Genomic DNA, 56,974 nt, shown 5'->3' on the forward strand with positions numbered 1-56,974 from the left:
TCTCCGCTTCGGGCGAGAAAGAGGAAAGCAAGGTTGGCATGCTGGTTCTAAGGTTCATGGCTGATGAGGTTAGGGAGCTTTGTTCCAGAATACTAACCGCAACAAACGAAGAATTGATAGGAGTGATAACCCCTATGGCCGGGGCATTGTCTCGTGAAGTGACAGATTTTTTGGGAACGCTGTCGCAAAGCCCTCATGGTAAAAATGTTGAAGCTGAATGTCCTGAAGAAATTGCTGACATTAGGGGGTTTGTGAGGGTGCTCAATGATCATGTGTCAGAGCGCTCTGCGATAATTAGAAAGGCAATTTCTGAAGATTGGAACAGGATTGCGGGGTAAAGCATGTATAGGTCAATAGCAGTATCATTTTTGTGTATCGGGTGTTGCCTGTTCTGGTCGGCTCCGAATGATTGTTGGTCAAAAGAGAAATCCCAACAACGGGTAGTTGTTAATGAATTTATTCCGTTTGATGCCGCTGCCAATGGGAAGACCTACGCACTTAATAAGGCGCAGGTAGAGGGATATCCTGCCACCCTTGACCTGTTTTATGACCAAGTGGGACTGGTCCTCGTTGTCGAGTTCGAGGATGGGGTTAGGGTCCGACTGCCCTATCATTTCGATATTGGGTATGATTTCGACGGCGAAGTTCATTGGGAAAGGCGAACTAATCAATACGCCATAAAGCAGTACGACCTTACAGGTGATGGGATCGATGAAATTTTGTTTGCTGTGGTTGTAGCTGATGGCGAGTCTATGTCCCAAGTTGAGGTTAATGTGCTTCGATATCATCCTCCATTGATGGAAGAGGATTTGTCGAGGCCAGAAAACTGGGAGTTGGCTTCAAGTTTAAAAGCGGATGGAGTTATGTCTCCCGTTGAAATCGTGCTTGACGGGGCTTCCGTTAGGATTCCAAAGACTCGCCGGGGATTTTATCATGAGTTGAGTTGGTGCCAGGGTAAATTTCACGACACTGGGGAGTTCTGATTTATCGCCCAATGGTGCTCAAGTACTTGTTGAAAACCCACCCAACTACAGCGCATTTACTATTTGGGTCTTCATATCTTATGAGCACCCACCTGTTTGCTTTGTCCTGGTAGGCCACTATCGCAAACGGTGGCAATTTTCCGATGACGCGGGATTTTTTATTGGGCCTTTGCCGAACATTCAGGGCAGTTCGCACGGTTACAATGCGCATTTTGTTGTGCTCTATTCCACATGAGCGGACATGGCTTTTGACAGCCTTGAGTTGGTTGTTGTGCTCCTCGTTTGTCGTCACTTGTTGTGCGCAACATGGAGGAAACAACATACTTACCAACTGGCTAAGAATCACCCCGAGAATAACAAATAATAGCTGCTTGATGTTGCCATTGAGTTTAGATTTTTGAGTGGCGTTAATTGCTTGTGCAATTTTTTCAGCGGCAGCATCAATTGACCCTTTAAGGTCTAATTGTGCTTCATTTTCAAGGGTTATGCCGTCCATTGTGTTTTCTAAAAATGAAGCGGCGGTGTGGACTTCATCAGCAGACGGCGGAGGTGTAATTGTATTACTTACCTCATTAGCAATTGCGAAGAATGTTTCATTAATCCTTTTCGATGATTGTGTTATCTCATTAAAAGTCTCTTGAGAAAGCTGCCATGCAGTTCCTATTTCGGCGGTTTTGGCAAGACGTTCTGATGCTGCAAAGGCTCCCACCTGATTGAGTTGGCTAACAGCTTTGAATACACTTTCATGTCGGAGAATATTTTCAATTGAAGAATGTATCTCCGCACTGAGTTGGGCGGCCTTCCCCACCGTATCGCACCATGCTGGAGGAGACATCGCGGCGGCAATTTTATTTTCTGCCCGAATTAATTTGGCGGTTGTCTCAGCATAAGCAAGGGTGTTGCCTAGAGCACCAGCAGTAGCGAGTTTTGCCGCTGCCCCTATTCGGAATGATTTATTAAATTCTTTTTCAAGGTTGCGTTGTGACCGGATCATTTCCCCAACTTGCCCCTCTATCATTCTTTGGGTGGCAGCAACAGTTTCGCCAACAGTTATAAATTTGTTGAGCTGGGTAATCCCCATCTTGTCTTGCAGCTTTTGTATATCCCCTATGATTGACGGGATAGAAAAGGGAATCATAGTCGTTTGCTCCATGTTTTGAATTTCGATATTCGGTGATCGTTTGCCTGATGTCAAACGGGTGCTTGTGCGAGGTCTCTCAGTCCAGGCTGCCCTAATAGATGTGCTGACTTCGTGCGGCCAATATGGTACCGGATGGCCGATCATCCCTGTGAGGCAAAGGAAGGGCACGGGGGTAACACGGTTTAAAAGTGAATATAATGCCGCCCAGGTTTTTGCGGCTCAAGAAAATCTTGGAGGGATGATGAACGTCGAACGCCTCGCACGTCTGATTGATTTGATCGTGGATGATTTTGAAGAAAACGAGATTGGCCCAAAACTGTCAAATTTGGCTGCCGCGTTGCAGACCAAGTTGACCACACCTAATCCTGATAACGACCAACGTTTCAAGACGCAGTTGGATACCCTACATCAGACCCTGGAAAGTAGTCGGTTGAACGAGCTTACCCCAAGTCAAGCTCTCGTCTTTGAGGAGATCGAGGCGGCAGACCGAGTGGGGCATGGCCTTGCTGTGCGTGTCATGGATATTCTCAACAGTAATGCGTTGACGGCGAATCTTGCTCAGCAGCAGCTTGCTGAACTGGCCAATGAGATCACCGGGTTTGCCAATGAATTGAGTACACTTTTGAACGGGTTGGAGAAAATCAACGTTGAGCCAGACTACCTGGAAGAGGGCGAGGCCGAGGTCTCCATTGTATTCCCGATAGATAGCTCCGAGACCAGTTTGGAGTATCTGAGGAAGGAGGTGGATGACCTTAATAAAATTTTCAAAGTGTTGACCGAGGTAGTGGACGGGGATACCGCAAGCACCAAGCTCCGCACCATTGGCTCTTCTTCTCTCCTGGTCACAGTGGGAGCTTCCCTCGGTGTGGCCTTGGTCGCTGCAAAGGTCATTAATCAACTCATCGTGATGTACAAGAACGTCATGGACATCAGAATCAAGCAGGAAGAGCTTGAGATCATCAAGGGAAAAAAGAAGCAGCAGATTGATAAGCTTCTTGAAGAGTCACAGGTGGACATCCTCAACGATGGCATTAAGGCTTTGGTCAAGGAGTTGATAGCTCTTTACAAAGGCGACAAGGGGCGCAAGGAGGAGCTTGCGGGTTTCCTGGACAGGTACCTGAGGAAGCTTGCCCGGAAATTCGATGATGGGTTTAGTTTCGAGGTGGACAGTGAGGAGCCGGATGAGCCGGAAGCCGATGAAAATGGCAACGTGGACGGAGAGGAGTTGAGGGGCTACGAGATCGCCATGGCCCAGCAGCGTGAGATTCAGAGTGCGAACGAAGCGATGAAAAGTTTACAGCGTCACGAAGGTCCAATTCTCGCGCTTGGGACTGTTGATGAAGATGTAGACGAAGACGCTCCTCTTGAGGCGTAGGGACGTAAATCGGGACGTAAATCTATACGCAAACCGCCTCTTTGAGACACCGTAAACCACGGTGAAATGCGGGTTAATGCGGGGAGTGCGCACGCTGCAATATCCTGTCACGCCGGAGGCCGAGGGTTCGAGTCCCTTCGGCTCCGCCAGAAAGAATCAAGGACACCAACCATTTAGGTCGGTGTCCTTTTTTTGGGTTTATTGGAGTACAGGTAAAGAAGTAGGTTGGAGGTGGCCCCGCTTTGTCGAGCCGCTGGGTGATGCATTCAGGGTGGGCCTTTTTACGAACCATGCCACCTTTGGCGTCACTCCCCTCCCATAAAAATTCCCCGCACCCCTTGTTGGCATCGTGTGAGCGTGTTAGATTCGTCGCAAACCATTGACCGCCCCATGGGAGTAAAATTTGCCGGGGCCGCGGGGGAAAAGACATGGACGCATGCAGGCAATTCATGACCGATTTGCTGGCCGGGGCCGACGTTGCAGTGAACGGAACCAAGCCGTGGGATCTGCGCGTGAAGGACGAGCGGCTTTTCCGCGAGGTGCTGCTCAAGAAGAATCTGGGGCTTGGCGAGGGGTACATGCGCGGCTGGTGGGATTGCGAGCGCGTGGACGAGATGATCTGCCGCGTGCTCAGAAATGCCACGGCAGGGCACATCCGGGGCTGCTGGCGGCTGTTTCTGCGCGCCCTGCCGTCCATGGTTTTCAATCTGCAGACATTGTCCCGGGCCCGGCAGGTGACCGAGCGTCATTACGATCTGGGCAACGACCTTTTCGAGTCGTTCCTCGACCCGTATTTTCAGTACAGTTGCGCGTACTTCAAGGATGCTGAGCATGCCATGGACGATCTGGACGGCCTGAGCGACGGCGAGGTCGGCCGTGAACTTGCCCGGGCGCAGCGCGCCAAAATGCGGCTGATCTGCGAAAAGCTGGAACTCGGCCCCGGCGACCGGCTGCTGGATATCGGGTGCGGTTGGGGTGGTCTGGCCCGTTTTGCTGCCGAGGAATACGGCTGCCGCGTGGTGGGCATCAACATATCCAAAGAGCAACTGGCCTTTGCCCGCGAGTTCTGCCATGGCCTGCCCGTGGAGATTCGCGAGCTTGACTATCGGCTGCTGCAGGACCGCTTCGACAAAATCGTTTCCGTGGGCATGTTCGAGCACGTGGGCACACGGAATTACGGCGAGTTCATGAAGGCCGCGGCCCGCAGCCTCAAGCCGGACGGGCTGTTCCTGCTCCACACCATCGGCAGCAACGAGACCAGCCCCACAGTGGACCCGTGGATAGGCAAATACATCTTTCCCAACGGCGTGCTGCCCAGCATGGCTCATATATCGCGCGCTGCAGAACCGTGGTTCGTGGTGGAAGACCTGCACAACTTCGGGCCGTATTACGACCGAACGCTCATGAGCTGGCTGCGCAACTTCCGGCGTTCATGGCCCTCCCTGCGTGCCCAATACGGCGAGCGGTTCCGCCGCATGTGGGAGTATTACCTGCAATCCTGCGCCGGGAGCTTCCGCGCGCGCGATATCCAGCTCTGGCAGTTCGTGTTCACGAAGGTGGGCCGTCCGCAGCCGAGGTGTCGGCTGGCCTGATTCGGGCCGGGGACACCGACCCTGCGCATGTCCATGAATGGTCATGGTCAAAAAACGCCCACAGGGCGGTCCTGTCAGCAAGGTAAACAAAACGGCCTCCCCGCCGAACGGCAGGGAGGCCTTGTTTGTGCGTATCGTGTGTCTATTGGCCAAGCAGCAACAGGTTCGCGGCCGGGATGACGTTTGCGGTGGCCTCACGTTCGTCCGGGTCCAGCTTGACCACGGTGACGGCGTACATGTCCATGCCGCTGTAGGTGCCGCCCCACGGCATGGTGTGGGTGGTGTGGTCCCATGTGTCGTGGATGTAGATGTCCTCGGTGTCCGCGTTGTAGCCAAGGCCGAGCATGGTGTGCCCCTGCACCTGCACCAGCAGCGGGAATCCAGAATCGATCACGGCCTTGAAGTCGTCGAAGGTAAAGCCCTGCGTGTTGCCGTTGTATCCGTAGATGTATTGGTTGTATGCTTCGGTGACGGTGTAGCCGCGTGATTCAAAGAACAGCTTGAGCCCGTACATGCCGGATTTGCCGGTCACCCCGTTGCTGACGGCCGCTGCCGCCGTGAACACGGCACCGTTCGTGTAGTTGTAGAACGTGGTCGAGCCGTCTGTGTTCTGGCTGGGGGCTGCATAGCGGTTGGTGCGCATGTAGTCGCCCGTGCTGCCGCCCAAGGTGTGCTCTGTCCAGCCTCCGCCCTCGGTAAAGGGGTCGATGGAGCTGTTGTACTGGTACCAGTAGTCGTCCACGCCACCCCGAGTGGTGCGTCCGTCCAGCCCCTGCTGGGTGGCGCTCAGCGGGCAGCGGTTGCGGGTGTCGCCGCCCGGGTCGGTCCATGTGGACCAGTGATCGTCGTTGTTCAGGACCATGACCCCGTTGTTGGTGGGGCCGGTATAGAGGTTCGGGTATCCGGTGCGGTCGAGGTGTCCCGCCATCATGGCCGCGGACGTGGCCGAACAGCCGAAGCACCACGTAAAGGCGGGCACTTCGTTGAGCACGGTGATGGCGGCGTTTTCCGTTGCCGCGGCCATGTTGGCCTCCATGCGCACAAAGCCTTCCGGTGGGGTGGGCGGTCCGTTGATGACGGCCTCTTCGATGATTGCGCCGTTGGACGCGGTGGTGGTTTGGGTTGCGAAATACGCGTTGTGTTGCACCATTTCGGCTTGCGCGCCGTTCGGTGCGGCCAGAATCAGGCAGAGCAGCAGTGCGCATGCCATTTGGCCGAGCCATACCCTATGCGGCCGGAAACGGCCGATATCCCTTGTCGAGCCCATTGTGAAATCCCTCCTCCAAATGATAATCGTCAAGTGGTATAGGGAGGGGTGGGACCTGTCTACCCCCTTATTTTACAATCCTATAATGGTCGGAAAAAGAGAGCTTTTATGATGCAGTTTCCGGTTCCGCCGGGCGTTTTGTCCTGGGGGATCGGGTACAAGTCGTCCGATTGTTTTCCGGCGATTGCCGAGCCTGCCCGGTATGATGTATGTGTTCCGGCACACCTCAACCCCGATTACACACGGAGAAGGCGCGCCATGCAGATAGTGACCACGCATACCGGAACCGATTTCGATGCCCTGGCCTCCATGGTGGCCTGTACTTTTCTGTACCCGGGCGCCGTGGGCGTGCTCCCCAAGATGGTCAACCCCGAGGTCAAGCAGTTTCTGGCCATCCATGCCCACATGCTGCGCGTCGAACCGAGGAAGGATTTCGACCTCGATCCCGTGACATCGCTCATCGTGGTGGACGCCAACAACTGGAAACGGCTGGACTCCATGGATTCCCTTGTCGGGCGGGACGGTCTGGAGGTGATCTGCTGGGATCATCACATGGAGGGCGTGAACATCGAGAGTGGCGAGACGCACCGGGAAGAGGTGGGTGCGGCCGTGACCCTGCTGCTGGAGGAGATGCAAAAGCGCGACACCCCGTTTTCCCCCATCCACGCCACCCTGTTCCTGCTGGGCATCTATTCGGACACGGGCGGTCTGCGCTATCCGTCCGTGACCGCACGCGATGCGGCCATGGTCAGCTTCCTGATCGAGAACGGGGCAGACCTGAACGTGGTTTCCGCATATCTTGATGACGCGGTGGACGACGCCCATGCAGAGGTTTTTTCCAGAATGCTGGAGGAGTCCGAGGTCGTGAAGGTGGGCGCGGCCCGTGTGGGCATCAGCGCCATGCAGATCGAAACCGGGCTGACATCATTGGCCCGGCTGGTTTCCAAGTTTCGGGAATTCAAGGGCATAGACGCGGCGTTTGGCATATTTCAGGCGGATTCGCAAAAGAGCATGATCATTGGCCGGAGCAAGCCCGGGCTGGTGGACATCGGTCAGATCATGCGCGCGCTGGGCGGGGGCGGGCATCCCGGCGCGGGCTCGGCCATCATCCGCGGAGCCGGGCCGGACGAGGCCGCCGCACAGGTGCGCACGCTGTTGGATCAGGGCGGCCATGAGGCCGTTCCCGTGGGCAAGGTCATGTCCGAGCCGAAACGATACGTTGTGGACGCGGCAGTGACCATGGCCGATGCCGCCCGGATTCTGGAAAAGGACAAGCTTTCCGGCCTGCTGGTGCTGGATGGCGGCGCATTGCTCGGCGGGCTGTGCGCACAGGATTTCGCCAAGGCCGAAAAAGGCGGCAGATCAGGCGTGCCGGTCAAGGGCTATGCCCGGCGGCAGATTCCGCGCATCACCCCGGATACCAGTTGCCGCGAGGCCGTGGAACAAATGTCCGGCGCGCGCGAGGGCATACTCCCGGTGCTGGACGGCGACGAGTTGGTGGGCGTTGTCTCGCAGGTGGATCTGCTGCTGCAGGTCTATGAGTTCTGATTTTCTGCATTCGTCAGTGTTTGACTTCATGTGCCCCTCCATATAGCAATATCGACGTCGGTCCCCGTATCGGGGTTGAAAGGGAAGCCGGTGCGAAACCGGCGCTGCCCCCGCAACTGTAAGCGAAGAGACGGTTTTTCCCCTCTTTGGCCACCGGAAAACCGGGAAGGCCCGGAAACCGCCCGAGACTCGCGAGCCAGGAAACCTGCCGACACAGCCTCTTCCTCCTGAAAAGCGGGACGGCTTTTCCGGGGAAACGCGCCGTGCGCGGTCGGATAACCGTGCGCGGCTGGACTTGGAATACCTTTTTTCATGTTTTGTCGCCCCGGCCTGCCTTGCCGGGGTCTTACCCCATGGGAGACGCCATGCATCACCACTGCAGCATTGAACCGGGCCACGCCGAGAACAGCCACGACGGTCATGAACATGCTCACGGCGAAGAGTGCGGCCACTGTCACCACGGTCACCACGGCCACGAACATCATCACCATCATCACCACCAAGGCGTGCCCGGACCGCGCACGGGAGCGCGGGGAATCCTGCTGACGGCATTCGGCTGCGCGCACGAACAGGCCCACGAGTACTACGGCCTGTTTGAAAGAGAGGTGCGCGAGAAGTACCCGGACATGGACGTGCGCTGGGCGTTCACGGCCAACCGCATTCGGGGCAAGATCCGCAGCCGCGGCATGGATGCCCTTTCCGTGGGCGAGGCTCTTTCACGCATGGTGGATGACGGCGTCAGCCATGTGGCGGTGCAGTCCCTGCACACCCTTCCGGGGGTGGAATACGACTGGACCGTGCAGCAGGCCGAGGCCATGCTGCATCCGCGCAAGGGACTGGCCGACGTGACGGTTGGCGCGCCCCTGCTGCGCTCCGTGGATGACATGAAGCGCGCCGCCGAGGTCGTGGCCGTGGAACTCATGCCCATGGAAAACGACAATGACGGCGTGATTCTCGTTGGGCACGGAACCTACCATGAAGGCCACGCGCTCTATCTTGCGCTGGAGGGACTGCTGCTGCGTTCCCATTCCAACGTGGCCATGGGCACGCTCATGAGCAGCCGCGCCCCGGCCGAGCTGGGCCAGCGTTTTTGGGACAAGGGCGTGAAACGCATTTTTCTGGTGCCCTTCATGTGCGTTCCCGGCCATCATGTGCATGTGGACCTGTTCGGCGACAACGAACACTCCTGGCTTCATGGGCTCAGCTCAATGGGGCTGGATGTGGTGCCCGTGCACACCGGCTCTCTGGCGCATGCCGGGTTTCGGGGCATATGGCACGACCATCTGGCCGAGGCCGTGGCTGGCCTTTCGGAATAGGATCTGCCTGTTTGGACGCGTGGGGTGCACCGTTGCAATTTGCCTCCTTCTTTTGTAGCCTCGCTTCTGGTCGGCAGTTCACCGAGGCGTCGCCGCCCCTTTGGGGGAGCTAAACCTGCCATACCCTTTCCCGTTCGACACTTATCCCCGTGCCGAGCCGGAAGTCGGCGACCACCGGCAGACGTTTTTGATCCAAGGCACGAAAGTGAGGATAAGTCATGTCCAGAACGCCCGTGTCGCTGCATGTCGGCGATGTTTCCGCCCTTGCCCGCACCATGCGCAGACAGTTCGATAACCTTGAGCGTGCCCCCAGTCATCTGGAATTGCTGAACCTGCTGGCCAAGGCCGGAGGTTACCGCAATTTTCAGCATCTGAAGGCCGTGCAGCAGGCTTCGCAACCGGATTCGGGCACGAGCGGTGAAGCTCGGCCCGTAGCCGAACTCAACCTCAAGCGCGTGAAAAAGGCTGTGGGGTATTTCGACCTGAACGGCCGCCTGAGCAGTTGGCCCAAGAAGCACAGCCTGCGCATGCTGTGCCTGTGGGTGTTGTGGTCCCGTTTGCCGGCAAGGGCCGTGCTCTCGGAACTGGAACTGGATGAGCGGCTGTCGCTCGATCATGCCTTTTGCGACCACGCCCTGCTGCGGCGGCTGATGGTGGATTACGGCATGGTGGAACGCACGCCCGACGGCAGCGAATACCGCCGCATCGAGGTTCAGCCTCCTCTGGAGGCGCTGGAGGTGTTCCGCCGCCTGCATTAGCCGGTCAACGCGGTTTCGGTCGACCGGAGCCGCACTGGGTTTGAACCATAGGGATCCGCTGTGCGGGTCCCTTTTTTGTGGGGCGAACGCATTGCACTGCCGCGGATTTGGCAGTAATTGTGCCTCTGAAAGATCGCATGGCAATGCTTCCGGGGACGCAACGAACCGGTCCGGACCGGCCGCCACGCGACGCGCCACCAAAATCAACCCGGCCTTGCGCCGGAAACAGAGGATATGTCGAGATGGATATCACGACCGCGAAATTGGTCTGTTTTTCTCCCACCGGAACCACAAGGGCCGTGCTGGAAGGATTTGCGCGGGGTTTTGCCCCGGAAACCACCGAACTGGTGGACATCACCCGGCCGGACGTGCGCGCCCGCCCGTTGCGTCTTGCCGACGGCGAGATGCTGGTGATCGGCGTTCCCGTGTATATGGGCCGTGTGCCGGCGCTGCTGGGCGACTGGCTGGCCGCGCTGGAGGGCAACGGCGCCCCCGCCGTCTGCGTTGCGGTGTACGGCAACCGTGAATATGAGGACGCATTGCTGGAGCTCAAGGATATTGTTTCGGACCGGGGCTGCGTGCCCGTGGCCGGGGCTGCGTATATCGGCGAGCATTCCTTTTCCAACGAAGAGACCGCTTCGCTGGGCAGGCCGGACACGAGCGACATGGCCCATGCCGAGGCCTTTGGCGCCAAAGTGCGCGAGAAACTGCAGGGCATTGCGTCCCTGGACGAAGTCGGCGAACTGAAGGTGCCGGGTGTGCATCCCTACGGCGGGCGCACCGAACTGTGGGACGTGGATTTCATTGCCGTGGACAGGGAACTCTGTACGCAGTGCGGTCTGTGCGCGGAAGTATGCCCGGTGGAAGCCATTGACGCGCAGGACGGCACCATCATCGACGAGAAGAAGTGCATCACCTGTTGCGCCTGCATCAAGAGTTGCCCGGAAGGGGCCAGAAGCATCAAGCCCGGCCCGGTGAAAGACGCGCAGGGCAGGATCAATTCCCTGTTTACGGTACGCAAGGAACCGGAGCTTTTCCTGTAGAATCATTCCCGGCGGGGCGCGTCTTTGCGGCGCGTTTCGCCGGGGTGCATTATCGTTCGCTTATCGATGGCCTGCCGAGTGGCCGCCGAGCGAGGCGTTGCGCAGTAACGGAATTGCGGTCGTTCCACGGGCCTGTTCTTGGCCGCATGTTGTTTCCTGTTCGCAGTGGCCGCATTTTTTTTTCATTTCTAATGTGTTTTTTCTTGTTTTTGAAATTCTCTTTGTGCTACAAGTGAGATTCATTCTCAAAAAGAACCCGTTCCCGGCCTTGCCGGGTGTTTCGCATCAAGCATAAAGGAGAATCGTATGGAAAGTTCGTTCCCGCTTATCGGCGACAAGATGCCCTCCATCACCGTAACCACCACCAAGGGACAGATGACCCTGCCCGAGGATTTGAGCGGAAAGTGGTTCGTGCTTTTTTCGCATCCGGCGGACTACACCCCGGTGTGCACCACGGAGTTCGTGGCCTTCCAGAAACGGTACGACGAGTTCCGGGCCCTGAATTGCGAGCTGGTGGGCATGTCCATCGACCAGGTCTTCTCGCACATCAAATGGATGGAGTGGATCAAGGAAAAACTGGACGTGGAGATCGAATTTCCGGTCATTGCGGACGACATGGGCACCGTGGCCAAGACGCTGGGCATGATCCATCCGGGCAAGGGCACCAATACCGTGCGCGCCGTATTCATCGTGGACGACAAGGGCTACGTGCGCATCATCTTCTACTATCCGCAGGAACTGGGCCGCAACATGGACGAAATCCTGCGCGCGGTGAAGGGTATGCAGACCTCGGACAAGCACGGCGTGGCCATTCCGGCCGGCTGGCCCGAAAACGAACTGATCAAGGAGCGCGTGATCGTGCCGCCCGCACAGGACGTGGACGCCGCCAAGAAGCGGCTTGACGAGTTCGAGGGCTTTGACTGGTGGTTCTGCCATAAAAAGATTTAGTCGACTGATCGTTTTTTACAAAAAGACAGGCCCGGCTCCGCAAGGAGTCGGGCCTTTTCTTGAAGGTGGCATGTGATATTTGAGGAGATTGCAACATGCGGCATGCCTGCACGGAATAGTGTTGAGAAATCCTTTTGTTCCATCGGCTTTTTGGAGTCCCGGCCTTCACGGCGTTTGCAGCGTTTATGTCTTTTGGGAATGGAAACTGGTGGGTTGTATGTAGTTGCCTTGTCCGGTATCAGAAGAAAGATTACCGAACATTTTCATTCAGCTGTTAAGTGATTTTTCAATAATGCCGAAAAGACGGCAACGGAATTGATTGGTGGGCCTTCCGCCGCAAGACCCTTTTTGGGGGGGGCAGGTGAAGCGTTTATGCTTTTATTCATTATTTGGTAGCCCGAGCTGTTTTTTCCGAGGGAATATGGGGAGAGGTACTCGTGAAGATCGTATCCATAACGCCTGATATAGATAGCGGAGGTTCGGCAAAGAGTCTGTTTATGTTGTCTCGGGCTATCCGTGCCGCCGGACATGAATTGCATATTGCAAGTATTGTCCGTCCCTCACGTACCAAACGTAAGGTGGAGGAATTACGTGCTGCAGGTGTACACGTTTCGTTCTTTGATATCCCTTATCTTCCTTTGGAGTTGGTGGCTTGTCCCATCCCGTTTTGGACCAATGCAGGACGTACAATAAAGCGTTTGGGCGAGTACCGGAGACTGGCCAGTTATGTTCACACCATCCGGCCGGACGTGGTTCATTACAACAGCTATACGACATTGTTGTGCTCTCTTTTTCTGGGCAGGTATGCGGGAGTGTTGCATGCACGGGAGGTGTTGATCGAACCATCGAGGCTTATGGGCGGTCTCAAGGCTTTGATTGGAGCGCGCATTCGTGAAGCAATCGGAATAACTCCGCCAGTGAGCAGGCAGGTTCTACGGCTTTTTGATTTGGCTGTGAACACCGTGTACAACTGGCCTCTGGAGCCGCCGCGCTGTGTTCCCATGCCCGAGCGTGATTATTTGGTTTACGGAGTGTTCGCACACGTGACACCTTTCAAGGGGCATTTGCAATGTGTCAAGGCTTTTGCCTCGGTAGCGGATGAACTGCGCAAAGCAAAGGTTCGACTTCGACTTTTTGGCGGCAAGGTCCCGATCCATGAAGCATATTACCAGTCCGTCCTGGCTGAAATCCGGGATTGCGGGGTGGAGGACATCATTTCTTTTCCGGGATTTTCCGATAATCCAGAAAGGGAAATGAGCAGGGTTAATCTGGTTGTATGTTTTGATGTCACCGGCAAGGCTTGGCATCGGGATGTCATTGAAGCGATGAGTCTGGGACGGCCCGTCCTTGCTGCGGGGGATGAAGAGTGTTTTGTCATAAACGGGCGGACCGGTATGCTGACCCCCAAAGGTGACATAGAGGCTTTTGCTCACGGCATGGTGACGCTTGCCGACAAGACGACTCTTGAACGCTTGGGGCAGGGAGCATACGAGTTTGCCGTTGAGAATTTTGATTCGGAAATCAATGGTACCCGGATCGTGGAATGTCTGGAGCGAGTGGCGGGATTAAAAGCATAGTCTTTTTATGTGGTCTGTCTTGGCCGACCGTAGGATACTTTGGAGTGTGAGCGAGTTGCGAGTTGCAGTTTTTGCTGATGGTGAAGTCGGAAACAGGATATTGTCTTATTTTTGCGAGGAATATCCTGACGATTTGAAGGCTGTCTGTGCGTTTATGCCTGAAATGGATGCACCATTTTTGTCCTCGGGCTGCACCTTGATGAACGGCGAGGCACCCGAGGAAGCGATAGCCGCTCAGTTGCGGGCTTGTGAGCTTGATCTTGTTATTCTTGCCTGGTGGCCTAAAATTGTTGGGAAAAAGATAATCAAATCCGCGCGGTTGGGGTGTCTTAATTGTCATCCGAGCTATCTCCCTTACAACAGGGGGAAACATTATAACTTTTGGACTATCGTTGAAGAAACGAGATTCGGCGTGACGCTTCATTTTGTTGATGAAGGGATTGATACCGGAGATATCGTTTTTCAAAAAGAGATTCACAAGACTTGGCTGGATACAGGGAAGTCTCTGTATTGCAAGGCACAGAGCGCCATGGTGGATCTTTTTCAAGAGAGTTATCCGAGAATAAGGCAAGAAGAGTTCGTGCGATGTAAACAGGATGATTTCGAGGCGACAATGCACTATTCCAAAGAACTGGAAAACGCTTCGGAGTTGCGAAGACAGCAGGTGTATTCGTGGCGGCAGTTGTTGAACCTGATTCGTGCCCGAACGTTTCGCCCACACCCGGCGTGTTATTTTTTCCAGAATGGCAAAAAAGTGTTCATCCGCAGCAACGTGACGTTGTTGGCTGACAAGGGGAAGCAATATACCCAAGTCTCTCTTGATGAGAAGCGGAAATATCATGATGTCTTGCAGTGTGACGACATAACTGCGGGCAGTTATTTTGTTTTTGATGACGAGGATAGATACTTTGTGGAATTCACATACGAGGCTGAAGAGGAGAACCCGTAAATGGACGATTCCGTAAAATTCGAAAAAGAATGCGCGAGAGAAATAGAATCGATGGCGGAGTCCTTAGACCTTCATGAAGTGAGCCGTCAATGGTTTGACCGTGCCAATCATGCAAAATATTCGTATCATTTCAGATGGCTTGGTTTGCCTATCATTCAATACCCTCAAGACATCGTAGCGATGCAGGAAATCGTCTGGAAGACCCGGCCGGATTTGATAATTGAAACCGGTGTTGCTCGTGGTGGGTCGGTGGTTTTTTATGCGTCCATGCTCAAAATGATGGATATCAAAGGCAAGGTCGTTGGTATTGATGTTGATATTCGTGAACACAACAGAAAGGCCATTGGAGAGCATTTTCTTTCTGATTACATACAGTTGATACAGGGGTCATCCGTTGATGAATTGGTTGTTTCCCAGGTGAAAGAGATTGCCAGGGGCAAGCAAAGAGTACTCGTGGTTCTGGATTCAAACCATACGCATGACCATGTGCTTGCGGAATTGTCCGCGTACAGTCCTTTAGTGACAAAAGGCAGCTATTGCGTTGTGTTTGACACAGTCATCGAAGACATGGCCGATGCTTCATTTGATGATCGTCCTTGGAGCAGGGGGAACAACCCCAAAACCGCAGTGCATGAATTTCTTGAAGGTAGCGACCGTTTTGCAATCGATGAATTCATCCACAACAAACTTCAGATTACCGTGGCCCCGGATGGCTACCTGAAGTGCATCAAGGATTAGCATATGACGCTCATACCCGTGGCCGGACCGTCCATTACCCAACTGGAAATTGACTATGTGGCCGATGCCGCAGCACATTCATGGGGTGACAATGCCAACACCTACTATGAAAGATTTCATGCTGCGTTTTCCGAGTATGTCGGGGTACGCCATGCGGTAAGCCTGCCGTCTTGCACGTCTGGGTTGCACCTCTCGCTTGCCGCCCTCGGGATAGGACCGGGCGATGAGGTTATTGTTCCGGACGTTACCTGGATCGCTTCGGTTGCTCCTGTCAGGTATGTGGGGGCTACTCCTGTTTTTTGCGATATTGACCCTGATACGTGGTGTCTTTCCGTCGACAGTTTCAGGGAGTGCATTACGGAAAGGACCAAGGCCGTTGTGCCCGTTGAGATATATGGGAGCATGCCGAACTGGGACGCGTTGCTCCGGGTTGCCCGTGAACACGGCATTTCAGTAGTTGAGGACGCCGCCGAAGCCTTTGGGTCCCAATATGGAGGCAAAATGGCCGGTTCGTTTGGTGAAACCGGTTGTTTCAGCTTTCATGGTTCAAAGACCGTGACCACCGGAGAGGGTGGAATGCTGGTTACCGATGATTCGGACCTGTTCGATCGCATCCTCTTTTTGCGAGATCACGGACGAGTGCCCGGGGATGTGTCCTTTGTGAATGCCGAGGTTGCCTTCAAATACAAAATGAGCGCTATGCAAGCGGCAATGGGCCTTGCTCAGGTTGAAAGGGCTCAAGAGCTTGTGAAGAAAAAGCGTACTGTCTTTGGATGGTACCGCGATCGGCTGGAAGGGGTCGACGGCATTTTTCTCAACACCGAGCCCGAAGGCGTGCTCAATAGCTATTGGATGTCCACAGTGATCCTTGATCCCGGCTTCGGGTTGGACAAATTTGATGTGATCAGAGAATTGAAGGCGCGGGGAATTGCAACTCGTCCGTTTTTTTCTCCTCTGAGTTCGCTCCCGGCGTTTGCTGCCTCGGAACAGGCCAAAAGAGCGTCTGGACGCAATATAATAGGGTATCGCATCAGCAGGTATGGAATCAATCTTCCCTCTGGATTGCAGCTGCAGGAGACTGATGTACGCAGGGTTTGCAATGCGCTGAAAGAAATATTGGGGGGTACGCCGTGGAAGTAGTCATTTTGTGCGGCGGATTGGGAACCCGTCTTCGCGAGGAAACCGAGTTTCGCCCGAAGCCGATGGTCAATATCGGACATAGGCCGATTCTATGGCACATCATGAAAATATACGCCCGATACGGTCATGTCGATTTTGTTTTACCCCTCGGATATAAGGGAGAAATGATTCGTGATTATTTTGTCAATTATCGCTGGATGAATAACGATGTGACCATTGACCTTGGTAACCCGGAAAAAATATGCACGCACAACTGTCACGAAGAGTCTGACTGGAAGATCACGTTGTCGGATACCGGGCAGGCGACATTGAAGGGGGGGCGCATCAAGCGTATTGAAAAATACATTACCAACGATACGTTCATGATGACGTATGGTGACGGAGTTGCGAATGTCGACCTGGACGCGCTGCTTGATTTTCACTACGCTCACGGCAAGATCGCCACCCTCTGCGGAGTGAGCCCGGCCCAGCAGTTCGGCGAGTTGAAGGTCAAAGGTTCGCAGGTCCTGTCGTTCAGTGAGAAACCCCAAAAGCTGAACACCAATTTGATCAATGCCGGGTATTTTGTGCTCAACAAAAGGGTGTTTGATTACTTGCTCCCTGATGAAGACTGCGATTTCGAGTATGGACCGCTGGAGCAGATCGCCCGGGACAACGAGTTGATGGTTTACCGCCATGATGGTTTCTGGGCATGCATGGACACGCTCCGCGACACGGAAAAGTTGAACAATATATGGAAGCAGGGCACTGCCCCATGGAAGATATGGTAGCCCATGTTTGATTCTTTTTTTGATAAGCGCCGCGTCTTCATAACCGGGCATACCGGTTTCAAGGGGGCATGGCTCGTGCTCTGGCTCAAGAGCATGGGTGCCCATGTCGGGGCGTATTCACTTGAGCCTCCCGGGCATCCCTCCCTTTGGGAGTTGGCCTGCGTCGAGAAGGATGTGACACGTCTTGGGGGCGATGTCCGCGATGAACAAAAACTGACTTGCGCAGTCAGGAAATTTGCGCCGGAAATCGTAATCCACATGGCAGCCCAGTCTTTAGTCCGCCCTTCGTATGCCGATCCTTTGACGACTTTTTCCACCAACGTGATGGGGACCGCGAACGTTCTGGAAGCGGTTCGCCATACAACGGGTGTTCAGGCCGTTATTAACGTAACAAGTGACAAATGTTACAAAAATTCTGGAAAGAGAGTTGCTTTTTGTGAAACGGCCCCCATGGGTGGGAGAGATCCGTATTCGGCCAGCAAGGGGTGTGCCGAGATTGTGGCCGAGTCATACCGCCAGAGCTATTTTGCTTCGAGTGAAACGGCCGTGGCTTCCGTCCGTGCTGGCAACGTCATTGGTGGTGGCGATTTCGCCCGGGATCGGCTGATACCGGATATGGTCCGAGCTTTCATACGCGGAAAGGCTGTGTCCATCCGTTGCCCGGACGCCATCCGTCCATGGCAGCATGTTCTGGATCCTTTGGCGGGCTATTTGTCGTTGGCCAAGGCCCTTTGTGAAGCAGGGCAGGAATACTCAGGCGGTTGGAATTTTGGTCCTGACGCAGACTCCGCGCTTACCGTGAGTGACGTTGTGACGTGCTTTGCACGGTTGTGGGGCGATGGCGCTGCCGCCTTGCTCGATGAGCAACAACATCCGTATGAAGCGGAGTGTCTGATACTTAACTGCAGCAAGGCAAGGGATGTCCTTGGCTGGCAGTCGAAAGCCGGTTTTCCTGAGGCAATTGAACTGGTCGCCCAGTGGTACAAGGGATGGAACGACGGGGTGGATGCACGAAGGTTGACCCTTGATCAAATCTGCCAGTTTGAGGAATTGTTGTGATAATAACCCCACTGCCGATTTCTGGCCTGTATCAGGTCCAGAGTGAACCTTTTCGTGACGCGCGCGGTCAGTTTGCGCGACTGTTTTGCCTCAGGGAACTGAGCGAAACTGGTCTTGAAATGAATGTTGTTCAGATCAACCATTCGTCGACCAAGAGTGTCGGGACTGTTCGAGGAATGCACTTTCAGCAATATCCTTGTGCGGAAAAAAAGATCGTCCGTTGTCTGGCCGGAAGATGTTTTGACGTTGCCGTGGATTTGAGGCCTGATTCAAAGACATACCTGAAGTGGTTCGGTACGGTTTTGTCTCCGGATAACAACAAAGCGCTGTATATACCGGAAGGCTTTGCACACGGATTTCAGGCTTTGGCCCCCGACACGGAGATGCTGTACCTTCATTCGGAGTACTATTCGCCGGAGAGAGAGGAGGGGGTGCGGCATGATGACCCTGTGGTGAAGATAGAGTGGCCTCTGCCTCCTGGCGACGTTTCGCAGCGGGATATGCAGCATCCGCTTATCGATGATACTTTTTCAGGGGTGAATGTATGAAGTGCCGCCATTGCCAATCACCGCTCGAAAACGTCCTGATCGATCTGGTCAATCAGCCTCCTTCCAACTCTTTTCTTACTGGCGGGCAGTTGGATGAGCCGGAAATTTTTTATCCTCTCAAGGTTTATATCTGCCCCAAGTGTTTTTTGGTGCAGCTTCCGGAATACAAGAAATCCCGAGATATTTTTTCGAACGACTACGCGTACTATTCTTCTTTTTCCAGTTCCTGGGTGGAACACGCCCGTCGCTATGTCGATATGGCGGAGGAGCGCTTTGCCCTGAGCAAGGATTCATTTGTTCTTGAAGTGGCCTCGAACGATGGTTACCTGCTCCAGTGGTTCGTAAAAAAAGGCATTCCCTGTTTGGGAGTTGAACCTTCGGGGGGGACGGCAGACGCTGCGTTCAAAAAGGGCGTGGAGAGTGTCAGGGAATTTTTTGGTGCGGCGCTTGCCAACAAGCTTGTGGAGCAGGGCAGGCAGGCAGATTTATTGCTGGGGAATAACGTGTTGGCGCATGTTCCCGATGTGAATGACTTTGTCGATGGTCTCAAAATTGCGCTCAAGCCGGGCGGTACGGTCACCATGGAGTTCCCCTATTTGGGCAATCTGGTCAGGCTGGGTCAGTTTGACACCATCTATCATGAGCACTTTTCGTATTTTTCTTTGTTTTCCGCGCAACGGATATTTGCCAGCCGGAGGTTGGTGATATTTGACGTTGAGACCTTGCCTACGCACGGAGGGTCTTTGCGGATTTTTGCCGGTCATGCAGAGGAAAACAGAGCCGTGTTAGCGTCTGTGGAGCGAATCATGGCCGAAGAACAATCTATGGGTTTTGCCACCATGGATTATTATCGAGGTTTTCAGGAGAAAGCGGACAACGTCAAGGTGGATATGCTGGATTTCCTTGTCGAGCAAAGGAAGCGAGGGAAGCTGGTCGCAGCGTATGGTGCTGCCGCCAAAGGAAATACGTTGCTGAATTATTGCGGAATTCGAAGTGATTTGATTCCATTTTGCGTGGACGCCTCTCCCCACAAGCAGGGGTTGTTCATGCCGGGCAGCCATATTCCTGTGCTGTCTCCCTCAACCGTGCGCGAACGCAGGCCCGATTATGTTGTTATTCTTCCCTGGAACCTTCAGGAAGAAATCAGGCATCAACATGCGTACATCAAGGAATGGGGAGGGCGGTTTGTTACCGCGATTCCCACCTTGCATATATATTGATCGGAACAGAACAGGCGTAACCGAAACAAGCGAATACGATGGTGTCAGAACGAATTCCACTTGTTGCTACTGTTGTGGGCACCCGCCCCGAAGCCATAAAGATGGCCTCTCTTTGCCAATGCCTTGGCGAGAGCCCCTGTGTGAAGGCAGTTCTTGTTTCAACAGGACAGCACCGTACGCAACTTGATCAGGTCTTTTCCCGGTTGAAGTTGACGCCGGATGTCGACTTGAAGCTGATGCACAAGGTCGGAAATCTAAACGGCCTGTGCGGTAAAGTGTTGGAAGAGATGGACGCTGTACTGGAAAATCTTGGACCGGATATGGTTGTTGTTCAGGGGGATACGACCACTGCTTTTGCTTCAGGCCTTGCAGCGTTTCATCGGGGCGTTCCCGTAGGCCATGTGGAGGCGGGGCTGCGAAGTGGGGACATCATGAACCCGTATCCGGAGGAAGCGAACCGGAAGTTCATCAGTTCCTTTGCGACATTGAATTTCGCGCCGACCCGGCAGGCCCGCAGGAATCTTGAAGGTGAACAGGTTGACCCTGAGTCTATTATTGTAACTGGGAATACCGTTGTGGATACGTTGCAAAGGGTTTCCAGCCAGATAACGGAGCTTCCCGTCTGTGTTGCGCGGCGCGTCGTACCCGGGCGACGAATTGTTTTGGTGACAGCGCACCGGCGTGAATCCTGGGGCGCGTCTCTTGCCCGGATTTGTCTGGCGGTGAGGAAGATCGCACAACACCATCCGGATGTGGAGGTGGTGTTCCCGGTGCATAAGAATCCGGTGGTACGGCAGATGGTCTTTCCAGCCCTTTCCGATTTGGACAGGGTTCACCTTGTGGAGCCTTTGGATTACTTCGAATTTGTTTCGACCATGAAATTTGCGGCCCTGATCCTTACTGATTCCGGAGGTGTACAGGAAGAAGCGCCCACGTTCGGGACTCCCGTGCTTGTTATGCGGGAAACGACTGAACGGTCTGAAGCAATGGAGGCCGGGACATCACTACTAGTCGGGACAGGCACGGAGGATATCGTCCTTCGTGCATCGGCATGGCTGGCAACGCCTCCCCGGTCGTCCGGACAGAGCAATCCTTTTGGGGACGGCATGGCCGCGCAGCGCATTTTGAAGGCCCTCTTGAACTGGTACGGCGGACGCCGACCCTATTTGGATCAAGAGGATTTTTTTGGCCGTTAACGCCTTGTTGCTCCTTTCGGAAGGGACGGAAGCTCCCTCAAGTCGTTGATATCAAGATATTTGTATGTTGCAACTTCCTCTTCGCGTATGGGGGGAGCTGACAATTTTTCCAGATTGTACTCCGGGGCTGGTTTCATTTTGCCATCTATCGGACTCAGCCCCCGGATGGCACGGCTGTATGCATTTGCAGCCCTGATCAATTCCGCACTTTTGGCGTGTTCCTGTGTTTTTGCATGGAACATTCTGTTGAAGAATCGGAATTGAATGACAATTTCTTTTTCTGAGAAATGCCTGCCTGTCCAAAATTCGTGTAGGTTTGTCAGCTTTCCTCCAGTCAGTTCGCAAAGCCGTTTGCGAATGAGGTCGGAGCTGCTTCGAAGGGCATTTTGTTCTTTCATGCCAAGTTTTTGCGTCATCTTTTGTGCTATGATGTCGCGTATTTGGAGGACCCCCTCGCTTTGGGTCAGGCAACTAAGGGGATTGTACGAGCGCATGTATTCGAATGCCGGTATTTTGGTCGATATGCAGGATAACTCTGGAAATGCTTTTATCTTTCCTTCAAACAGATCAAATATTCCGATCAGATAATCGTTGAACCCATATATCATGGGCAGGGTGGCTTCGGGGTCGTGCTTTTTGAAGTCCATGTCAAAGAGATTTTGGTAGCGCCTGAGCAGATATTTCTTTCGTGATACGCTGTATGTCGTGGCAAATGGCCATTCCGTGAAGTACTGTAGCCGTTCCAGCGGGTCATCCATTTCAATGCTGAAGGAATGGAAAAGCGTTGCCCGGATGTAGTTTTTTTTCCGTTCGTCCATGTCCACCCGGTAGCCCAATGCCAAGACGTAGTCCGGGTTGTCCCTGAGATGGTCTTCACCTTTCCGGATCACATCCATATCCAGATAGTCGTCATCGGCTCCCATGACGACGTATTCGTCGTCCACGCTTTGCAACGCGTCTATGAAGCGATGGGTGTACGGCGTTTTTTCGTCGTATTGTCGGAGGGTGATCTTCAGTTTGCCGTTGTATTTTTCTGCTACGGAAATGTTCTTTTTTGCCATGCTAGTTTCACTGCCGTCTGCAATGACAATGGGCGTCCCCGGTGCGGTTTCGGAGAAGTATTTTAAGACAAAGTCTAATGAGTAAGGTCTGTTGCGTGTAGGTATAAAGAGCGTGGCCATGATGGAGTCCTTATTTTTGGGCCATGTTTTCGCCGAATGGAATATTGCCTGATCCAGACTTTAGCCAGAGCCGCAAATAGGAAAGTCCGTTGCGGGACTGTTGCTCGACGGTTTTGAGTTCGGGCGTTGTTTTTTGGATGAGGTCTTTTGGGGATTGAACGATTCGTAAGATGGCCTCTGTTAATTGTGGCAATGAAGGTTCAATCGGAAGGCAGGCTTCAGGAACACCAAGCTGGTCAAAGGTGTTTTTTACCTTGGTGTCGTATGCAAAGCCTGCTGTCGGTACGCCGAGGCGCCAAGACAGAATGCAAGCGTGCAGACGCATGGAAATCATCGCCGAGCATCGGGAGATTGCCTGAATGGTGGTTGAGTGACTTGATTTTGCAAGCATTTCTCGGGTTGCCGTTGGGGGAAGCCTGCGAAACAAATTCTGTATCATTTCCGTGTCTGCGTTTGTCTGCAACGGAATGCCCACGAGTTTCACAGGCGTTGTTTCGGACAGTGATGTTATTGCCGCAGCTAGGTTGTTCATCAGTGGTTCCAGATCATGATACGGCCATTGGCGAAGATTTATGCCGAGGGTGATTTTTCCGTCTTGTAAAGGTCCTGTGTCCATTTGGTATGGGGCCAAATCCAGGGCAAAGACCGGGTCAGGAAACAGGTTTACCGATTTTGACCAGCCCGGAATTGAGAGCAGCAGCTTTCTGGAGCTTTCGTCACGAACGGAAATGGTGGTTGCTTGTTCTCCGAGAAAGCGGACCGTGGAGCGTGCGTCATCCGAGTCGAGCGGTCCGACACCCACTCCATAGACATGGACCGGCCTGTTGTGGATTGCCCACATAAGCGGCAATTTCCCATAGCCGGTTATCGACCACGGAGAAGGTGAGAACAGGCCGGGGATTCCTCCTTGGGCTTCAAAGGAGTAATCGTGCCACAGCCCTCCTCCTCCGAGGACAAGGGAGGAGGATCGGCGGGCCTCTTCGTTGCTTTTGTCCAGTTCGTGTCGGGGTATTGTTCGCAATCCGTGCATGGCGGCCGCGTTTTTCGGATCCTCGGCCGCAACGGTAAATTCGACGGAGGCGTCCGGGGTGTCCACGTTGTTCACCATGGACTGCAGAATGAGTTCGTCTCCGAGGTTTTCTCGCCCGTAGTATCCCGCGATTGTAACGTTTGATTTTTTCGTCGGTGCGTCTTTTGTGAGCCAGCTTTTCGTGCACGCAAGCGTGTCTGCGGCATCAAAAAAGAGACGCGCCCGTTTTTCACTCGACATGCCATAGGGGTTGCTGAGACTGCCATCCAAAAGGGCGAGCAGAAATTTAGCCCGGATTGTTGCGCTGTAAAACCGTTTGAAGCTGGCATGCACTTCCCGTGAAAGTGACAGCAGTCTGTCCGCGTCCCGAAGCACTTCAAGTTTTTTTGCGGCTTCTTCTTGCGAATTGACACAGATGGCACCCGGCAGCAGGCCGTTCAACGTGTTGCCGAAGCTGAGGATGGGCATACCTGATGCCGCATATTGAACAACTCTACTTGGAATTTGAAATGATCCCAGTTTTTCGAGCCCTTTGAATGAGTATACAGAGTCTGCATAGTCGGAAAAGTGTTGAGGGATATTCAACCCAATTTTGAAGTTGCAAAATGTTTTGCTGACGAGTTTTTCCGTGTTGTTTATGTCTTTGATGACACCCCCGTGCAACCCCATGGGGTCATCCCCGATACGGCCGAAGGTGCGCGTCCTCGCAGGGAGAGCCGCTATAGTTTCATATCGGGCTTTACGACCGGCCCCTGTGCAGTTGCCCCAGAAAACAACGTCAAGTGCTGATTTTTCTGGGTTGTAGCAGTATGGGAAGAAATCAGAAGAGGTCCAAAACGGAAAGTTTATTCCGGGTTGGTGACCTTTTGCCGTATAAAAATCAAGAATATTTTTTGACCCGCAATTGAGCACTAGATCGTATTCATCAACGACATGCTTGTACAAAAAATCATAGAGCACAGGGTCGTCTGGAAGCCAGACAACGGTGAACACTCCTTTGGCCTTTGCTTCTCGCACCAGTTTGGGCGGCAGGGCTGCTGCCCTGATAACGAACAGTACATCAATTTTATGGTCGATAGCCAAGTGCAGTTTGTTTCTGATTTTTTCAATGTCCCCTTCATCCTTCGGGAGGTCGTGCCCGCCCCACACAGGACCGGTTGAAAGGATTTGACACCCTTCGTTTTTCAGAGCCTGATGCAGGCTTCGATTGACATGGGCCTCCATAAGGGAGCCAAAAAGGCATATTGATATGGACATTGTCCCTCGCCTGCTATGTTTTTTGGGGAAAAGTAATTTGCGTTTTTTCTTGTGTTTTTAACGCAAATTCACCCTGAGAATTTTTTTCCACCAGCCTTTCAAGAGAAGCGACGTCTATCGCCTGATTTTTGTTCAGATCAAAAGTGGGTAGCTGGTAAAATAGTGGAAGATGTTCCTGAACCAACCCTTGGCAGGGGATTGTGTGATGGGTGTATTCCTCAATGCTTTCGTTGCGTTTGTTGCCCAGTTGGAAGGCATACAACGCCTCGTCAGAATGAAGTAGCAGGGGGACATCTTGGCTTCTGTTTATATCATTTGTTCCGTGCTGGGCACAGAGTTGCGGGTGTGTATGCTTCAAATCATCCCGCATGGTCGCATCGTCAATGGGAATGTGAATAGACTCCCCGTTGGCAAAAATCCTTGGTGCTGAGCGTAATCCCCAGTAGGGATGGGTAAGCGTGCTGTGTTTTTTTAGGAGGGTGGCGACGGCCCATGTGTGTTTTTTGATTTTGATAGATTGTACTGCAGAACAGAATTGGTTTAGCCTCGTAAGGGAAATTCCTCCTTGCGCAGGACGGAAGACGACGGCCCATTCGTTTTCATATTTTGTTTTCGTATCTTCATGCACCATTGTGTTGGCCCAATCCATTTCCGCCAACATCCTTTCCTTTATGCTTAAATGCCCTTGGGAGTATGCTGGAGGAAGGAAGGGGAGATTTGAGGTCCCCACAATGGCCGTCGTAGTGATGTGAGGCGACTGTTTACTGACTTTGAGTGCATAATCAAGAATATATTGTGCTATTGATGGCGATGATAATAGCTGTTGTTCTCGGAGATCACGGTATGCAAACGATAATATCATTAACATATGGGAACTCCAAAATTGTAACATCCTGAATCTATTATCTTTGTTGCTTTTTCGAAATCACTTTCCGTGTCTATATCTATGAGTTCAACGGGGTCGTTGATGATTTGGCAATGCCGCCAGTGCAGATTTGATAGGACCAAGTCATGACCTGTCATGTTTCCAATTCTTTTGAAGAAGATGTTGTGGTTTTCGTTTGGTTCTGCGTTAGAAGAACGTTGGCACATATTTTCATCATAGATATTGTCGAATGAGGTTTGGGGAACTGCCACGGTAAAGAAGCTTCCTGATTTTTTGGCCTTTTTCAAATATTTCTGCATTTTGATGGCGTTTCTGAATGGAGACGTCGGGTAGAGTTCAATCCAGGTTTTTACAGGGTATTCCTGCTGAAGCAGCCACTTTTGCGCGTAATAGGTGGCGATTCCTGGAGACACTTTATCGGTCGCGAGTTCGGGCGGTCTCAGGAAGGGGATTTCTGCTCCGTACCGTTCGGCTGTCTTGGCATATTCAGCGGAGTCCGTGTTTACTAGAATCCTGTCTGCCCCCATGCTTCGGGCAATGGCGATAGTATAACCCATGAGCGGTATGCCGCATAAGGGTTTTATGTTTTTGTCTTTCAAGCGGCTGGAGCCGCTTCGGGCTGCGATATGGATTACCGTTTTGTCGCACTTTCTGCCGGAGCGTTTGATTTCATCGGATATGCTTTTCAATGTGCCTGGGAAATATCTGTCGACAATTTTTTGGCACCAGTCTTGCGGTCGCCTGACGAAAGGACGTTGTTTTTTCATTTTTCAACACTCTTTGGACAATTGATGGAGGGAAGGACATTCATATACGTATTCCCTTGACGATAAACAGCAGGTTTGTGTGCGTACCTATCTGTATCGTTTTTATGTCTTTAAATTCGACCAATCCTTCATATCGCTTTCTTATGGCCTGTTCGTCCGTGAACCAGCGCACGTGAGATGCCGAGTTGAAATTTGGAACGCTAAATATTAAAGGGATGCCAAGGGGGAGTTTCTTAAGAACGGTTAGGTCGGCATGGATGTGTTCCAATGTTTCTAGGCAAACAACGCAATCGAAGTCTTTTGTGGGGATTGCATCCTTCACGATGTCCACAATTTCGAAAGATAGTTTTGGACAATTATTACGAGATATTTCAATGCCTTTTGCGCTAAAGTCCAGGCCCAAATAATCCGGAGTGGGGTTAAGGTGGTCGTGGATCATGGCCGCGAATTGCCCCGGTCCGCAACCGAGTTCAAGGATGCTTTGAGGGCAGATTTGCCGAAGTAGATCCATGGCCGCTATCCAGGCCGGATAGTAAAAGCAGTTTTGGTAGTGCTTATGATAGGCCTGTTCAGCTCCACCGTTGGTGAATAGATTGTCGTAAAAATGGCTTAATTGTTCCTTGCCCATGCTTGATTCCCTTCTTTTTTCTTAACAGAATGTTCTGCTTTCAGCATCGCCCGCCAGTCCCTTGTTTATTACGATTTACGAAAATCAGACGTATGTTCTCGGCATCTTTGGACATGGTGCTTTGAGGGTGGTGATATTACTTTTTCCCATGATTTCCCGGGGCCTAATTGGGGAGCACTTCCCGGTACAGGTCTTCAATATCCTGAATGTGTTTTTCCATGCTCATGAAGCTGATGTCTTCAAAATAGGACAAAGGGTTTTCGTTCAGCAGAATGTCCAGCAGTTCGTCTTCGGAGCGGGCATAGTACCCTGTCTGGTTCTCTTCCACCCATTCCCCTGCGGTCTTGTTGTTCATGACCACCGGGGTCACTCCGGAAAATAGGTAATCGAAAAGCTTGTTGGGCAGGATGCTGTTCAGAAAGGTCAGGCGCTTTTCTTCCAGTATTTCTGATATGTTGAAAGCAGCCAATCCCCATTGGTACTGACTCATTTCTCTGAGGAGATCCGCATAGGGGATATGCTGGTGGAAGTGGAAGAGGTCCGAAGATTCATTCAGTTCAATGTATGTGCCCTGTACGCGGGGGTTGAAACTGGAACAGTACACATGGACATGTATGCCGTTGTCGGTGATTTTTTTGAATAAAGGATAGTAATTTCGGTATTCGAGTGGATAGATGCCCGCGTCAAGGAGCATGCCTTGATACACGAGATGGTTTCCCGAAAGTTTGTCCATGCGTTCGCGTTTTATTTCGTCGACTAGGCAGTAGCAGGGCAGGGAGACTAGCCGCTTGGGGGAGTAGTAGCGGTGGACGACATCCATCATGGTCGTGCTGACCACTATGGCTCCGTCGCTTTCCTCAAAACAGCATTTTTCCGTCACCAACTCTTCGGGGGCCATCTTTTGGCGCAAGCCTCTGAAGTCGTGGCAGTCAAAAATGACTGGGCAGTCGTCAGCATTGCGGATAGCAACTTCTGTAGGTTCGTTTGGTTCGTTGTGGCCGTGGATGACATCCCATTTTTTTTGACGAACTATGGCGGCCAGTTCGTTTAGGTTTTTATATGTGTATATGTCGCGGAACTGTTCCCGGCTGGCAGGCTGGTTTGTGATTTTTTCGCAAGCCAAGTCTATGGTATGACCACGTTTGCGCAGGGCCACCGCTTCTTTATAGGCTCGGGCGCACGGATCTTCGTGGATAAAAAGAATGTTCAAAGAATCCTTGGTCATTTTGAACTCCTTGTTTGCTTTTACATCGTTAGTGGCGCAGGATGCGTTTTTGCAGGTCTTGGGCTACCCGTAGTCCGGCGTGGCCGTCCCATAGCGGCGGTACCGAAGGCTTTTTCCCCCTCTGGTCCAAAGCTGTCGCAAAGTTATGTGGAAGAGTTTCGGGTTCTACCAGTACATTGGTGCCGATGGAGCATGTCACCGGACGCTCCGTGTTGGGGCGAATGGTGAGACACGGAATCCCAAGATACGTGGTTTCTTCCTGAATGCCGCCCGAATCGGTAATTACGGCCCGGGACCTTTCCACCAGCGAAAGGAAATCAAGGTAACCAAGCGGTTCGGTGAGCGTGATTCTGGTGTCGGCATCAATTGATGGTAGGAGGGATGCTGCCTCAAGGCGTGCGCGGGTGCGCGGGTGCAGCGGCATGATAACCCTAGTGTCTTCTGCCAGATCATGAAGGGCTTGCATCAACGAATTGAGGCGTGAGGGGATATCTACATTGCCCGGTCGGTGCAGCGTGACCACGCAGTACTTATCGGGCGTCAGGCCGTATTTTTTCCAAGTGCGTTTACCTTGAATGGTCGGCAGCATCTTGACCAGCGAATCGATCATGCAGTTACCGACAAGAGTAATATTGTTTGAGTCAATGCCTTCGTTGCTGAGGTTCTCATCTGCGTCTGCCGAGGGTGTCCACAGGATGGATGATAGCCTGTCGGTAAGTTGACGGTTGATTTCCTCGGGCATGGTGGGATCGAAGCTCCGCAGTCCCGCCTCAAGGTGTGCCACGGGTACATGCAGTTTGGCTGCGGCCAGTGCGCAGGCAAGCGAGGAATTGACATCGCCTGGCACAATGCACAGATCGGGTTTGTCGTGGAGAAGGTACTTCTCATAACGAACCAGTGCATTCGCCACTTGGTGGCCGTGACTTCCCGAGCCCACCCGCAGGTTTATGGCCGGATCAGGAAGGGCAAGGTCTTCAAAAAGGTTGCGAGACAGGGCGTAGTCGTAGTGCTGCCCGGTGTGGACGATGCGCAGCTCAAATTTGTTCACCGTGGTCAATGCATGATACACGGGCGCGACCTTAACGAAATTGGGCCTTGCAGCCACCACAAGATGTATGCGTTTTTTGTTTATGTGCATTGGATGTCACGCCCCCAGATGTCCCATAAAGGCAAGCCTGTTTTTTGACGCCATGGTTTCGATTTTAGCAGCGTCCGCAGATTATGTGTCGGAAAAAACTACCTGCCGGGGAAGGTTAGCAAAAAGCGAACCAACATTCACCCACTAATTGATTCATGGGGTTCATAAGGATAAAGGGAACCGCGGCCTGAGGGCAGGTTCAGTCCTGAGAGCGTTTCTTTTCAAGCCATTCTCTGGCCCTGAGGGTCAGTTCGGCCGAGTAGGACAGCAGAGCGTTGAATGCCCCGGGATCATGCAGGCCCACTTCGCGGTCATGGTGGGACCGAACGCTGTACAGTGTTTTGGGAATGTGCAGGAAACGTGCGCCGTTCATGGCGAAGCGCAGGTAGCATTCGTGGTCGTCGGCCTTGGCCTGTTCGTCGTAATAGCCGAATCGTTCATGCAGTGAACGTTTGTAGAGGGTGGCCACGCCGCACAGATACCAGTCCGCAAAGCTTTTTTCAAAATCATAATCCGGCAGCTTGAATTCCCGCAGGATGCGGTGGCAATCGTCAATGACGAACATGTCCGCGTAGGTGAAATCGGCCTCGTCGCGTTCCAGCGGGGCGGCCAGCGTGGAAAACATCTGCGGGTGGCAGATGTCGTCCGAAACCACGAAGGCGCAGAATTTCCCCGTGGCCTCGCGGAAGCCCCGGTTGTAGGTCCATGTGGATCCCATGTTCCTTTCGTTGAATATGGCCTTGATGGTGCGGCCCTGCTGCGGATAGCGGGGGTAGACAGCGCGTTCCACCGTGCCTGTTTCCTCGTTGTAGCGAGCCGCGTGGGAGGCGGTGTCGTTTTCCACGCCGTTCAGATACTCGGTGATCACGCGCCGGGAATCGTCCGTGGAGCAGTCGTCCACAATGATCAGCTCGATGTTGTCATGGTCCTGAAAAAGGATGGAGTCCAGACACGCCTCAATGTACTGGGCGTGGTTGTAGCTGGGCACGATGACGGATATTTTTTCCATGGTCGCATCTCGCTTTGGGCGCTGCTTGGATGTTTCAATGTAACTAGCTTGGAAAAATAGTTTTTTGCAATCCATTTGTCAACGAACAGCATTGGTGGAAGGGGAAATGAGCGTCGCTCGTCTCCGCAGGCACGGAGCAAACGATACCGGGGCCGGAACAGATGTTCCGGCCCCGGTCGTTTTCATTTCGTTCGTCCTCGCCGTCCGGGCGCTGCCCGGCAGGATCAGTGCATTTCTTCCTTGCGTTCCCAGTCTGCCACTTCTTCTTCCTCGGGCACTTCTTCCCAGCCCGAGAACATGGCCGCCACATGGGCCGTGATGGTGTGGCCGGTGGTTGTCATGTACACATGCACGATCAGGAAGATCAGGATGGAGAAGCCCCCGACAAGATGGAGCAGGGCGACCACTTCAAGGCTGAGCCACGAAAGGCCCCAATCCGCCCAGTCATTGTAGCCCCAGTACAAAAAGCCCGTGATCATCTGGAAGGGCAGCAGCAGGGCCGTGAGCGACAGGTAGGTCAGCCGCTGCATGGGGTTGTGCTTGGCGTTCTTGCTCTTGTGCACGGGGTGGGGTTCGCCCTTGAAGATGCCGGAGGAGTAATACCTCGCCACCTCGAAGAGTTTCTTGGTGGTGGGGATGTACTGCCGGTATTCGTGGGTCACGAACATCCAGAAGGCAAAGAAGAAGAACATGCCCAGCCATGTCAGGCCGAGGATGTTGTGCAGATCAACGGCCTTCATGAATCCGAACAGCGAAACCGTGCCATGCACCTCGAAGCCGGTGAGCAGCAGCAGGATGATGATCACGGCCTGAAACCAGTGCCAGAACCGTTCGAACTTGGAGTACAGGTATATCTTTTTCATGCGATGTTGATTCATGGCCTAGCCCTCCTTCCTTTTGAGACCGGAGACGAAGCGCATGATGCCGTGGATGAAAACGGCGAGCAGCGCCGCGCCCGTGCCGAACCATCCCGCCGCGTCCACCAGTTCGAAGGTGTCGCGCGCGGGCATGTAGAAGCCGGTGAGGTTGTTCAGCCGGCTTTCTTTGCTGTGGCACTGCGCGCATTGAAGCGCATTTTCGCGTGGCGCGACCATGTGTGTGGTCGGGAAGGCATAGGCCGTTTCAATGAATCCGTATTCACCGCTGTAGTCCTGCCCGGCGTAGTCCATGCCGGATTTGATGGCCTTTTGCCAGTCAAAGGATTTCCAGTAGGCGTTCTTGTCGTTCTTGTTCCTGGGGAACAGGTGCGGAATGACCATGATCTTGTTGATCTTGTCATACGGCGTCTTGCCCCGGTGTACCTTGAAGGGCATGATTCGCGAATGGGGATCCCCGCGCGAGCCGTTGGGCTTGTTCAGCCAGACTTCCGATGTGGGATCGATGGGGTCTTCCACGGTCACGTGGGCCATTGTGCCGTCGAACCAGTAGTATTCCGGAACCACGTCCTTTTCCCATATGAACGAACCCTTTTTCTTGACGAAAACGGGCTTGCCGTCCGGTCCCTTGACCTTTGCCTTGCCGTCCATGAGCTGTCCGGCCGTGGACCAGTCCCACCACATCTTGGTGGATTGGGCGCGGGCGAATTCGGGAATGTGGCACGACTGGCAGGCCACCTTGTCCGTATGGTCGTTGAGCTTGGCGTCCATGCCGCCGCTGATGTGGGGCTGGGAGCCGTGGCAGGATTCGCACATGATCTTGTCGCCAAGGTCGTCCTGCAGCAGGCTTTTGCGTTCCAGCGCCGCCGGCTTGTCATAGATGCGGCCCGCGATGTGGTGATTCCTGGTGGTATGGCAGCGCACACAGGTGAACTCCTGTCCGCCGGATTCGCGCGACCCCATGTGCACGTCCAGATTCTTGGCGGGTTTGACCAGCGAGGAATCGAGGTCCCCGTGTTTTACGGCATCGGCCCCGCCGCCGTAGAAGTGGCAGGTGCCGCAGTTGCGCCGGGCAGGGCGACCCACGCTCTGGGACACTTCGGCCCAGTTCGGTGCAAAATAGGTCTTGCCGTTGCTTTTGAAAACTTTGCCTTTCTGCTTGCCCGGGTTGTCCGGGTCTTCGATGTAGGGCGCCGGGTATCCCGCGCCGGAGGGGAATTTCTTGTAGGTTCCGGTCTGTTCATGGCAGACCAGGCAATCGACCCGCTCCTGTGATGAGAAGTCGAAATTCTTGTCCTTCCAGCCGTAACCTGCGTGGCATGATGTGCAACGAGCCTCGTTGCTTGCGGTGTTGATTCAGAAGTTGTTGACGGAAATGCCGCCCTTGCCCAGTTTGGTGGGCTTGCCGTTTTCATCGAAGTCGCGCCATGTCCAGTGAATCGTCTGGTGGAACTGGAGCGCGGCCTGGTTGTGACAGCCGAGGCAGGTTTTGGTGACCTCTTCCGGCTTCATGGTTTTTTGTTGTTCCGGGGTGAACTGCAGTTGTTTGAACTTGCTGTGATCGGCTGTGATGGTGCGCACCAGAGGCTTGGCCTTGGTGGCCTGAATGGCCATTTTTCTGCCGGGCGCGTCTTCGTGCCCGGTGGCCGCGATTGCTGTGCCCGTGAAGGCGAACAGCATCACCGCGCCGGTGATGATCCATCGCCATGAGTTCGGTTTCATGTGTTCCCTCCTTGCTGACCCGTTTGCTCCGCTGGAGCGTCCCCGTGAGGTGGACAGATAAGAATACTTGTCTACAATGTATGCATGGATTTGATATTCTTGTCCAGAATTCTGGGTTTATAATAAAAGGAGTTGTCGCTGTGACGCCCGGCCTGTTTCCGGCATCGGGCCGGGTGTGGACCCGCTGGTTTTTTTATGATTTGATCAGCGCGTTTTGGCGACGGGTTGTGTCTTTTGATGAAATAATAACAATAAACGGCTGGAAAATAATGGAAAATATCCCCAACTGTCCCCAGTGCGACTGTGAATATGTATACTCGGACGGCACCATGCTGGTATGTCCGGAGTGCGGTTTTGAATTTCAGCCCGGCGATGCGGTCGAAAAAGACGCTGCAGAACCGGCGGCGCGGGTTTACAAGGACGCCAACGGCAACGAACTCAAGGACGGCGATACGGTCATCATCACGCAGGACCTGAAGGTCAAGGGCGCATCCTCGCCCATCAAGAAGGGCACCAAGGTCAAGAACATTCGGCTTATCGAGCCTGCGGACGGCGTGCATGACATCGACTGCAAGGTGCCGGGCTTCGGTGCCATGCTGCTCAAGACCTCCATCGTCAAGAAAGGCTGATCCGCAGGCGTTCGGGGCATGGTCCCGCCGTCTTCCCAACACCCGGAGGAAACATGCGGCTTTCGGTTCTCGTGGACAACAATACGCTCATCGACAGGTACTTTCTGGGCGAACCCGGATTGAGTTTTCATGTGGAGGATTGCGGCAGGAACGTCCTGTTCGACGCCGGATACAGCGACGCCTTTCTGCGCAATGCCCCGAGAATGGGCATTGACCTGCGGCAGTTGAATGCGGTGGTGCTCTCCCATTCGCATGTTGACCACAGCTGGGGCCTTGCTCCCCTGTTTCGCATGTTTACGGAGTCCATGATCGAAGGACTGGCGTGCCCCCGGCCCGAATTCGTGGCGCATCCCGAGGTTTTTCTGAGCCGCCATGTGGACGGGCTGCCCGAGATCGGGTCCTTTTTGCAGCAGGATGCGGTGAGCCGTTTTTGCGACATGAATCTGTCCCGCGAGCCGGTCTGGCTCACGGATGATCTGGTGTTTCTGGGCGAGATTCCGCGCAACAACGATTTCGAGTCCCTTGAGCCGCTGGGAACGGTGCGGCATCCGGACGGCGAGCGCGACTGTTTTGTGCGCGAGGATTCGGCCATGGCCTGCCGGACCGATGACGGCCTTGTGGTCATCACGGGCTGCTCGCACGCGGGCATCTGCAACATCATTGAACACGCCCGCGCCGTGTGTGGCGAACAGCGCGTTCGTGACGTGATCGGGGGCTTTCATCTCCAGAACCCGCCCGAGCGCCAGATGCAGGGCACCATGGATTATTTCGAAGCTCTGCGGGCTGAACGGGTGTTTGCCTGCCATTGCACGGATCTGGCCTCCAAAATCCGGCTCGCGCGGGTCGCGAACCTGTGCGAGGCGGGCGTTGGGTTGCAGTTGGAGTACTGAGGCGGGCATGGGGCGTGCCGTCTGAATGCGACAATGCCGTGAGAATCGGTTTTTCCCTTTTGCTTTTTGGCCGTTCGATGCTAGATGCTCGGCAGGCTCGTGTGTCTGCACCATAAACCACAAGGAAAATCCATATGAAATCATTTCTGAAAGTATTGATGCTTCTGGTGGCCGTGTCTTTTGCCGCTCATCCGGCCTGTGCGGACGACTATTCCGAAACAAAGAGGATGTTTGCGGACGCCGGGGCCTCGAACATGTTTGATTCCGCATACGGCTACGCCCTGTTCCCGACCATCGGCAAGGGCGGCTTCATCGTGGGCGGCGCCTATGGCGAAGGCCGCGTTTATGAGCAGGGCAAATACATTGGCGACACGTCCATGACGCAGGCCACCATCGGATTCCAACTCGGCGGCACCGGCTACAGCCAGGTGGTGTTCTTCGAGGACAAGCGCGCCCTGCGTGAATTCACCAGCGGCAATTTCGAATTCGGGGCCGAGGCGCAGGCAACGGTGATCACGGCTTCGGCGGGCGCTTCCGCCAACACCAGCGGCAGCTCGGCCACGGCCAGCGGCGGCAAGAACAACGCCAGCACCGGCGGCAACGGCTATACGAACGGCATGGCCACCTTTGCCATCACCAAGGGCGGCCTCATGTACGAGGCCAGCATCGGCGGCCAGAAGTTCAGTTTTGAGCCGAAGTAGCCATTGAACCGGGCCTTGTCCACAGCAAATAAAAGCCCCTGCGCAAAGTGCGCAGGGGCTTTTTCATGGATATTGATTTACCTGGCGGCCAGAGGCTGGTGGCCAGTGTAAGCCGTTGGTTGCACATTGGTTTTGAAGACCAAGATATGTCCGGCTATTTCCCGTAAAGCTCCAGAAAGGAATGCTGACCGTTTTTTTCGCCGTTGATGAACAGTTGGATGTTCTTTTTGATCTCGTCGCGGATGGCGCGTACCTGATTCAGCTGTTCCTCGTGGCTGCCCTGCACGGTGGCCGGGTCCGCGAACGGAATGTGCAGGCGGTGGACCATACCCGGGAAGACCGGACATTGGCCGTCGCTTTCTTCGCATACGGTGATCACGTATGTATAGAGCCTGCCCTGTTTGTAGAGGTCGAATACCGATTGGGTGGGCTTGTCCGAGAGGTCGATGTTTTCCTCTTTTATGACTTCGATCACCAGCGGATTGATTTCCGTTGGTTCAAAGCCTGCGCTTTCGACCTCGAAAACATCGCTGCCGAGTTCTTTGAGGTATGCTTCGGCCATCTGGCTGCGCGCGCTGTTGTGGACGCATATGAACAGGACTTTTTCCATGTCGTCTCCGGGAATGTTGTTGTTTGTGCGGGCCGCCATTGCCGGCACGTACGCCAAAATGTGAATTTCGGCTTGTGCCAAACTACAACCCCGGTCGCACAGGTCAACCCGTCCGGCCATTTTTCACTGAATTGTGACAAAAGGCCCTGCGTATGGTTGCGCAGGGCCTGATTTGCACGGGCGGATTGCGGGAGGAACCGGACAGAGGGTCGGCCCCGCATGTGTTTTTATTGCAGCAGGGTTGTGGCCTCGTCCATGATGACCTGCCCCTTGGGGTCGCTGTCCCGGTTCAGCCGGTGCCCGGCCCCGGGTACGATGATGAGCTTTATGTTTTTGCCTTCCGCGGTTGCCTTGGCCACATACTCCTCGGCAAGTTCCGCCGGGGTGTTGTTATCGTCGGCCCCGGCAATGACCACGAACCGGGCCTGCGGGGCGAGGTCGTCCACGTATTTGATGGGCGAAAGGGAATTGCGCCATGCGTGATATTTTCTGCCCTTGCGGCGTGCTGCGTGGTGCCGCCATTTTACCACGTCCGCAGGCAGGCAGACCATGATGCCGCCTTCAAGCAGATCCGGGTTCAGGGCGGCCACCAGCGCCACAGTGGCCGCGCCACCGGAATGTCCTGTCATGAATATGTGGTTTGTCCCGTATTGTTCCTTGATGGCTTTCACTGCATCAGCAACACGGTTCATGCTGGATCGCGTGTACAGGTCGCCTTTCCTGTTGTCGTGTTTGCCTTTGGATTTTCTTCCGTCAATGGAGCATCCGGGTCTGGCCAATGTAATGGCCACGATCCCTTCGCCTGCCAGCTCTTCGGCAAAGGGAACCATGTAGTCGGCCTTTCCGCTGTCGCCGTGCGTTACGATCATTATTTTCGTGTCTGCGGCAATTAAAGCCGGTGTCCCGAATACCGTTGCCTGCAAACCCTCGAATTCGGCAGGCGTTCCTGAGGCCTGAGCCTGATGACTGATCGCGAAAGTAAGCATCAATGTCATTGCGGCAGTGGAAAGTGCGTGTAAAAAGACTTTTTTCATGGAGAACTCCGCGAGGTTGGGGTGGCTACTGTTTGGCACCGTCGGTTACTATATGTTTTCAGCCCGTGATTCAACAGCATGATAGATTGTGCCGCACAACATTTTCGCAGGGCGGTGAAGCACGGTTGACGCGATTGCCGGGCCGGACTATGGGTTTCGGGTTTTGTCGTTTCGGCACGGCTGGCGTTGGCCGGGGCGGCTGTCTGGGGAGGAACTCGGCGACTGTTGCGCGTAACTTTTTTCATCAATTATTCGGGCCATGAATACAATATACGATCAAATCTGGGAAGCGGCGTTGCCGTTTCAGGACAAGCGGGACGATGCCGGGCATGCTGCCGTGACCTACGGTTTTGCCCAAAAGCTGGTTTCGCTGGCGGGCGGCGATCCGCAGGTGGTTTTCCCCGCCATCATCTTGCACGACACGGGCTGGAGCCGTCTGACCCGCGAGGAGCGGTTCGTCATTTTCAGCCCCACGGCAACCCGCGAGGACGAACTGGCCGTGCGCTACCGGCATCAGGACGAGGGCGTGGCCATTGCCCGCGAGATTCTGGGCGAACTGGCGTATCCCGAAGAGTGGACCACCGAAATTCTGGAGATCATTTCCCAGCACGACACCCGCGACCATTTCATCTCCCATAACGAGGGCATGGTGCGCGACGCGGACAAGCTGTGGCGTTTTTCGGACATCGGTTTCGGTGCGGACATCGAACGGTTTGAATTTGAGCCGGATTTTCTGCACGACAGGCTTGTGGGGCAGATTCCCGAACCGTCATTCTTTTATTCCGACATGTCCCGGGAACTGGCTTTGGAAGAACTGGCCGCACGCAAGCAGGAATATGCCGCGCGCATGCCGCTGGGCGGCGCGGAAGAATCCGTTGCCGAGATCATGAAGTAGGTGAATGTTTTTTGGGGAGGGGAGTTTTGAAAAGCTCCCCTCCCCAAACCCCACCCCGCAAACTTTTTAGCGCTGCGGCCAGTGCTGCAAAAGCAGCACTGGCCGCAGTTTTTGGTCTGGGGCTGCAAAACGGATTGGGGCTATTTTTCCGGTGCGGGCAGGTCGAACGGCTCGGGATAGATGAAGCCCACGAACCCGAGCGCAGCCAGAGCCATGCCGTATTTTTTGGTGATGCGCAGCACGGCCACCTCAAAGGTCATGGGCCGCGATTGCGTCAGCCCGCGTATGTCCAGCTCGTGGTTCAGGGACCGCGTGAGTTGCGCACGGGCGTTTTCGCGGGCCTGTTTTTCGCTGATGCCTCCATCCTTATATATGTATTCATACTCGGCAGCGAACCCGCCGATCTCCACGCCCTTGGAATTCTTGGCCCATACGCGGCCCACCCCGGCTGCGACGGTCTGTCCTTTGACGCCGCCAGCCTTGGCCATGATGGTTTCCAGCACCGATCCGTGATGGATGAACGGTTTGACCTTTTCCAGCGGCACCTCGTAGGACTCGGGCGGCAGCACCGAGGTGTAGTAGACCACGTTGAAATTCTCTATGCCCGCGTCCTGCAGGGCGAGATCGTAGGAAAACGTTTCATAGGGATCCGGCTCGATGCCCTGGTCGGACTGGCCGGTTCCGGTGGTGGCGAAATATGCCGTGGGAATGCGCGGTCCGAAGTTTTGCGCCGTGGCCGGTGCGGCCAGCGCAAGGGACAGCGCCATGAGCATGAATCCGAAAAACAGTCTGTTGCGCATGGTAGCCTCGCAGGTTGCGGTTTTCAGGTAAACCGCAGCATAGCGCGCATGTGTCGTGGGGAACAACGTGGTCGCGCCATTTATAAGCGGCGGGAGGATCCCCTAGTTGCGGCGCGCGTCCATGGCCTGATGATACACGGAATACAGGGCGTCCATGGTGGCGGACAGGGTGAACGTGCTCTCGAGCCGTTTTCGCGCCGCTCGCCCGTATTGATCGGCCAGCTTCGGGTTGTCCGCAATGCGGCGTATCGCGTCCGCCAGTGCGGGAACATCGGCGGGCGGAACCACCAGTCCGGTCTGTTCGTGCTGGTTGACCCAGCCCGTGCCCGAGCCGGGGATATCCGTGCTTATCAGCGGCTTGCCGAAGAGCATGGCCTCCAGCAGCACGATGCCGAAGGCTTCGCCCCGGTCCACCGAGGGCAGGCAGAACAGGGTGCAGTCGCGCATGAGCTGCAGCATTGTGTCATGAGAAACGGCTCCGGGCAGCGAGACCCGGCGCTCCAGCCCTCGGGTGCGCACCAGCTCGCGAATGGCCGGCAGGGTTTCCCCGTCTCCGGCCAGCACGAACTGCGCCTGCGTATACCGTTCCGCTGCGCGAACGAGATGTTCGAAGCCCTTGTAGAAGGTGAATCGGCCAAGGGAGAGGACCATGGGCTGCCCTGGTGGTGCCGTTGTTTTTTCGGCATTGTCGGGCATGGAGTAGTTTTCCGGCCGGATGCCCAGCGGAATCACAGTGCATTTGTCGGCAAAGGGGCGCAGGTGCGGGCTGTGTTTCAGATACGGCGGCGATGTGGCGATGATGGCGTCCGCGCGTTTGAGCATGGCCCGTTCAAACAGCGCGTATGCCGGGTAGGCCATGCGCACGAACCGGCTGGTGCTGGCCGCGCCCACGTCCGCCTGCCAGTGGACCACCACCGGGATGTCCGCAGGCAGCAGCATGGTGAAGAGCACGGCCGGGTTGGGCAGGTGCATGTGGATGACATGGGGTCGAAACCTGCGGCACAGGGCAGGCAGCTCGCGAACCATGCCCGGCGCCAGCGGCACGAAAGGAATCTTTGCGCGCACGCACAATCTGGTTACTTCAATGCCGTTGTGTGTTTCCGTGCTTCGGGGTATGCCGGGGGAGCCGTGATGGCAGAGTACATGGACCCGGTGTCCGTCCGCGGCCTGTTGCTCGGCCAGATCACAGGCATACCGTTCCATGCCCCCGCGTTCCGGCGGATAGTATTTGGTTACATGAAGTATGCGCATGGTCGGGTCAACATAGGTCAAGAGCGTGTTTCGTACAAGCGCGCCCAGAGCCGCCAAGGAAAACGACGCATGAAACGATTGCTGGTCAACGCTGTTCCGCTCACCGTGGTGGGAACCGGCATAGCCCGATACCTCGGGGGGCTGTATGGTGCGCTCGAACAAGAGGCCGCCGGGGAATTCGAGGTGTGGTATTTTGACGGGAGCACGGTTTCGCGAACCATGCCCGCTCCGGGCGTGCCCGGCATGCGCGAGCGCATCGGCCGCATCCTGTGGCGCATGCCATGGCCCGTGGCATATGGGGCTCGCCTGCTGGACCATGCGCGCATGGAAGCCGCATTCACCCGTGCGGCGCAAAATTTCGACTGCTATCACGAGGCCGGGTATTTTCCGTTGAACACGGGGCAGAGCATGCGCACCGTGCTGACCATTCACGACATGTCACTCATGCGCCATCCCGAGTGGCATCCGCGAGAACGCGTGGAATACTGGAAGCGCCGGTTTTTCGACCGCCTTGACCGCGTCGATCATATCCTTGCCATATCCCGATTCACCCGTGATGAAATCGTGGACCTTTTGGATTTTCCCGAAGAACGCATTACGGTCACCCCCCTTGGCGTGGATCACAATACATTCAATATGAACGACGATGCTGAAGCCGACCATGAGTTGAACAAACTCGGCGTGCCCGAGGATTTCGTGCTCTTTGTGGGCAGCGGCGACCCGCGCAAGAATCTGGACGTGGCGCGGAGCGCCGTGGGCCGGGTGCAGCATCAAATGCCGCTGGTGGCCGTGGGCTGGAGCGGCTGGGAGCCCGGGACAGGCGGTGTGCTGGGGCTGGGTTATGTTTCGGACAGACTGCTGGCCCAGCTGTATCGCCGGGCGTCCGTGTTTGTCATGCCCAGTTCGTATGAGGGATTCGGCCTGCCTGTGGTGGAGGCCATGGCCTGCGGATGCCCCACGCTGGTGGCCGATGCAGGGAGCCTGAGCGAAGTGGGCGGCGATGGCGTGCATGTTTTCGGCGAGGCGCAAAATGTGGGCGCATTGGCCGAAAGTATAGAGCAGACGATGGGTTCTAAGACGTTCATGGATGCACTGCGTAAAAAAGGGGTGCAGAGGGCGAAATCCTTTGATTGGCCGAGCTGCGCGCGTTTGAGCCTGCAAAGATTTCGATGAGCCTCAACCCCATCGAAATGCAGTACAAAGTGAAAAAAAATATTGACATTGGATAAATTGGGCGTAATCTGTCGGGGAAATCGTATGAAATTGAGAAGTGTCAGACGATTTTTCATGTGGGTTGAGGGATTAGAAGGAAGTTTTTGAAGGATCGAAAGAAGAAGGAAGGAAGGATGAAAAAATTTCTCGCAGCAGTGGCGGTTCTGGCCGTCCTGAGTTTTGCGGCAACAGCCATGGCTGAAAACAATGGTCAGAAAGTTGCCAACAACGACATTGTTCGCGCCACTTCGAACGTGGCTGCCAGCATGGTCCAGTCCCGCGTGGCCAACATCGTGGCTCCCAAGCCGCTCGGTCTCAGGGCCAGCAACTCCGTGGATGCCAACGGCAACTTCAACTTTGCCGCCAACGCCAACGAGTTGGGCATTTCCTCCGGTGATGCCGGTTACGACTTCGGCCTCTGGGGCATGGGTCAGTACACCACGTTTGAAAGCACCGCGTCCGGTGCCAAGTACGATGCCGACATGTACAACATCATGATCGGTTTCGACTGGCGCGCCACTCCCGAATTCCTGATCGGTGTTGCCGCCGGCTGGGGTTCCCTGGACCTCGACAAGAAAGACTGGAGCGGCGGTACTGACGACGGCAAGCTCTCCACCGACGACGAGTGGACCATCATGCCGTACATGGCTTACAACATCACCGACACCTGGATTCTGGACGGTGCGTTCGCCTACACCTCTTCCGAGTACAAGGACGACGACGGAACCGATTCCGCTCATTACGATTCCGACCGCTACCTGACCAACATCGGTATCTCCAAGTACTACCTGTATGATGCTTGGACCTTCAGCGGTCGCTTGGGTTACATGTATGTGCATGGCGACCTGAGCTCCTACTCCCGCGGTGCTGCCGACATCAACCAGACCGACAGCTATCTCGGCCAGTTGAGCCTGGAAGCCAAGGCTGCCTACTTTGTCGACGGCTGGGAACCTTACGCCGCTCTGAAGTACTTCTACGACACCACCGTTTCCGACATCCCGGTCAACTCCGACTACGACGAGTTTGAAGGTGTGCTGGGCGTGAAGTGGTATGCTTCCGATCAGTGGAGCCTGAACCTTGAAGGCGGCGCCACCATGGGCCGTGACAAGTACGAGGCTTACCGCGGTCAGGCTTCCGTCCGCTACGAGTTCTAGAATCAGCCTCACAAGTGAAGATAAAGCAGGCGGCGTAAGCCGCCTGCTTTTTTTTGTGCGACATCACGGACTTCCCCGTGGTGCGTTGACGGACCTGCATTCGCCCTTGTTTGCGGAAGCGTGAATTTACGGGGGATTCATTGACCGAAAGCCACAAATCAACTATCCCTGCATCCATGAAGACAGCCGTCATCATTCCGGCATTGAACGAATCCGGGACTGTTGCCCGTGTGGTGTCCGAGGCGATTGAGGTCATAGGACACCATGTTTTCGTCGTGGATGATGCCAGCAGCGACGATACGGCGGCAACGGCGCGTGCTGCCGGTGCCACGGTCCTTTGCATGCCCTACGGGAGCGGCGCATGGAATTCCATTCAGGCCGGAATCATGTTTTGCATGCAGCGCGGCTACCAGCGCTTCGTGACCATGGATGCCGACGGCCAGCACATGGCGCAATCCATTCGCGTTATTTCCGATTGCGCTGAAGCGACCCGGGCCAATGTGGTTCTGGGCAGCTATCCGGAGCGCGGCAGCCGGGGGCGCAGGCTGGTTTGGCGGATGTTCAACCGCATCAGCGGGCTCGGGCTCAGGGACATGACAACCGGTTTGAAATGCTATGATCGTGATGCCGCCGGATACCTGTTGTCGAGCGAAACCGCGTTGCTGGACTATCAGGATGTAGGGACGCTGCTGGTGTTGCGACGCCGGGGGATGAGCATTCGTGAAGTCCCGGTGGTCATGTGCATGCGGGAGGATGGTTGTTCGCGCGTGTTCAGTTCGTGGCTTGCCGTTTTCGAATACATGCTCAAAAGCATGCTTTGGATTTTGAGCGACAAGATCATGTCCGGCACCGATAATGATCACAGCTGGGAGACGTATCATGACGTATAGGACCACGGCACTGATTATAGCCGTTTGTTTCGTGGCGGTGATCATCGCCCTTGTGCGGCGGCAACGTCTGAATGTGCTGTATACCTATTGGTGGACATTTTCCGCGGCAGCCATTCTGGCCCTCGGGATTTTTCCGCAGATGCTGGATCATGTCGGAAGATTTCTTGGAATCTCCTATCCGCCTATTTTGGCCATTGTGGTCGGGTTATGCATGCTTTTCGTCAAGGTGCTGACCATGGACATCGAACGAACCAGGCAGGAAAAACAGATCCGGATTCTTGCCCAGCGAATGGCCGCATACGAAGCCCGGCTGGATGCGATGGCTCGCGAATGATCGTTTCAAAGCCGATGGTGGTTAGAAATAGTCATGGTTGATATTTTTTTGCAGATAGTATTGAAGGAAAAAATCTCAAAAATATCCCAATGGGGTTGACGGGCCGGTGTTTCCGGAGTATAAATTTTTTACTTCTTAAACTTCCTTTCTTTTGTGGGGGCTGGTTTGGGTAGAACATGTGTTCTCTTCAAACCAGCCTCTCTTTTTTAGGGAAGACATAGAATGCGTTTTATATCAAATCGTTATCTCCACTCGATCTGCTTGTTTCTTTTCGTTGTCTTCCTTTTTGCTGTTTGTTCCGGGTGCACCAACCGTATTTCCCTTGAGTCCATGGGCGGCATTGCCATTGACAACGGTTTTCTAGAGTCCCGTTTCCACGGACGCTATTTCGACCTGCTTGAGTATGTGCACAACGGTAAGCCAACGGGCGATGGTCATGTCCTGAATGTCTATCTGGAAGGTGATGGCCGTGCCTGGCTGAACAGGCGAACCCCGGCTTCCGACCCCACCCCGGACAACCCTGTTTCCTTTTTGCTCGCCATGCAGGACCCGCATGCCCTGGTTGCGTATCTCGCGCGTCCCTGCCAGTTCGTCAGCGGTGCCGAACGGAGGAACTGCATCAGCCCGTTGTGGACCTCCGCCCGTTTTTCCGAGCCGGTTGTCGAGGAAACGAGCCGGGCGTTGGATGATCTTTTGCGGCGAACGGGTGCGAACCGTCTGCGGTTGATAGGTTTTTCCGGTGGCGGCGCCTTGGCCGTGCTTGTGGCCGCACGCAGGGCAGATGTGGTGTCGCTGGTCACGGTAGCCGGAAATCTCGACCACGCTGCGTGGACGTCCATGCACAAGGTTTCACCTCTTGTGGATTCCCTCAACCCCATGGATGTAGCCCAACAGGTGCAACATATCGAACAGCTGCATATTGCGGGCGCGGACGATGCGGTTGTGCCACCCTCCATAGCCCGCCGGTTTGTGGAGGCCATGCCGGATCCTGTGGCCGCCCGGGTTGTGGTTATCGACGGCATGGGGCATCATGACGACTGGTCCGTGGCCGTGCCGCTCATCAACCCGTGATTCCCCGTTCAGACAGGCCCATGCAGTTTATTCACAACAAGTACATATTCGCGTTGCTGCTGCTTTTTGCCGCGGCCCTGATCTATGCGGGGCTTGCCATGCATCATGCCCGGTTCATGCAGGATACCGGCTGCGTGTATCACGGCAGCGATCAGCCCATTTTGGCCAATAACGATGGCTGGTTCTATCTATCCGCGGCACGGCAGATTGCCGGGACGGAGTCGCCCGTATCCGGCGTTCTTTCCGAAACACGGCAATCCATGCTCATGCCGCATGTGCTGGCCATGCTGGCCGGAACTGACGACAGTCGGCTCCGGCAAATCGGATTCTATCTTCCTGTTGTTCTGGCTTTGTTTATGGTCATTGGCGTCCTGCCGTGGGCCATGGATACCGGGTCGCGGTTCCAGATGGCGGCAACGGCGCTTGGGGCGGCTCTTGCCCCGTATTGGATCGTGCGCACCCATGCCGGAAAGCTGGACACCGACGGACTGATTCCGGGATTGCTGAGCCTGTGCCTGTATGCATTGTACCGCTTTTCCCGGGGCGGCCCCCGGCGGTGGCTCTGGCTGGGCGGGTACATGCTTGGTGCCGGAGTGATGGGGCTGTGGTGGAAGCCGGGCCTGTTTCTGGTTGCCGGGGCATTTTTCCTGTTGATGGTGGCCCCGCCGAAAACACTCTTTGATGCACGGTTGCGTCTTGGTCTCGGTCTGGTGGTACTGGTGGGCGCATTGCTTGCCGCCATGGGTGTCTCGCCCATCGCAGGCTATCTCGAATATGCCGCAAGCCATGCGCGCCTTGCCTTGGGTTCCGGAACCGGATCACTGCTTGGCCGGGCCATAGCCGAACTGAACGGTTTGTCGCCAATGGCATTGGGTGACGGCGTGATGGGCAGTGCGTGGCTTGGCCTTCTGATAGTACCGGGCATCATTTTTCACCTGCGGGAAAACAGCCGTGCGGCCTTGTTTCTTTTGCCCACCATCGTACTGGGTGGATTGGCGGTCATTGCCCAGCGGTTTGCGATTTTTCTGGTGCCCGGTGCCGTTTTTTTTACAGCCTGCGGAGTCCGTGGTTGCGTGGATATGTTGCTTCGGCGCATGCGCAAGCACCCGCCCGCTTTGGCTCCGGTGCTGTGGACGGCCGTGTTGGTGGCGTTTTTGGCACCGTCCGCATTGGCGGTTGCCGAGTTTGAGCCGCGTCCATATTTCGATGGCGGGGATATCCGAATGGCCGAGGCCATACGCGAAAATGCGGATGCCGGGACACACCTATGGTCATGGTGGGATTACGGGTATTTCCTGCAGTACCTGACCGGGTGCCCGGTCTTTTTTGACGGCGGCAGCCAGACCATGCGTTCCTGCTTCATGGCCGCCTATCCTTTGGTGCAGGCCGATCCGGACATGGCGGCGCGCTGGATGGGTTATTTCTCGGCCAATCCGCAGGCGCTGCCCGGGACCGCGTGGGAGCAGTGGAACCCGCAGGGGTTTGCCGCGTTCGTGCGCAACATGCCCGAGCCGAAACGATCCGTGCCCGTTATCCTGTGCCTGCCGCGTCGCGCCTATGACGCCAGCGGCTTTCTGTATTCCTTTGCCCATGCGCGAGGTGAGGAGCGGGGCCAGACACCGCCTCCGGTCGTGAACCATATGGATATTTTTGCGCGGGGCGATTTCCGGTATGACGCGTGGAACAACACCGTGGTGGTCCCCGAGCCCGTGCAGAAAAAGGGGTATACGGGGTTTGGCGCCATTGTGGACGCCACGGGCCGCACCCCGGATGATTTTCGGTTTGAAACCATGCCCGATCCCTACCTTGTCCACGCAGACAGCGCGGATTTCATAGCGGTAGTGGACCGGGCCATGGTCGATTCCGTTCTTTTTCGCCTTCTCGGCCTGTTCAGCTTTGAAGACACGCCGTTTTCACCCCTGTTTTTTGAGTACGGCACAGGCGGCGCATGGCGGGTGAGCCTTCCCTGATCCTATTGATACACGGGACGGTGCACCGGCTGTCTCGGATTTGAATTTCCTTTTGGTACAACAACCTTCGGGGTGTTGGGCAGCTCTGGTTTCAGATGTCGTTTCCCTTTGCTCAGTGAGGGGATCATCTGCATGAGCAGCGGGGGTATGGGTTTGGGGGCACCGATGGAGCCGTCCGGGCCGATGCGGGAATACAGGCCGCCTTCGCCGATGTCCTGAGACGCTTCTCCGGTACGCAGTTGCAGCACATGGCCCTGACCGAGCGAAAGCGCGCCCACACGGTTGCGTTCGCTTTCCACGTGGGCGAACACGTCGGAGCCCCGGATGCCCACCGTGGCCAGCGGGGTGCGCATGTTGAAGCCTTCGGGGTTGGCTTCCACGATCTTGCCGGTGACGGTTCGGAACATGCCCTGCGAAAGATCAAAGAGCAGACCGGATTTCTTGCCGGAATAGACATACTGGTCAATGGTCATTTTCGAGGATTCACCCAGCACGAGGCGGGTCTTGTCTTCGAACATGACCGAAAGCCGACCCTTGGGGCCCGTCGCCAGCACGTCGTTTTCCATGACCGGGGTTCCGGTTTCGGCCGTTACGCTTGTGCCTTTTCGGGTAATGGTGGCCGGTCCTTCGGTGTCATCGACCGTTCCAACGCTTGCGGCCGTGGCAACCGTGGCCGCCGCAAGCAGCATCAGCAGGGCGAGCGCCAGAGCTCGCTGGATCTGTGTTCGCATGATGGCTCCTTTGTGATCGGCAACCGTTTTCGGTTCCCGGTTGACGGAATTCGGGCAACCATAACCCAGCCTGAAGATTGTGTCACCAGCATGAGAATTGTTGCGCACTGCCGTGCCGCAATGTACCGTGGGCGCGGAACAATGGCCGATTTTTGCCGGCCCCACGAGCAACAGGAGAATCCATGGCCGCGTTTCGATACAGGGCCGCGACAGCGGACGGCAGTACGCAGAAGGGCGTTCTGGAAGCCCCTTCGCGGGAACGGGCCGTTGCCGACCTCAGGGCGCGGGGGCTTATCCCTCTGGACCTGAAGCCATTGTCGCAAAAAAAGAGCGGCGGGTCAGGCAGAACGAGAGGCTTTTCCTTTGGATCGCGTGTTCCCCGGGGGCTGATCGGCTCCACGGTGCGCCAGTTGGCCACCCTGCTGCAAGCCGGTCTGCCTTTGGATCAGGCCCTGAATCTGGTGCTGGGCGGGACCCGGCACGCCGAGCTCAGGCGCATCCTTTCCGATATACGAGAGAACATCCGGCAGGGCGGGGATCTTGCCGGAGCCTTTGGTGCGCATCCCTCCGTGTTCGGAGCCACGTTCGTGACCATGGTCCGGGCCGGGGAATCCTCGGGCACGCTGGAGATCGTCATGGAACGGCTGGCCGAGCACATGGAGCAGCAGGCCCGGCTCAGGCGCAAGGTGCGCGGGGCAATGGCCTACCCGTTGCTCATGCTGCTGGTGGGGCTGGGCGTGGTGGTCTTCATGCTGGCGTTTGTCATCCCCAAGGTTACGGATATCTTTTCCGACATGCAGCGCACATTGCCGCTGCCCACGCGCATTTTGCTGGGGGTGAGCGACTTCATGCGCGATCACTGGCTGCTGCTGGTGCTGGCGATTGTCGGGATCGGGCTGGGGGGGTACGCCATTGCCCGCACGGCTGCCGGACGGAAGCTCTTGCACCGCAATGTTTTTCGGGTTCCCTTGCTGGGAGTCGTGGCCCGGCTGCTGGCCGTGGGCAGGTTCTCGCGTACACTGGGCATGCTGCTCAAGAACGGCGTGCCGCTGGACCGCGCGCTGGACATCGTCAAACGCATCACCGCCAACGTGGAGCTCGGCCGCATCATCGGCGAGGTGGCCAAGGGCGTGCAACAGGGCCATTCTCTGGCCGCACATCTGTCCGATTCGGGCTTTTTCGACGAGACCTTCGTGCAGCTCGTGGCGGCCGGGGAGCAGAGCGGCAGTCTGGAGCGCATGCTGCTGGTGGTGTCCGACGAGTGCGACAACCGCGTGGAAGCCCGGCTTCAGGTACTGACCTCGCTCATGGAACCGGTCATGATTCTGGTCATGGGAGCGCTGGTGGGATTCATCGTCATGGCCATCATCCTGCCCATCTTCGAGATGAGCAGCATGGTTGGCTGACGTTATTCAAAGACGTATTTGGGTGCGGCAACAGACCCCTGAAGCGTGAACCGCGTGTCCTTGCCGGGGTTGATTTTAGCACCCATGGGCCCCGGAACAATTCTTTCCGCAGGAGCACGGAGTGTCCCGGCCAGGTTCAGGACCGCGTCCGGTTGGTTGCTCCATTGCGGGCGCATGGTTCCCCGCACGTTGATTTGGAAATCCGCACCGGATTGCAGCCGCAGTTCATCTACCTGCATCACGCCATTGGCAAATGTGGCCGCCAATTTTCCACCCATGATCGGATACCCGGACAGGGCCGGAAATTCGAAGGTTGTTTTCAGCAGTCCGGCATGCAGGTCGAGCGCGCCGTTGCCGCTGGTGTCCAGAACACCCCTGCCGGAAACCACACCGTCCAGCACCGGGAAATGCTCTTGGACCAGCAGCAGTTTTTTCAGCCGTACCCCGTCCACGGTTGCCGAGAGGCGCAATGTCTTTAGATTTGTGAAACTCTGCGTGCGCAGTACCGCGTCCACGCTGCCCTGCGCCATGGTTCCGTGCAGGCTCAGGCCGAATCCGCCGGAAAACAGGGCCGTGAGCGATGGTCGGATGGTCACGTTGCCGATGCGGGCCAGTGCGCCGGTCTTGCCATTGTGAATCAGGCATTCCGAGGCCAGCATGCCGGGGGGGAATGCCGCGGATTCCACGCCGCGCAGGGTCACGGACACGGGGCCTTTTTCGTTCAGATGAGTTAGGGCCATGGAGACGCCCTTGGCGCAGAGCAGATGCAACCCAAAAAACATGAGAAAAAGCAGCAGGAACATTCCCGCACCAACAGCCATGGAACGGTCGGGCCCAGGCAGTGCGGCGCGGCAGGCGTCCGTGAGCGCGTTCAGACGGTTCTGCATGGCGGCGGGAATGAATTTCCGGACGTTGGGCGGTTTCATGATTCGCGGGTATTGCAGGGCTAGATGTTGGTGACGCGCAGCACTTCGGAAATGGTGGTCACGCCCTGCAGGATTTTCATGCACCCGTCGTGCTTGAGGGTGCGCATGCCTTCATGCACGGCTTCCTTTGCCAGTTGTGACGAGTCGGTCTCGGTCAGCACCATGGACTTGAGTGCATCGCTCATCTGCATGAGTTCGTAGAGGGCCTTTCGTCCCTTGTAGCCGGTTTCCATGCACGCGGGGCAGCCCGTGGCCCGGTAGATGGTCTTGCCCTCGAACAGGTGCGCGTATTCCCCGAAATTGGCGGCCAGTTTGTGCGGGTCCGGGCGGTAGGCCTCCCGGCATTCGGGACAGAGCACGCGCACGAGGCGTTGCGCGGCCGCGGCCCGCAGTACCGAGGCCAGCAGGAACGGCTCCACGCCCATGTCCTTGAGCCGGGTCACGGCGCTGGGCGCGTCGTTGGTGTGCAGGGTGGAAAAGACCAGATGCCCGGTGAGCGCGGCCTGTATGGCGATTTCCGCGGTTTCCTTGTCGCGTATTTCACCGATGAGCACCACGTCCGGATCCTGGCGCACTATGGAGCGCAGCCCCTTGGAAAATGTCAGCCCGATCTTGGCGTTGACCTGTATCTGGCCTACCCCGTCCAGCTGGTATTCCACCGGGTCCTCGATGGTCAGGATGTTCTTGTCCGGCGAGTTGATGCGGTTGAGCAGGGCATAGAGCGTGGTGGTCTTGCCGCTGCCCGTGGGACCGGTGAGCAGGATCATGCCGTGGGAAATGGAGGAAAGCCGCTTCATGTGCATGAGATCGTCGTCCATGAGGCCGAGATCGCCAAGACTGAGGATGCGGTTGCTTTTTTCCAGCAGACGCAGGACCACGCGTTCGCCGTGTGCCGTGGGCAGGCAGGAAACGCGCAGGTCCACCTGCCGGTTGCCGAGGCTGAGCGCGATGCGTCCGTCCTGTGGCAGCCGTTTTTCTGCGATGTTCATTTTGGACATGATCTTGAGCCGGGAAATGAGGGCGGAATGGTGCCTGCGGTCGATGGTGTGCTTGTCGTAAAGCACGCCGTCCAGCCGGAAACGAATGCGCAGGGTATCCTTGTACGGCTCGATGTGCACGTCGCTGGCGCCGGCGCGTACGGCCTGCGTCAGCACCGTGTTTACCAGCCGGATGAAGGGCGCGTCGCTGGAATCGTCCAGCAGGTCTTCGATGTTCTCATGCTCCGCGTCCAACAGGTCTTCGTCGTTGGTCTGGCCGAGGATGTCGCTCACTTCCGAGTCCTCGCGCGCCGAGCCGAAAACGTTGTTGATCACGCCCAATATGGCTTGGCGGGGCAGGAGCACGGGACGGATGCGGTCCATGTTCAGGGCGAAACGGAAATCCCCGGTGCGCTCCAGCCCGTCGGAATTGCACACGCCCAGCAGGACCCCGTCGTCATGGCGCAGGGGGATGGCGGGCAGTTCCTTGAGCCTGCCGATGGAAAACGCCCCGATCAGTTCCGGGTCCACGCTTCCTTCGGGCACAACCTCCAGCCGGGGAACGGCGTACAGGTCCGAGAGCAGCTCCAGCAATCCGGGTTCGTCCAGAAGCCCGGTGCGGGTCGCGGCCTGTTCGAGATTCTCACGGTTTTCCCGTGCTTCGGTCTGCAACTGCTCCAGTTCTTCGTCCGTCAGGTTCAGGCGTGCCCGGAGTTGTGTGGCCAGTGTCTTGCTCATGCCCTGTTCACGCTCGCCATGCCCGCTAGCGCACCAGCACGGGCTTGAGTTCTGGGCCGGGCCGCAGCAGGGGCTGGTCCTTTCCGCCACCCAGTTTGACGCGCATGATGTCCGAGCGTTTGGCCTTGGCCATGGTTTCGGCCTTGTCAAAGGTGTCGATGACGTGGGGCGTCAGGAAAATATACAGGTTCGTGGTCTGGTTTTCGGTTTTTTTGTACTTGAAGAGCCAGCCGAGCAGGGGGATGTCGCCCAATCCCGGCACCTTGCTGTTGTTCTGGGTTTCGTCGTCGCCCAGCAGTCCGGCAATGACCACGGTCTGTCCGTCGCGCATGAGGATGGAGGTTTCCACCTCCCGTTTTTTGGTGGTGGGGGCCAGCAGCTGGCTGTTGCCGACCTTTACCTGGGAGTCCACCACCCGGCTGACCTCCTGCTTGATTTCGAGGCGCAGGGTGCGTTCGTCGCTGATGTGCGGGGTGATTTCCAGTTTGACGCCCACGTCCTTGTAGTCGATGTCCTGCTCGTTGTAGTCCGTGTTGTTCGTATTGGTGGAGGTCTGGGTCACGAAGGGGATGTTGTCCACCACGTTTACGCTGGCGGTCTCGTTGTCCAGAGTCATGAGCTGCGGCGTGGAAAGAATCTTGAATCCGTCGCTGGATTTCGAGGCCGAGATCAGGCCTTGCAGGCTGTAGCTGTTGTCCCCGATTTTGATGGCATTGCTGAGCACTGCGCCGATGCTGCCGCCCGCCGGGAAACCAAGCACCTGCACCTCGTCGTCATCCGGCAGATTCAGTGAACCGCCGCCGGTATTGGACGAGCCGAAGACCGAGGTGTCGCCGCCCGAACCGCCCACGGCCCAGTTCACGCCGAACGAAAAGTTCGTGTCCGTGGAGACTTCCATGATCAGCGCCTCGATGAAGACCTGCTTGCGCAGCACGTCCAGCTGGGAGATGGTCTGCTTGAGCGTGCGGAATTCGTCGGGCCGGGCCGTGATGACCAGACTGTTGGTGGCGTTGTCGGCCACCACCTTGATGTCTTTGGAAAATATGCGCTTTTCCCCTTCCTTGGCCGGCGTGGTAGAAACCAGTTCCTGCAGCACCTTGGCCACATCCTCGGCCTTGGCATTGGAAAGGTTGATCAGGTGGATGTCATCCTTGCCCTTGGGCGTGGGCACGTCCATGACCTCCACAAGGCTGGCCACGGTTTCCGCGTTGGTCGGGTCGGTGAGGGCTATGACCGTGTTGGTGCGGGGATCGGCCTCCACCATGGCGAACGCCTGCTGGTTGTTCTTGAGCATTTCCTTGGTCTTGGTGGCCACGATACGGTTGATGCTCGTGGCCACGCCCTTGGCGTCGCCGTACTGGAGCGGATAGGAACGCAGCACGGGCGGAGCCTGGCCCTTGTCCACCACGCTCAGTATTGACAGGGCGCGGCGCACGCTGGAATGGGACGCGGTAATGATCAACGTGTTGCTGGGCTTGTACACGTTGATGTTGCCGTTCTTGCCGATGAGCGGCGTGAGCAGCTTGGCAAGCTCGGTGGCGCTGCTGTTTTCCAGTGGGATGATCTGGGTCACCAGCCCTTCACCCCGGATTCTGTCCAGGCCCACGGCCGTGGGCGCACCCTGGGTCACGGCCTGTGGAATGGGTTCGATCCTGTAGGCCTGGCCGTCCGGCACCACGCACAGGCCGTTGACTTCCAGAATGGATTCGAACACCCGGTAGGCCTCTTTCACGGTCAGGCGCTTGGGCGAATAGACCGTGACCGCGCCGCGGACCTTGTTGTCCACGATGAAGTTGCGGTCCGTGAGTTCGCTGATGAATTTGATCAGGATGTGGATGTCCACGGATTTGAAGTCCAGACTGATGGTTCCCTGTTTGTCCGCGGCGTTTTGCGCCTGCCCGTGGGCTGGCAGGCAGAGCGCGGCCAGCAGGGCCATGGTCATCACTGTTGCTATGATCTGTTTCGTTTTCATTCGTTTATCGCTGCAGGGATGCGTGCACGATGTGCGGCTTGTTGTCGCGCACCAGGAATATGCGCACGTTCTTGCGGTTCAGGAGCGCGGCCAGCCGCTGCACGGTGGGCGGTTCTGTCAGCGCGGTTTCGCCGATGCCTGTCAAAATGTCTCCGGCGCGCAGGCCCAGTTGGGCCAGGGGATTGGTTTTGTCCAGCCGTTGCACCAGCACGCCGTCGTGTTCCGGAGTCCGTGTCAGGCGCAGTCCCCGGGCCATGGCACCGGCAGAAAACATGGTGTGGCGGCCTGTGTGTCCGCTCTGCTCGGCAATGGCCGCGTCGTTTCGTTCCATGAGCAGCAGTTGGGGCGTGCCCGCCTGTTCCAGCACCACGCCGCGGCGCCTGATGTCTTTGATCGTGCTGTTTTCAACGCGTTCGCCCACGCTTTTGACCACCTGCTTCTTGTTCTGGAGCATGATGATGGCGCGTCTGAGTTTCGGGTCGCCCGCATAGATGGTTCCGAGCAGCCGTATGTTCAGGGAACTGACGGGCAGGGCGCTCAGGTCCTGTTGTGCCGAACGCTGCGGCGTTGCCAGTCCGAAGATGTTGCGCGAGAGGATGTTGCCGAAATCGCGGGGCGTTTTTCCGGATTGCTGTGCCGCACGCATGGGAAGGGCCGGGCCTGCGTTGCGGCCTGCCTGTTGCGCAGGGGGCACCATTCGTGCGGCGGCAAGAGAGAATGCGTAGGCCATGACGGCCAGAGCGCCGAATTCCCATGCTTTGGTGATAGTCGATTTTCGGATCATTGCTGTCCCGTGCCCGGTGAAAACGCAGGCCAGATACCTTTATTCCCTTTGCCAACCTCAGTTATCCGGTTTTGGTTGTGATGGCAACTTGATGAGACTGCGAATACCCTTGTGGAACCTTGTGTTTTCCCCGCGCATGTGCTTTTTCAGGGTCATGGGTTTCATGCAGGAAGAAACAGGCGCATCACGATGCCGAAGGCCGCAATGCGGCAACGGCTTCACGCTGGTGGAAGTGCTGGCCGCATTGACCTTTCTGGCCGTGGCCGGATTGGCGGTGATGCACGCCAACCGTTCCAACATGGATACCCTGACCAATGCGCAGCGCATGGACGAAGCGCAGGTGCTGGCCCGCAGCGTGCTTTTCGACCTGCACCGGGAAGGTGTTTCCGACCTCATGGACAGGGACGGCACGTTTGAGGAGCATCCGGGCTTTTCGTGGCAGGCCCGCGCCTTTTCCATGGCCAGGCCCGAAGGCTGGTACCGGCTGTTGGTTTCCGTGCGCTGGACCGACCCGACCGCCGCAGGAGACAAGGTTCGGGAGGTGCGCGTGGAAGAGGTGTTGGCCAAATGACGGCGACGCGCAGCGCACGGGCGGGGTTCACCCTGCTGGAAGTCATGATAGCCGTGGCTCTTTCCGCCACGATTTCACTGGTGCTTTTCGTCCTGTTCGACGCCTCGGCGGACGTGGCCGTGCTGGCCCGGCAGCAGGACGCCACTTCGCAGACGCTGGCGGTGTTCGACGGCATCGTGCTGGACGATTTGCGCAGCATCAACGTGTCCAACGCCACCAACGAGGCTTTCCATTTTTCCGGCAGGCAGGCCACGCCCGGAGATGAACCGTTTCTGGCCTTTCCGACCGGCGTGTCGCTGGAAACCGGGCTGCCGTATCCATCCTGCACCGTGCGCCGGGTGGAATACTCCGTGGTGGAGCATCCGCACGGAAACGGGCTGGCCGTGGTGCGTAGCGAGATGCCGTGGCCCGGCGTGGACGGGGACTGGGAAGACGTTGACCATGTGTTGCTGGAAGGCGTGGAGCGATTCAAGGTCGAATACTACAATGAAAAGGCGGACCAGTTCGTTTCCGTGTGGGGCAGCGGCAACGGTACGCGTCTGCCCGACGCCGTGCGTTTTGCGCTGGCCGTGCGCAACGAATCCGGTGATGTCGTGGAGCGTTCACTCGTGTATACCGTGAGCGGGGCCGGGCTGTGATGCTCCGCAGGAAGCAGCGCGACCGCAGCGGCGTGGCCATGATTCTGGTGCTGCTGATCGTCCCGGCCGTGCTGCTGCTGGTGGCCGGCACCACGCGGCTGCTCATGGTGCGCTATGCCGGGTCCGCCAGCCAGCGTACTCGAGCGGCCGGGGATGCCCTGCTGGAATCCGGGCTGGAGCTTTCCCGGGCATTCTTGCGGGGAGACATGGACGGATACCCCGACCCCGAGCTGCATCTGGAGAAATTTTCCGAGGTGCTGGAGCAGGTGTCCGGCCAATTGGAATCGGCCACCATTACGGGGTCCATCACTGCCGAGCAGGGCAGGATTTCACTGGGCGTGCTGGCCGGGTATTCGGACAACGCCACCAGTGCGGACATGGCCTCGGATACGGCCCGGATTTTTAAGCAACTGGTGCAGGATTTGTGCGACCAGCACGGAATCAGGGCCGATCCCGCGGACTTGCTGACCGCCATTGCCATCTGGGGCGGGGCCAAGGATACCCGACGCGACAGGGCATGGTATGCGTCCCGGGATCCTTCGTATGCCCCCTCCGGCGGACCGCTTCTTTCCCCGGACCAGTTGCTGCTGTTGCGCTGGCCCGATGCTTCTCGCAAAGATTTACGGCTTTTGTATTTCGGTTCGGACGATGTCCCCGGCCTGCGCGATTTCGTCACGGTCTGGAGCGAGGGCCCACTGGACATGCGCGCTGCGGCAGGGCCGGTCGTGGCGGCTGTGGCCGAGAGTGCCGGTGCCGGAAGCGACGTCTCCCGCGATTATGTCGCTGACATCCTTGACCTGCGCGCTCATGGCGATGACGAGGATGGCGTTGAAGAGGCATCGTGGTACCGGGATGCGGCCGAGGATGCGGGGCTGAACATGGAGTCCTTTCCTGCCAGGGCGTTGGGCAGCGCCAGCAATGCATACCGCGTTGATCTTGCGGTGCAGAGCGGTGCCGGGACAATCAGAGCCTTGACCGTGCTGCGTCGAACTGAGAAGAAGTATCAGGAATTGTTCAGGCTCAGGTATTGAGCGCAAGCGGGGAAGAATGGCAAGCACGTTGATCGTGGATGTGGCCGACGGGCAGATAAGCCTTGTGCGGCTGGAGGGACGGGGTCGCAAGGCCCTGGTGACCGGGTGCGCGGTCATGCCTGCCCCCGATCATGACGCGGAAAGTGACGCCTTGCCGCAATCCCTGCCCCAAGCCGTTGCCGATGCCGCCGCCGACCTTGCTGCCCGCCATTCTTTGCTGGCCGACGCCTGCGTGCTCGGCATGGACAGCCGCCTCGCCTTTTTGCGCGAATATGTCTTTCCCTTTTCCTCGCATCGCAAGATCGACAGCGCCATGCGTTTCCAGTTGCTGGAGGAATCGCCTGTGCCGCTGGATGATCTTGTGCTGTCCTCGGTACGCGGTCCGGCCGTTGAAGCCGGAACCCATGTGGCTGCGGCCGCCCTGCGCCGGGAGGATGTGCGCGCATGGCTGGACGCCTTTGACGAGGCAGGAATGCCGGTGTCGGGCATGAAACTGGATATGGACGGGCTGGCCGCCTGCTGTCCCGAGGCCGGGCCGGGGCGTGTGGTGGCGGTGGACATGGGCGTGACCCGGACCGTGGCCGCGTTCATGGACGGCGGCAAACTGCTGGCCGGGCGCATTGCGGACATGGGCGAGCAGGATGTGCTGGAGGCCCTGCATCGCGATTGCTCCTTGAGCCGTGACGCTGCCGAACGGACGCTGGTTTTTGCCGATATGACGGAAGGCGGGGATTCAAAGGCCGGGTCTGCCGAGGCCCGGGCCACGGATTGCCTGCGGCAGGGGCTTGAGAATTTATGCGCTGCCCTGCGCCGCGAACTGGCTCTTTTTCAGCGGCACCACGGTTTTTGGCCCGAGGAAATGGTGGTGGGCGG

54 protein-coding genes and 1 riboswitch (2 of these 55 cut by a window edge) are annotated in these 56,974 nt (G+C 56.2%); of the genes, 33 read left to right on the plus strand and 21 right to left on the minus strand.

Annotated features, from left to right (window positions below):
* Window positions 1-338: the 3' portion of a hypothetical protein gene (locus F8A88_RS10525; RefSeq protein WP_151151115.1), read on the plus strand. The gene continues 337 nt to the left of window position 1, outside the view; only the last 338 of its 675 coding nucleotides appear in the window; the start codon falls outside the window, past its left edge; the stop codon is at window positions 336-338.
* A gap of 3 nt (window positions 339-341) precedes the next feature.
* Window positions 342-983, plus strand: coding sequence for a hypothetical protein (locus F8A88_RS10530; protein WP_151151116.1), 642 nt, complete (start codon window positions 342-344; stop codon window positions 981-983).
* A gap of 1 nt (window position 984) precedes the next feature.
* Here the strand turns inward: F8A88_RS10530 and F8A88_RS10535 are convergent, their stop codons facing one another.
* Window positions 985-2,136 carry an SH3 domain-containing protein gene (locus F8A88_RS10535; RefSeq protein ID WP_161598385.1) on the minus strand — a complete coding sequence of 384 codons (1,152 nt, stop codon included), beginning with the start codon at window positions 2,134-2,136 and terminating at the stop codon, window positions 985-987.
* Window positions 2,137-2,365: 229 nt separating this feature from the next.
* Here F8A88_RS10535 and F8A88_RS10540 point away from each other — a divergent pair, with 229 nt between their 5' ends.
* Window positions 2,366-3,499 carry a hypothetical protein gene (locus F8A88_RS10540; protein WP_151151118.1) on the plus strand — a complete coding sequence of 378 codons (1,134 nt, stop codon included), beginning with the start codon at window positions 2,366-2,368 and terminating at the stop codon, window positions 3,497-3,499.
* A gap of 428 nt (window positions 3,500-3,927) precedes the next feature.
* The gene (gene cfa, locus F8A88_RS10545) at window positions 3,928-5,091 is read left to right on the plus strand and encodes a cyclopropane fatty acyl phospholipid synthase (RefSeq protein WP_151151119.1); all 1,164 of its coding nucleotides are present in this window, start codon (window positions 3,928-3,930) and stop codon (window positions 5,089-5,091) included.
* A 142-nt stretch (window positions 5,092-5,233) separates the two neighbouring features.
* Here cfa and F8A88_RS10550 read toward each other — a convergent pair whose 3' ends face one another.
* Window positions 5,234-6,358, minus strand: a complete 1,125-nt coding sequence (locus F8A88_RS10550; RefSeq protein ID WP_151151120.1) for a hypothetical protein — start codon at window positions 6,356-6,358, stop codon at window positions 5,234-5,236.
* A 258-nt stretch (window positions 6,359-6,616) separates the two neighbouring features.
* On the opposite strand from F8A88_RS10550, the gene F8A88_RS10555 reads away from it, so the two are divergent.
* From F8A88_RS10555 to wecB (F8A88_RS10620), 14 genes are all read left to right on the plus strand, one after another.
* Entirely contained in the window at window positions 6,617-7,906 is a 1,290-nt protein-coding gene (locus F8A88_RS10555) for a CBS domain-containing protein (protein WP_161598386.1), read from the plus strand.
* A gap of 41 nt (window positions 7,907-7,947) precedes the next feature.
* Window positions 7,948-8,133: riboswitch (cobalamin riboswitch) on the plus strand.
* 138 nt (window positions 8,134-8,271) lie between these two features.
* Window positions 8,272-9,222 carry a sirohydrochlorin cobaltochelatase gene (locus F8A88_RS10560; RefSeq protein ID WP_161598387.1) on the plus strand — a complete coding sequence of 317 codons (951 nt, stop codon included), beginning with the start codon at window positions 8,272-8,274 and terminating at the stop codon, window positions 9,220-9,222.
* A 218-nt stretch (window positions 9,223-9,440) separates the two neighbouring features.
* Window positions 9,441-9,980, plus strand: a complete 540-nt coding sequence (locus F8A88_RS10565) for a DUF2087 domain-containing protein (protein WP_151151123.1) — start codon at window positions 9,441-9,443, stop codon at window positions 9,978-9,980.
* 242 nt (window positions 9,981-10,222) lie between these two features.
* Entirely contained in the window at window positions 10,223-11,023 is an 801-nt protein-coding gene (locus F8A88_RS10570) for an EFR1 family ferrodoxin (protein ID WP_151151124.1), read from the plus strand.
* A 306-nt stretch (window positions 11,024-11,329) separates the two neighbouring features.
* Complete coding sequence (locus F8A88_RS10575) at window positions 11,330-11,971, plus strand: peroxiredoxin (protein ID WP_151151125.1); 642 nt, start codon at window positions 11,330-11,332, stop codon at window positions 11,969-11,971.
* Between the two features lie 437 nt (window positions 11,972-12,408).
* Window positions 12,409-13,548: a glycosyltransferase family 4 protein gene (locus F8A88_RS10580; protein WP_151151126.1), complete on the plus strand. Its 1,140-nt coding sequence runs from the start codon at window positions 12,409-12,411 to the stop codon at window positions 13,546-13,548.
* Between the two features lie 46 nt (window positions 13,549-13,594).
* A complete protein-coding gene (locus F8A88_RS10585; protein ID WP_161598388.1) occupies window positions 13,595-14,497 on the plus strand; it encodes a formyltransferase family protein in 903 nt (300 codons plus the stop codon).
* Complete coding sequence (locus F8A88_RS10590; protein ID WP_151151128.1) at window positions 14,498-15,235, plus strand: cephalosporin hydroxylase family protein; 738 nt, start codon at window positions 14,498-14,500, stop codon at window positions 15,233-15,235.
* A gap of 3 nt (window positions 15,236-15,238) precedes the next feature.
* Entirely contained in the window at window positions 15,239-16,375 is a 1,137-nt protein-coding gene (locus F8A88_RS10595; protein ID WP_151151129.1) for a DegT/DnrJ/EryC1/StrS family aminotransferase, read from the plus strand.
* Entirely contained in the window at window positions 16,366-17,145 is a 780-nt protein-coding gene (rfbF, locus tag F8A88_RS10600; RefSeq protein ID WP_151151130.1) for a glucose-1-phosphate cytidylyltransferase, read from the plus strand. Before F8A88_RS10595 ends, rfbF begins: the two co-directional genes overlap by 10 nt.
* Before the next feature lie 3 nt (window positions 17,146-17,148).
* Window positions 17,149-18,204, plus strand: a complete 1,056-nt coding sequence (gene rfbG, locus F8A88_RS10605) for a CDP-glucose 4,6-dehydratase (protein WP_151151131.1) — start codon at window positions 17,149-17,151, stop codon at window positions 18,202-18,204.
* On the plus strand, window positions 18,201-18,752 hold the full coding sequence (gene rfbC, locus F8A88_RS10610; protein ID WP_151151132.1) for a dTDP-4-dehydrorhamnose 3,5-epimerase: 552 nt from the start codon (window positions 18,201-18,203) through the stop codon (window positions 18,750-18,752). The genes rfbG and rfbC overlap by 4 nt, the downstream gene beginning before the upstream one ends.
* A complete protein-coding gene (locus F8A88_RS10615; protein WP_151151133.1) occupies window positions 18,749-19,972 on the plus strand; it encodes a class I SAM-dependent methyltransferase in 1,224 nt (407 codons plus the stop codon). The genes rfbC and F8A88_RS10615 overlap by 4 nt, the downstream gene beginning before the upstream one ends.
* A gap of 38 nt (window positions 19,973-20,010) precedes the next feature.
* Complete coding sequence (gene wecB / locus F8A88_RS10620) at window positions 20,011-21,168, plus strand: non-hydrolyzing UDP-N-acetylglucosamine 2-epimerase (RefSeq protein WP_151151134.1); 1,158 nt, start codon at window positions 20,011-20,013, stop codon at window positions 21,166-21,168.
* Here the strand turns inward: wecB (F8A88_RS10620) and F8A88_RS10625 are convergent.
* The 10 genes from F8A88_RS10625 to F8A88_RS10670 all read right to left on the minus strand — a co-directional run bounded on the left by F8A88_RS10625 (window position 21,165) and on the right by F8A88_RS10670 (window position 32,886).
* Window positions 21,165-22,349, minus strand: a complete 1,185-nt coding sequence (locus tag F8A88_RS10625; RefSeq protein ID WP_151151135.1) for a TIGR00180 family glycosyltransferase — start codon at window positions 22,347-22,349, stop codon at window positions 21,165-21,167. The two genes, wecB (F8A88_RS10620) and F8A88_RS10625, sit on opposite strands and share 4 nt — an antisense overlap.
* A gap of 10 nt (window positions 22,350-22,359) precedes the next feature.
* Window positions 22,360-24,636 (minus strand): polysaccharide pyruvyl transferase family protein, encoded by a 2,277-nt coding sequence (locus F8A88_RS10630; RefSeq protein ID WP_151151136.1) that lies wholly within the window; start codon window positions 24,634-24,636, stop codon window positions 22,360-22,362.
* Between the two features lie 13 nt (window positions 24,637-24,649).
* A complete protein-coding gene (locus F8A88_RS10635) occupies window positions 24,650-25,285 on the minus strand; it encodes a hypothetical protein (protein WP_151151137.1) in 636 nt (211 codons plus the stop codon).
* Between the two features lie 212 nt (window positions 25,286-25,497).
* A complete protein-coding gene (locus F8A88_RS10640; protein ID WP_151151138.1) occupies window positions 25,498-26,289 on the minus strand; it encodes a cytidylyltransferase domain-containing protein in 792 nt (263 codons plus the stop codon).
* A 40-nt stretch (window positions 26,290-26,329) separates the two neighbouring features.
* Window positions 26,330-26,917, minus strand: a complete 588-nt coding sequence (locus tag F8A88_RS10645) for a class I SAM-dependent methyltransferase (RefSeq protein WP_151151139.1) — start codon at window positions 26,915-26,917, stop codon at window positions 26,330-26,332.
* A gap of 163 nt (window positions 26,918-27,080) precedes the next feature.
* Window positions 27,081-28,142: a glycosyltransferase gene (locus F8A88_RS10650; protein ID WP_151151140.1), complete on the minus strand. Its 1,062-nt coding sequence runs from the start codon at window positions 28,140-28,142 to the stop codon at window positions 27,081-27,083.
* A gap of 28 nt (window positions 28,143-28,170) precedes the next feature.
* Complete coding sequence (gene wecB, locus F8A88_RS10655) at window positions 28,171-29,280, minus strand: non-hydrolyzing UDP-N-acetylglucosamine 2-epimerase (protein WP_151151141.1); 1,110 nt, start codon at window positions 29,278-29,280, stop codon at window positions 28,171-28,173.
* Window positions 29,281-29,479: 199 nt separating this feature from the next.
* The gene (locus tag F8A88_RS10660; protein WP_151151142.1) at window positions 29,480-30,289 is read right to left on the minus strand and encodes a glycosyltransferase family 2 protein; all 810 of its coding nucleotides are present in this window, start codon (window positions 30,287-30,289) and stop codon (window positions 29,480-29,482) included.
* Between the two features lie 224 nt (window positions 30,290-30,513).
* Complete coding sequence (locus F8A88_RS10665) at window positions 30,514-31,167, minus strand: cytochrome b/b6 domain-containing protein (protein ID WP_151151143.1); 654 nt, start codon at window positions 31,165-31,167, stop codon at window positions 30,514-30,516.
* A 3-nt stretch (window positions 31,168-31,170) separates the two neighbouring features.
* The gene (locus F8A88_RS10670; RefSeq protein WP_151151144.1) at window positions 31,171-32,886 is read right to left on the minus strand and encodes a tetrathionate reductase family octaheme c-type cytochrome; all 1,716 of its coding nucleotides are present in this window, start codon (window positions 32,884-32,886) and stop codon (window positions 31,171-31,173) included.
* A gap of 269 nt (window positions 32,887-33,155) precedes the next feature.
* On the opposite strand from F8A88_RS10670, the gene F8A88_RS10675 reads away from it, so the two are divergent.
* From F8A88_RS10675 to F8A88_RS10685, 3 genes are all read left to right on the plus strand, one after another.
* Window positions 33,156-33,515, plus strand: coding sequence for a zinc ribbon domain-containing protein YjdM (locus F8A88_RS10675; RefSeq protein WP_151151145.1), 360 nt, complete (start codon window positions 33,156-33,158; stop codon window positions 33,513-33,515).
* A gap of 53 nt (window positions 33,516-33,568) precedes the next feature.
* Window positions 33,569-34,405 (plus strand): MBL fold metallo-hydrolase, encoded by an 837-nt coding sequence (locus F8A88_RS10680; RefSeq protein WP_151151146.1) that lies wholly within the window; start codon window positions 33,569-33,571, stop codon window positions 34,403-34,405.
* Between the two features lie 134 nt (window positions 34,406-34,539).
* Window positions 34,540-35,106 (plus strand): lipid-binding SYLF domain-containing protein, encoded by a 567-nt coding sequence (locus F8A88_RS10685; protein ID WP_151151147.1) that lies wholly within the window; start codon window positions 34,540-34,542, stop codon window positions 35,104-35,106.
* Between the two features lie 154 nt (window positions 35,107-35,260).
* Here F8A88_RS10685 and F8A88_RS10690 read toward each other — a convergent pair whose 3' ends face one another.
* Together F8A88_RS10690 and F8A88_RS10695 are read right to left on the minus strand one after the other, a co-directional pair.
* Window positions 35,261-35,716: an arsenate reductase ArsC gene (locus F8A88_RS10690; RefSeq protein WP_151151148.1), complete on the minus strand. Its 456-nt coding sequence runs from the start codon at window positions 35,714-35,716 to the stop codon at window positions 35,261-35,263.
* Window positions 35,717-35,943: 227 nt separating this feature from the next.
* Window positions 35,944-36,585 carry an alpha/beta hydrolase family protein gene (locus tag F8A88_RS10695; RefSeq protein ID WP_161598389.1) on the minus strand — a complete coding sequence of 214 codons (642 nt, stop codon included), beginning with the start codon at window positions 36,583-36,585 and terminating at the stop codon, window positions 35,944-35,946.
* Window positions 36,586-37,009: 424 nt separating this feature from the next.
* Here F8A88_RS10695 and F8A88_RS10700 point away from each other — a divergent pair, with 424 nt between their 5' ends.
* Window positions 37,010-37,645, plus strand: coding sequence for an HD domain-containing protein (locus F8A88_RS10700; protein ID WP_151151150.1), 636 nt, complete (start codon window positions 37,010-37,012; stop codon window positions 37,643-37,645).
* A gap of 140 nt (window positions 37,646-37,785) precedes the next feature.
* On the opposite strand, the gene F8A88_RS10705 is transcribed toward F8A88_RS10700, so the two are convergent.
* Both F8A88_RS10705 and F8A88_RS10710 read right to left on the minus strand, forming a co-directional pair.
* A complete protein-coding gene (locus tag F8A88_RS10705) occupies window positions 37,786-38,445 on the minus strand; it encodes a pyruvoyl-dependent arginine decarboxylase (protein WP_151151151.1) in 660 nt (219 codons plus the stop codon).
* A gap of 102 nt (window positions 38,446-38,547) precedes the next feature.
* Window positions 38,548-39,696 (minus strand): glycosyltransferase, encoded by a 1,149-nt coding sequence (locus tag F8A88_RS10710; RefSeq protein ID WP_161598390.1) that lies wholly within the window; start codon window positions 39,694-39,696, stop codon window positions 38,548-38,550.
* Between the two features lie 69 nt (window positions 39,697-39,765).
* Between F8A88_RS10710 and F8A88_RS15770 the strand changes: the two genes are divergently transcribed.
* From F8A88_RS15770 to F8A88_RS10745, 6 genes are all read left to right on the plus strand, one after another.
* Window positions 39,766-40,869 (plus strand): glycosyltransferase family 4 protein, encoded by a 1,104-nt coding sequence (locus F8A88_RS15770; RefSeq protein WP_161598391.1) that lies wholly within the window; start codon window positions 39,766-39,768, stop codon window positions 40,867-40,869.
* Between the two features lie 173 nt (window positions 40,870-41,042).
* The gene (locus F8A88_RS10725; RefSeq protein WP_151151153.1) at window positions 41,043-42,062 is read left to right on the plus strand and encodes an autotransporter outer membrane beta-barrel domain-containing protein; all 1,020 of its coding nucleotides are present in this window, start codon (window positions 41,043-41,045) and stop codon (window positions 42,060-42,062) included.
* Between the two features lie 140 nt (window positions 42,063-42,202).
* Window positions 42,203-42,952, plus strand: a complete 750-nt coding sequence (locus F8A88_RS10730; protein ID WP_151151154.1) for a glycosyltransferase family 2 protein — start codon at window positions 42,203-42,205, stop codon at window positions 42,950-42,952.
* Window positions 42,942-43,286: a DUF2304 domain-containing protein gene (locus tag F8A88_RS10735; RefSeq protein ID WP_161598392.1), complete on the plus strand. Its 345-nt coding sequence runs from the start codon at window positions 42,942-42,944 to the stop codon at window positions 43,284-43,286. The genes F8A88_RS10730 and F8A88_RS10735 overlap by 11 nt, the downstream gene beginning before the upstream one ends.
* 222 nt (window positions 43,287-43,508) lie before the next feature.
* On the plus strand, window positions 43,509-44,357 hold the full coding sequence (locus tag F8A88_RS10740; protein WP_151151156.1) for an alpha/beta fold hydrolase: 849 nt from the start codon (window positions 43,509-43,511) through the stop codon (window positions 44,355-44,357).
* Between the two features lie 20 nt (window positions 44,358-44,377).
* A complete protein-coding gene (locus tag F8A88_RS10745) occupies window positions 44,378-46,327 on the plus strand; it encodes a glycosyltransferase family protein (RefSeq protein ID WP_151151157.1) in 1,950 nt (649 codons plus the stop codon).
* Window positions 46,328-46,329: 2 nt separating this feature from the next.
* Here the strand turns inward: F8A88_RS10745 and F8A88_RS10750 are convergent, their stop codons facing one another.
* Complete coding sequence (locus F8A88_RS10750; RefSeq protein WP_151151158.1) at window positions 46,330-47,058, minus strand: FecR family protein; 729 nt, start codon at window positions 47,056-47,058, stop codon at window positions 46,330-46,332.
* Between the two features lie 182 nt (window positions 47,059-47,240).
* On the opposite strand from F8A88_RS10750, the gene F8A88_RS10755 reads away from it, so the two are divergent.
* Window positions 47,241-48,464, plus strand: coding sequence for a type II secretion system F family protein (locus F8A88_RS10755; RefSeq protein ID WP_151151159.1), 1,224 nt, complete (start codon window positions 47,241-47,243; stop codon window positions 48,462-48,464).
* 2 nt (window positions 48,465-48,466) lie between these two features.
* Here the strand turns inward: F8A88_RS10755 and F8A88_RS10760 are convergent, their stop codons facing one another.
* The 4 genes from F8A88_RS10760 to F8A88_RS10775 are packed head-to-tail and all read right to left on the minus strand — an operon-like array spanning window position 48,467 to window position 53,861.
* The gene (locus F8A88_RS10760; protein WP_151151160.1) at window positions 48,467-49,390 is read right to left on the minus strand and encodes a hypothetical protein; all 924 of its coding nucleotides are present in this window, start codon (window positions 49,388-49,390) and stop codon (window positions 48,467-48,469) included.
* A gap of 20 nt (window positions 49,391-49,410) precedes the next feature.
* Window positions 49,411-51,105: a GspE/PulE family protein gene (locus F8A88_RS10765; protein WP_151151161.1), complete on the minus strand. Its 1,695-nt coding sequence runs from the start codon at window positions 51,103-51,105 to the stop codon at window positions 49,411-49,413.
* A 25-nt stretch (window positions 51,106-51,130) separates the two neighbouring features.
* Window positions 51,131-53,077 carry a type II secretion system secretin GspD gene (gene gspD / locus F8A88_RS10770; RefSeq protein ID WP_151151162.1) on the minus strand — a complete coding sequence of 649 codons (1,947 nt, stop codon included), beginning with the start codon at window positions 53,075-53,077 and terminating at the stop codon, window positions 51,131-51,133.
* 4 nt (window positions 53,078-53,081) lie between these two features.
* The gene (locus F8A88_RS10775) at window positions 53,082-53,861 is read right to left on the minus strand and encodes a type II secretion system protein N (protein WP_151151163.1); all 780 of its coding nucleotides are present in this window, start codon (window positions 53,859-53,861) and stop codon (window positions 53,082-53,084) included.
* A 91-nt stretch (window positions 53,862-53,952) separates the two neighbouring features.
* Here F8A88_RS10775 and F8A88_RS10780 point away from each other — a divergent pair, with 91 nt between their 5' ends.
* The 4 genes in view from F8A88_RS10780 to F8A88_RS10795 are tightly spaced (at most 16 nt apart) and all read left to right on the plus strand, a layout consistent with a single transcriptional unit that may run on beyond the window.
* On the plus strand, window positions 53,953-54,432 hold the full coding sequence (locus F8A88_RS10780) for a type IV pilus modification PilV family protein (protein WP_151151164.1): 480 nt from the start codon (window positions 53,953-53,955) through the stop codon (window positions 54,430-54,432).
* Window positions 54,429-55,070: a type II secretion system protein GspJ gene (locus F8A88_RS10785; protein WP_151151300.1), complete on the plus strand. Its 642-nt coding sequence runs from the start codon at window positions 54,429-54,431 to the stop codon at window positions 55,068-55,070. Before F8A88_RS10780 ends, F8A88_RS10785 begins: the two co-directional genes overlap by 4 nt.
* A complete protein-coding gene (locus F8A88_RS10790) occupies window positions 55,070-56,101 on the plus strand; it encodes a type II secretion system protein GspK (protein ID WP_151151165.1) in 1,032 nt (343 codons plus the stop codon). Before F8A88_RS10785 ends, F8A88_RS10790 begins: the two co-directional genes overlap by 1 nt.
* 16 nt (window positions 56,102-56,117) lie before the next feature.
* A protein-coding gene (locus tag F8A88_RS10795) for a GspL/Epsl periplasmic domain-containing protein (protein WP_151151166.1) crosses the window boundary here: on the plus strand, window positions 56,118-56,974 show its 5' portion. The gene runs 721 nt beyond the window's last position; only the first 857 of its 1,578 coding nucleotides appear in the window; its start codon is at window positions 56,118-56,120; the stop codon falls past the right edge of the window.

It is taken from the genome of Pseudodesulfovibrio senegalensis (assembly GCF_008830225.1).
Classification (GTDB): Bacteria; Desulfobacterota; Desulfovibrionia; order Desulfovibrionales; family Desulfovibrionaceae; genus Pseudodesulfovibrio; species Pseudodesulfovibrio senegalensis.

Excerpts from the sequence above, each read along its gene's own strand:
- F8A88_RS10565 (WP_151151123.1), top strand. The coding sequence starts at position 9,441 with ATGTCCAGAACGCCCGTGTCGCTGCATGTCGGCGATGTTTCCGCCCTT.
- F8A88_RS10760 (WP_151151160.1), bottom strand. The coding sequence starts at position 49,390 with ATGAAACCGCCCAACGTCCGGAAATTCATTCCCGCCGCCATGCAGAAC.
- F8A88_RS10570 (WP_151151124.1), top strand. The coding sequence starts at position 10,223 with ATGGATATCACGACCGCGAAATTGGTCTGTTTTTCTCCCACCGGAACC.
- gspD (WP_151151162.1), bottom strand. The coding sequence starts at position 53,077 with ATGAAAACGAAACAGATCATAGCAACAGTGATGACCATGGCCCTGCTG.
- F8A88_RS10780 (WP_151151164.1), top strand. The coding sequence starts at position 53,953 with ATGAGACTGCGAATACCCTTGTGGAACCTTGTGTTTTCCCCGCGCATG.
- F8A88_RS10710 (WP_161598390.1), bottom strand. The coding sequence starts at position 39,696 with ATGCGCATACTTCATGTAACCAAATACTATCCGCCGGAACGCGGGGGC.
- F8A88_RS10595 (WP_151151129.1), top strand. The coding sequence starts at position 15,239 with ATGACGCTCATACCCGTGGCCGGACCGTCCATTACCCAACTGGAAATT.
- F8A88_RS10645 (WP_151151139.1), bottom strand. The coding sequence starts at position 26,917 with ATGGGCAAGGAACAATTAAGCCATTTTTACGACAATCTATTCACCAAC.
- F8A88_RS10735 (WP_161598392.1), top strand. The coding sequence starts at position 42,942 with ATGACGTATAGGACCACGGCACTGATTATAGCCGTTTGTTTCGTGGCG.
- F8A88_RS10530 (WP_151151116.1), top strand. The coding sequence starts at position 342 with ATGTATAGGTCAATAGCAGTATCATTTTTGTGTATCGGGTGTTGCCTG.
- F8A88_RS10705 (WP_151151151.1), bottom strand. The coding sequence starts at position 38,445 with ATGCGCAACAGACTGTTTTTCGGATTCATGCTCATGGCGCTGTCCCTT.
- F8A88_RS10635 (WP_151151137.1), bottom strand. The coding sequence starts at position 25,285 with ATGGATTGGGCCAACACAATGGTGCATGAAGATACGAAAACAAAATAT.
- F8A88_RS10550 (WP_151151120.1), bottom strand. The coding sequence starts at position 6,358 with ATGGGCTCGACAAGGGATATCGGCCGTTTCCGGCCGCATAGGGTATGG.
- F8A88_RS10560 (WP_161598387.1), top strand. The coding sequence starts at position 8,272 with ATGCATCACCACTGCAGCATTGAACCGGGCCACGCCGAGAACAGCCAC.
- F8A88_RS10675 (WP_151151145.1), top strand. The coding sequence starts at position 33,156 with ATGGAAAATATCCCCAACTGTCCCCAGTGCGACTGTGAATATGTATAC.
- wecB (WP_151151141.1), bottom strand. The coding sequence starts at position 29,280 with ATGCACATAAACAAAAAACGCATACATCTTGTGGTGGCTGCAAGGCCC.
- F8A88_RS10700 (WP_151151150.1), top strand. The coding sequence starts at position 37,010 with ATGAATACAATATACGATCAAATCTGGGAAGCGGCGTTGCCGTTTCAG.
- F8A88_RS10625 (WP_151151135.1), bottom strand. The coding sequence starts at position 22,349 with ATGGCCACGCTCTTTATACCTACACGCAACAGACCTTACTCATTAGAC.
- F8A88_RS10775 (WP_151151163.1), bottom strand. The coding sequence starts at position 53,861 with ATGATCCGAAAATCGACTATCACCAAAGCATGGGAATTCGGCGCTCTG.
- F8A88_RS10680 (WP_151151146.1), top strand. The coding sequence starts at position 33,569 with ATGCGGCTTTCGGTTCTCGTGGACAACAATACGCTCATCGACAGGTAC.
- F8A88_RS10660 (WP_151151142.1), bottom strand. The coding sequence starts at position 30,289 with ATGGAAAAAATATCCGTCATCGTGCCCAGCTACAACCACGCCCAGTAC.
- F8A88_RS10555 (WP_161598386.1), top strand. The coding sequence starts at position 6,617 with ATGCAGATAGTGACCACGCATACCGGAACCGATTTCGATGCCCTGGCC.
- F8A88_RS10650 (WP_151151140.1), bottom strand. The coding sequence starts at position 28,142 with ATGACCAAGGATTCTTTGAACATTCTTTTTATCCACGAAGATCCGTGC.
- F8A88_RS10615 (WP_151151133.1), top strand. The coding sequence starts at position 18,749 with ATGAAGTGCCGCCATTGCCAATCACCGCTCGAAAACGTCCTGATCGAT.
- F8A88_RS10665 (WP_151151143.1), bottom strand. The coding sequence starts at position 31,167 with ATGAATCAACATCGCATGAAAAAGATATACCTGTACTCCAAGTTCGAA.
- F8A88_RS10640 (WP_151151138.1), bottom strand. The coding sequence starts at position 26,289 with ATGAAAAAACAACGTCCTTTCGTCAGGCGACCGCAAGACTGGTGCCAA.
- rfbG (WP_151151131.1), top strand. The coding sequence starts at position 17,149 with ATGTTTGATTCTTTTTTTGATAAGCGCCGCGTCTTCATAACCGGGCAT.
- F8A88_RS15770 (WP_161598391.1), top strand. The coding sequence starts at position 39,766 with ATGAAACGATTGCTGGTCAACGCTGTTCCGCTCACCGTGGTGGGAACC.
- cfa (WP_151151119.1), top strand. The coding sequence starts at position 3,928 with ATGGACGCATGCAGGCAATTCATGACCGATTTGCTGGCCGGGGCCGAC.
- F8A88_RS10540 (WP_151151118.1), top strand. The coding sequence starts at position 2,366 with ATGAACGTCGAACGCCTCGCACGTCTGATTGATTTGATCGTGGATGAT.
- F8A88_RS10745 (WP_151151157.1), top strand. The coding sequence starts at position 44,378 with ATGCAGTTTATTCACAACAAGTACATATTCGCGTTGCTGCTGCTTTTT.
- F8A88_RS10690 (WP_151151148.1), bottom strand. The coding sequence starts at position 35,716 with ATGGAAAAAGTCCTGTTCATATGCGTCCACAACAGCGCGCGCAGCCAG.
- F8A88_RS10535 (WP_161598385.1), bottom strand. The coding sequence starts at position 2,136 with ATGGAGCAAACGACTATGATTCCCTTTTCTATCCCGTCAATCATAGGG.
- F8A88_RS10765 (WP_151151161.1), bottom strand. The coding sequence starts at position 51,105 with ATGAGCAAGACACTGGCCACACAACTCCGGGCACGCCTGAACCTGACG.
- F8A88_RS10740 (WP_151151156.1), top strand. The coding sequence starts at position 43,509 with ATGCGTTTTATATCAAATCGTTATCTCCACTCGATCTGCTTGTTTCTT.
- F8A88_RS10695 (WP_161598389.1), bottom strand. The coding sequence starts at position 36,585 with ATGATCGTAACGCACGGCGACAGCGGAAAGGCCGACTACATGGTTCCC.
- F8A88_RS10725 (WP_151151153.1), top strand. The coding sequence starts at position 41,043 with ATGAAAAAATTTCTCGCAGCAGTGGCGGTTCTGGCCGTCCTGAGTTTT.
- F8A88_RS10790 (WP_151151165.1), top strand. The coding sequence starts at position 55,070 with ATGCTCCGCAGGAAGCAGCGCGACCGCAGCGGCGTGGCCATGATTCTG.
- F8A88_RS10785 (WP_151151300.1), top strand. The coding sequence starts at position 54,429 with ATGACGGCGACGCGCAGCGCACGGGCGGGGTTCACCCTGCTGGAAGTC.
- F8A88_RS10685 (WP_151151147.1), top strand. The coding sequence starts at position 34,540 with ATGAAATCATTTCTGAAAGTATTGATGCTTCTGGTGGCCGTGTCTTTT.
- F8A88_RS10630 (WP_151151136.1), bottom strand. The coding sequence starts at position 24,636 with ATGTCCATATCAATATGCCTTTTTGGCTCCCTTATGGAGGCCCATGTC.
- wecB (WP_151151134.1), top strand. The coding sequence starts at position 20,011 with ATGGTGTCAGAACGAATTCCACTTGTTGCTACTGTTGTGGGCACCCGC.
- F8A88_RS10590 (WP_151151128.1), top strand. The coding sequence starts at position 14,498 with ATGGACGATTCCGTAAAATTCGAAAAAGAATGCGCGAGAGAAATAGAA.
- F8A88_RS10755 (WP_151151159.1), top strand. The coding sequence starts at position 47,241 with ATGGCCGCGTTTCGATACAGGGCCGCGACAGCGGACGGCAGTACGCAG.
- F8A88_RS10750 (WP_151151158.1), bottom strand. The coding sequence starts at position 47,058 with ATGCGAACACAGATCCAGCGAGCTCTGGCGCTCGCCCTGCTGATGCTG.
- F8A88_RS10575 (WP_151151125.1), top strand. The coding sequence starts at position 11,330 with ATGGAAAGTTCGTTCCCGCTTATCGGCGACAAGATGCCCTCCATCACC.